The organism is Pseudomonas sp. FG13 (assembly GCF_057809755.1).
The window spans coordinates 113,266-154,068 of the sequence record NZ_JBMDKO010000009.1; the positions used below are offsets into that span (position 1 = coordinate 113,266).

The window sequence follows — 40,803 nt, forward strand, 5'->3', positions numbered from 1 at the left end:
GCTCTTCGGCAAAGTGCTCGCTCTTATGGTCGATGCAAGCGTCGAATCCCAACTCGTCGACCACGTACTGGCATTTCTCGCTGCCGCCAGCCACCCCGACGACCCGAAGCCCCTTTATTTTCGCCACTTGGCCGACTACAGAACCCACGGCACCCGAGGCGGCGGCCACCACCAGGGTTTCCCCGGCCTTGGGTTGACCGATGTCCATCAGTCCCATGTAGGCGGTCATGCCCGGCATGCCCAGCACCCCCAAGGCCATCGACGGACTGGGCAACCCGGATGGAATGGGTATGACGTTGCGACCATCGCTGATGCTGTGGCTCTGCCACCCCGTGGCCCCCACTACCAGGTCGCCCTCGTGAAATTTCGGGTGCTTCGAGTGCACTACGCGGCTGACAGCTCCGCCGGTCATCACTTCGTCGATTTCCACCGGCGCAGCGTAGGACGGCGCGTCGCTCATGCGCCCGCGCATGTAGGGATCCAGGGACAGGAACAGTGTCTCGAGCAGGATCTGCCCGTCCGCCAGCTCTGGCAGGGTTACCTGCTCAACCCGGAAATTCTCCGCGGTGGGCGCGCCCTTGGGACGGGAAGCGAGGACGATGCGCTGGTTGGAGGTCGATGCTTGTGACATGGAAACGTCTCCTTGATCGTTGAATGGGCACGTATAGGGAGCAGACCATTGCCTGGGGGGTGGCGTTCGATGTTTATCGCTGTGGGAGCAAGGCTTGCCCGCGATGGATTCAACGCGGTCTTTCAGGGGGCCCAGGCGCTTATCGCGAGCAAGCCTTGCTCCCACAAGGGTTCCGGCCATCACAGCCATGCACCCGAAACAAAAATGCCAGGCGCGATGCCTGGCATTGGGTGTAGCCCATCCCGAACGGGATGGCGAATCAGAACGGCAGTTTCATGCCCGGCGGCAGTTGCATGCCGGCGGTCATGCCAGACATCTTGTCCTGGCTGTTGGCTTCGATCTTGCGCACGGCGTCGTTGACGGCGGCGGCGAACAGGGCTTCGAGCATTTCCTTGTCATCTTCGCTCAGGCCTTCGACCACGCTCGGGTCAATGCTGACGCGCTTGATGTCGTGGCGACCGGTCATGACCACGGTCACCATGTCGCCGCCGGACTTGCCGGTGACTTCGGCGTTGGCCAGCTCTTCCTGCATCTTGGCCATTTTTTCCTGCATCTGCTGCGCCTGCTTCATCAGGCCGGCCATGCCACCTTTCATCATGGGAATCACCTCGAAAGTACTTGGATAAACACCGCGCCCGGCCCTTTCGGCCCGGCGCCTTCAATTATGAGCCCTGGGTGACCGGGGCCTCGACAGGTTCGATAGTATCGTGACGGACCACCGCGCCGAACTGTTGCATCATCTGCTGGATGAACGGATCGCTGTGGATCGACTCCTCGGCCTCGCGCTGGCGGTCGGCACGGCGCCGGGACGCGGCCTGGGCCGGGGTTTCCTGCTCCGGCTTGATCAGTTCGATGCTCAGCGTCAGCGTGCGCTGATGATACTGGTTCAGTGCATCGTTGAGACGCCGCTGCTGGGTCGCGTTGAACAGGGCGCTGTGGGCCGGATCCAGGTGCAGCAGCCAGTGATCGCCCTCTACCGCGATCAGCGTGCAGTTGGCGGCGATGCTACCGGTCATGCCGGTGATCGGCAATTTCGGGAACAGCTCCAGCCATTGCAGGGCCAGCCCGGTGGCCGGCATCGCTGCGGGTTCCGGCTCAGGCTCGGGTGCCGGCTCGGCGGCGTGCTCGCTGGCCAGGTCATCCAGGTAGCTGTAGGCCGAGTCCATGTCCGGCTCGATGTAATCCTCATCCAACGGAGGCTCATCGTCCAGGTCCATGCCCGGCGTGGCCATATCGACATCGGCGGCGGTCGGCTCGGGCATCGGAGCGGCGACCCACTCAGGCGCTTCGGGCACCACGCTGTCGGGCGTCGGCAGGGGCATCGGCGGCAGCTCGGGCTGCTCGGCGACGGTTTCCAGTACAGGCTCCACCATAGGCTGCTGGACGATCTCGGGTTCGACCGGATCATTCCAGGGCAGATCGATGACGGTTTCGGCGACAGGCTCGGGAATCGGCTCAGGCTCGATGACAGGCGCCGGAGCCGGTTCCACGACGGGCGCTACCGCCGCCGGGGCAGAAACCGCTGCCGGCGCAACAACGGGCGCGGCAGCCACTGGCTTGGCGGAATCAGCTGTGGCCTGGCTGATCCCCACTGGCTTTAGCGCCTGCCTCGGCGCATCCGCCGTGTCCGCAGGCCGGAACGCCAGCATTCGCAGCAGCACCATTTCGAAGCCACCGCGCGGATCCGGCGCCAGGGGCAGGTCGCGACGACCGATCAGGCCCATCTGGTAATAGAACTGCACGTCTTCGGCGGGCAACGCCTGGGCCAGGGCCAGCACGCGATCACGGTCGCCATGGCCGTTGTCGACGCCGTCAGGCAAGGCCTGGGCGATGGCGACACGGTGCAATACATTGAGGATTTCCGACAGCACGCCATTCCAGTCCGGCCCCTGTTCGGCCAGGTGGCGCACCGCTTCGAGCAACGCCTTCGCGTCGCCGTCGATCAGGGCATGCAACACGTCATAGACCTGGCCGTGATCGAGCGTACCGAGCATGGCCCGCACATCGGCAGCCATGACCTTGCCTTCCCCGAAGGCGATGGCCTGGTCGGTCAGGCTCATGGCGTCACGCATCGAACCGTCGGCGGCGCGACCCAGCAGCCACAGCGCATCGTCTTCGAACGGCACATTCTCGACACCCAGCACGTGGGTCAGGTGCTCGACGACCCGCTCCGGTGTCATGTTCTTCAGGGAGAACTGCAGGCAGCGGGACAAAATCGTGGCCGGCAGCTTCTGCGGATCGGTGGTTGCCAGGATGAACTTGACGTAGGGCGGCGGCTCTTCAAGCGTTTTGAGCAGCGCATTGAAGGAATGGCTGGAGAGCATGTGCACTTCGTCGATCAGGTAGACCTTGAAGCGCCCACGGCTGGGGGCGTACTGCACATTGTCGAGCAGCTCGCGGGTATCTTCGACCTTGGTGCGGCTGGCGGCGTCGATCTCGATCAGGTCGACGAAACGGCCTTCATCGATTTCCCGGCAGACCGAACACTCACCGCAGGGTGTCGAAGTGATACCGGTTTCACAATTCAAGCACTTGGCGATGATTCGCGCGATCGTCGTCTTGCCCACGCCGCGGGTCCCGGTGAACAGGTAGGCATGGTGCAGCCGCTGGCTGTCCAAGGCGTTGATCAGAGCCTTGAGCACATGGGTCTGGCCGACCATTTCGCGGAACGAGCGCGGACGCCATTTACGTGCAAGAACCTGATAACTCATCGAAAACCATCGCAACGAAGGAACATAAGCGGCTAATGCTAGCGGAGCAGGGGCGAAATTGCATCCGGTGCACCGTTCTAATCTGACTAAGCTTGGATCAAGGACTCGGTTGTCGACACGTTTTCATACCGTCAGGAGAGCTTATGCGCTTGGCCATGGGGGCTTTGCTGTTATTAGGGACAGAATGTTCCGCCGCCGAATTACCCTTGCGCTTTGCCGTGACTGACGGCTGGGCCATGCCCATGGTGCAGATCGAACAGGGTCGCCCGACCCAGGGAATACTCCCAGACGTCATGACCAGCCTGGCGACCCAGGTGGGCATGCCGGCCGAGTTCCATGTCCTGTCCCGGGCCCGGCTCGACGGGGCCATGCGACACGACGAAGTCGACATGCGCTGCTACGTCAGCCCCAACTGGGTAAAGGACGAAGGAGCAGGTTTCCTCTGGAGTGTCCCGCTGTTCTTCCAGCGTGACCTGCTCGTCGGCACAGCCAGTGCCCCCAGACAAGTGGTGCCGGCGACGCTGGGGCAGCAGCCGATCGGTACCGTGCTCGGCTATACCTATCCGACCTTGCAGCCGCTGTTCGACAGCGGTCATCTAAGGCGCGATGACGCACGGAGCCAGGAACAAGTGCTGACAAAATTGCTTGCCGGGCGCTATCGCTACGGCGTGAGCAACCAATGGGCGCTGGACTGGTTCAACCAACGGCACACCGCTGACTACCAACTGCATGAGGTGGCCGTTTTGCAGGAACAGCAGTTGGGCTGCTACCTGCGCAATGATCCGAAAATCCCGGCACAACGCATCCTGCGCACCTTGCAGAACATGAAATCCTCCGGAGAGATCGACGCGATCATCCAGCTTTACACCGGCCGCAATGCGCAATCCGAGCCTGAAGCCGGCTCTCCCTGAATGCCCGGACGCTGCTGCCATTGCGACGGCGGAACAAACCTCGCCACCCAGCCCGGTATCTGCTCGGCTGGCATGGGTCGGGCGATGAAGTAGCCCTGGGCGACTTCACACCCCAGGCGCAGCAGCAATTGCCCATGCTCGAGACTGTCCAGCCCTTCGGCGACGACCTGGCGATCGAACGCCTGGGCCAGACCGATCACGGCCTTGGTCAAGGCCAGGTCATCCCGATTCACAAGAATGTCGCGGATAAAGGTCTTGTCGATCTTGATGGTCTGGATGCGCAAATGCTTGAGGTCATTGAGGGAGCAGTAGCCCGTCCCGAACCCGCCCAGGGAGAAACCCACCCCCAGGGCCTGGCAAGCCTGGAGGCAGGCGCTGACATGTTGGAGATTTTCCACCGCGACGGATTCGACGATTTGCAGGTCGAGCATGCGCGGCGCCACGTCCGGGTGTCGCTCCAGCATCTGCCGCAGCCGCTCGACAAAGTCTTCGCGCTGGAAATGCCGTGCCGAGACATTGATGCTGACCGGCCACCCCTGCCCCGCTTGCTGCCACAGCTGCAACTGAATCATGACCTGTTCCATGACCCACTCGCCGATCTCGACAATCAGATCGGTCTCCTCCGCCAGCGGCAGGAACTCACGAGGCGGCACCAGGCCACGTTGCGGGTGCTTCCAACGCAATAACGCCTCAAGGCCGACCACGGTGCCGCTGCGCATATTGACCTTGGGCTGGAAATGCAGCCGCAGCTCACGGGCGGCCAATGCCTGCCGAACCCGCTCGACGGTCTGGTAGGTGGCCCGCACCTCCTTGTCCCGGGATACATCGAACAGATGGAAGCGATTGCGGCCGCTCTGCTTGGCCATGTACATCGCCTGGTCGGCATGGCGCAGCAACGTCTCGGCGTTTTCGTTGTCCCAGGGGAACAGCGTGACGCCGATACTTGCGAAGACCTTGATGCTTTTACCGTCAATGGCATAGGGCGTGGAAACAGCAACCAGCACCCGGTTCAAAGCCCCATGCAACTCATCCATCCCAGGCACATGACGCAACACCAGCACGAACTCGTCCCCCGCCAGCCGCGCAACCACATCTTCGCCTCGAACGATGCTGCGCAGCCGCCTTGCGACCTCGACCAGCAGCTGGTCGCCACTGGCATGGCCGTGACCGTCATTGACCGCCTTGAAGCCATCGAGATCAAGCATACAGACCGCGAGGGGGAAGCTTTCCGCCTGGGAAAACGCCAGGGCCTGGTCCAGCAGGTCAGACAAATAGGTGCGATTGGGCAGCCCGGTCAGCACATCGTGCCCGACTCGCCATTGCAGGGAGTGCAGTTGCCGGCGCTTGTCGCTGACGTCGAAACGAATCGCCAGGTAGCGCTCGACCTGTCCTGTCGCGTCATCTGTCAACGGTACCAGGGTGGTATCGACCCAATGCAAGGTACCGTCCTTCGCGCGATTACAGATATCCCCCTTCCAGACCTGCCCCAACGAGATGGTGTGCCACATGGCACTGAAGAATTCCCCGGGGTGGTGACCGGAATTGAGCAGGCGATGGTTCGCCCCCAGCAGTTCATCGCGCCGGTAGCCAAAGAGGTTACAGAACTGGTCGTTGACGTAGGTGATACGCCCGCTCGCATCGGTCTCGGAAAAAATCGCGGCGGCGTCAACGGCTCTGCGGTACTTCTTATCCATCGAAGCAGTCATCCATGAGTCAGGCTCATTTGGCGCGCGCGGTTGCACCGCCTTCGGACAGGCGAAAATCAACTAGGCTCAAATACCGTGAGAGAAGTGGGAGCACGGCTTTGTCGGTGCCGCTCGAAAGCCCAGAACGCCTGCCCTGTGCCACGACCATGAACCCGCGACCCATTTCTTTTTGCATCTTTTGGTATCTGAAGCAGGTCACCAAATGCCCGTCCCAAACGCTGATTCTACGAAACACATCACATTTTGCAAAGCAAGGTGATGGATCACGCGGTTGCCTAATGCGAAAATCTATCGTTAAGTTCTTGATTCTAAATGGGAATTGAGCGATGCAAATTTCAAGTTTGGGTGCAGCCATCAGACGCTACCGCAAAGTAGCGGGGCTGACTCAGGCTGAACTGGGCGAAAGAACCGGTTTTGACCCCAAAACCATCAGCCGTTTCGAAACCGGCACCTACATGCCCAGCATCGAAGCCCTGTTCCTGCTCGCCAACGTGTTGGACGTGCAACTGAAAGCCTTTTTCGCCGACATGAACGATGAAGACGAACAGCGCGCCTATCTGTTCGGTGTCATACACAAGGCCACTCCGAAGGACCTGGGCAAGCTGATCGCGGCGGTGGATCAAGCGCTGTCCAAACCTTGAGTCGGGTGTGATGGCTCCCCGGCTCCCCGGACCTGATGCACACAACCTGTGGGAGCAAAGCTTGCTCGCGATAGCGGAATCTCAGGCAACATCAATGCAAGCTGACCCACCGCCATCGCGAGCAAGCTCAGCTCCCACAGGGGATCGGTGACGAACACTGGGTTTATGGGCATCCAGAAAAATGACCTGCCAATCAGCGCCCACCCTTCGCCCGATCCACCGCGACCAGCACCAGTGAAATCACCACGAACCCCACCAACACCAACATCGCATTAACCAGCACCTGTGAATAACCCAAGTTGTTCACCTCGATGAACGGATAGGGGTAGGAGCCGATCATCTCGCCACGTATCAGGGCGTAAATGAAATAGACCAGTGGATAGATCAGCCACGCCCATACATTGCTCCAGTGCAGGGTTCCCTTTGGCACACAGAACCACCAATAGATCATGAACAGCACAGGCATCACGTCGTGCAGCAGCTCATCAGCCACCCACTGCCAGCCTTGAGGGTTCCATGTCTGGCGTAACAACAGGTTGTACGCCAGCCCGACCAGCACGATGGCAGCCGCCACCCCCGTTTGGGTCGAGGGCCGGAGAAAGAAACGTCGCAGCGCCGAGTCACCTGTCGTCGCCGCGCAGGTCAGCACGATCGCCACCAGGATATTGGTCAGCACCGTGAAGTAGCTGAAAAAGATCTCCACGCCACCTGACAGGCTCTTCTCGGCCTGCCAACGTGAGGCCAGGATCAGGTAAAGCTGGAGAAGCAATGCAAACCATCCCAGCGCCGCCGCGACCTTCACGGCGATTGCCCCCCTGCTTCGCGTCAACACCATGTCGTTGTTCATCACATTGCCCTCTGGCCGTCTACACGAACCCTAGAAAGGCACAACGTGAAATTCTACTGTCAGAAATGACAGTGCCGATCAACGGTAATAGAGCAGACAGCAGAAGGCATCAACCGAATTCGATCAGAACAAGAAAGGCAGGGGGAAATCTGACAAACCTTGCGAATGAAGGCCTGGGGCGTTATGGAGGCAACCCCACCAGCCACACCCCGGCACACAATGTTCCCGCTGTGGCTGCTTCCTTCCGGATCTGACCAGGTTCACGGGTAATCGTTGCGGGGGGACCGATGGGGTCACCATAACGACGCCCGCCTGACGGCGAGCCGCGCCATTGTACCTATCTGACGGGAAGTTACAACCGTTCGCGCCGGATTAAAAAAGCGAAGATGTTCAAGCACTTGCCATGGGGGTGGATATGCGTTTTGCAGCCATCCCGAGGAACCCTGTGGGAGCGAGCCTGCTCGCGAAAGCGGTGGGTCGGCTTGCATCAGGGCTGAATGAGCTGCCGCCATCGCGAGCAGGCTCGCTCCCACAGTAGATCGAGGGTGCGCAGCCATCCTGGCAAACCCCGTCGCTACAGCAGCACCTCATCCGCCCGGCCGCCCTCCTCCTGGATCACCAGATGGATGAAATGCAGTTTGGTGATGACGGCTGCCGGCACGACGAACGGGTAGAAATCCGGTTGGCCCATGCTGCGGGACAGTTCGTTGAGCATGCCTGCCAGTTCGATCCAGGCGTTGACGAACGACAGGAACGCCGTGCCTCCGGCGTGCTCCGGATCGAACAGGGTGTCGGGTGGGAACGGTTGGTAGTCGAAGTCCATGTCCTGGGCACTCATGCCAAAGCCCAGCGCCGTGTCCACGGCGTCCATCATGTGCAGGTAGTGAGCCCAGGTTTCGGCCCAATCCTCCCAGGGGTGCATGGTGGCGTAGGCACTGACGTAACGGGTTTGCCAGTCCAACGGTGCTCCTTGCTGGTAATGCCGCTCCAGCGCGTCGGCATAACTGGTCCGCTCATCGCCGAACAATCCGCGGAATGCTTCGAGCCAGTGGCTGTTGGCAACCAGAAGATCCCAGTAGTAATGCCCCACTTCGTGACGAAAGTGCCCGAGCAAGGTGCGATACGGTTCGTGCATCTGCTGGCGCACGGCCTCACGGTGGGCGTCGTCCGCTTCCTTGATGTCGAGCGTGATCAAGCCGCTGGCATGGCCGGTGGTCGGTGGCGTGCCGTCAGGGTCGACGCCGATGAAGTCGAAGGCCAGGCCCGTGGATTCGTCGACGCTTTTCGGCGCGACCGGCAGACCGAGGGTGATCAGTTGCGCCACCAGCCTGCGCTTGGCCGTCTCGACCTTGCGCCAGCGTTCAGGGTTCTCCGGGATCGACAGGTCGGGGATGGTGCGGTTCAGCCGGCAGGCGATGCACAAGGTGTCGCGCCCCCCGGCCGGCAGCAGCCAGTTGCACGCTGCCGCGGTATCGAGGTTGGCACAGCGACGGAACAGACCGGCCTTTGGGTCGGCATCCAGGGTCCAGGTGTCGGGCAGATCACCGGGTTGCAGTGACGAAAGACGACTCTGCTCCGGCTGGTAGCCCAACGCCGCCAGGCAGGCCAGGCACTGGCTGTTGCGGAAAAACAGCGACTGGCCGCAGCGACACGGCCAGACCTTGCTGTTGCGCGAACGGTCGCCCAGGAACGGCGCGGCGATGCGTGAGCTCAGTTGTTCGAAGAAGCGGTACATGGCGATCTCTCCCTGGGGCCTGCAACACTAGATCGTCTTCTGGCACAGACGTTCAGCCTGGTGACACACCCTTGTGGCGAGGGGATTTATCCCCGCGCCACAAGGGCTAGACCGTGATGCCGTGCTTGCCAAGGAACGCTACGAACGCCTCTTCATCCAGCACCTTGAGCCCGAGTTCATTGGCCTTGGTCAGTTTCGAGCCCGCACCCGGGCCGGCCACGACGCAATGGGTTTTCGCCGACACGGAACCGGCGACCTTGGCCCCAAGGCTCTCCAGCTTGTCCTTGGCGACGTCTCGGCTCATCAATTCCAGCGAACCGGTCAGTACCCAGGTGTGCCCCGCCTCCGGCAAGCCTTCGACCACCTTCTTCTCGCTTTGCCAGTGCATGCCGAAGTCCCGCAACTGCTGTTCCGCGGCCTCGGCCTGCTGGCGGTTTTCGGTGATGGCAAAGAATTCCCGCACAGCGTTGGCCTGCTTTTCCGGCAGGGCCTGGCGCATGTCCAGCCAATCTGCGTTCATCACTGCCTCGAGGGAGCCGAACTTGTCTGCCAGTTTCTGCGCACCACCCGGTCCGACCGACGGGATGTAAAGCTTGTCGAGGAAGCCACCCAGGGTGGTGCTGGCGGAGAATTCGGCGCCCAGCTCGCCCTGGTCCTGGATATCGAGACCATGACGCAGCAGGTCCGCGATCACCTGACGGTTGTGCGGGTCCTCGAAGAAGCTGTGGATCTCATGCGCCACTTCCAGGCCCACGTCCGGCAGGTACGTGAGCACCTGGGGCAACGCTGCTTGCACGCGTTCCAGCGAGCCCAGGGAGCGCGCCAGGACCTTGGCGGTTTCCTCGCCGACGTCCGGGATGCCGAGGGCGTAAATGAAGCGCGCCAGACTGGGCTTCTTACTGTCGACGATGGCCGCCAACAACTTCCGGCTCGACAATTCGGCAAAGCCTTCCAGGTCGACCACTTGTTCGAAGGTCAGGGCATACAGATCGGCCGGCGATCCCACCAGGCCCTCGTCCACCAGTTGTTCGATGCTCTTTTCCCCCAGCCCTTCGATGTCCATGGCCCGGCGCGAGACGAAGTGAATGATCGCCTGCTTGAGCTGCGCTCCGCAGGCCAGGCGCCCGACGCAGCGATACACCGCGCCTTCGCTGATGGTTTCGCGACCCTTGCTGCGCTTGATCAGTTGCGTGCGCTCCACGTGGGAGCCGCACACCGGACACTGCTGGGGCACTTCCACCGGGCGGGCATTTTCCGGGCGACGCTCGGTGACGACTTGCACCACCTGTGGAATCACGTCCCCGGCGCGGCGGATGATCACCGTGTCGCCGATCATCAACCCCAGGCGCGCCACTTCGTCCATGTTGTGCAGCGTGGCGTTGGCCACGGTCACGCCTGCCACCTTGACCGGCTTGAGCCGCGCAACAGGCGTCACCGCCCCGGTGCGGCCCACCTGGAACTCGACGTCGAGCAACTCAGTGAGTTCTTCGCTGGCAGGGAATTTATGGGCGATGGCCCAGCGCGGCTCGCGAGCGCGGAAGCCGAGCTCACGTTGGGAAGCAATGCTGTTGACCTTGAACACCACGCCATCGATCTCATAGGGCAACGCGCTACGCCGCTCGCCGATGTCACGGTAGTAATCCAGGCATTCGTCGATGCCATGGGCCAGTTTCAGCTCGCGGCTGACAGGCATGCCCCAGGCTTTGAGCTGCTTGAGATTGCCGATGTGGGTATCGGAGATATCCGCCGTCACCTGGCCGATGCCGTAGCAGCAGAACTCCAGCGGACGGTTGGCGGTGATCTTCGAGTCCAGTTGCCGCAGGCTGCCGGCCGCCGCGTTGCGCGGGTTGGCGAAGGTCTTGCCACCCGTTTCCAACTGCGTGGCGTTGAGACGCTCGAAGCCGGCCTTGGACATGTACACCTCGCCGCGCACTTCCAGCACGGGAGGCCAGCCGCTGCCCTGCAGCTTGAGGGGGATGTTGCGCACGGTGCGCACGTTGACGCTGATGTCTTCGCCTGTGGTGCCGTCGCCGCGAGTGGCACCGCGTACCAACAGGCCGTCCTGGTACAACAGACTGACCGCCAGGCCATCGAGTTTCGGCTCGCAGCTGTATTCCACCGCCGCACCGCCGCCCAGCAGATCACCCATCGGCAGATCGAGGCCTTCAGTCACCCGGCGGTCGAACTCACGCATGGTGGCTTCATCGAAGGCGTTGCCCAGGCTGAGCATCGGGATTTCGTGACGGACCTGGCTGAACGCCGACAACGCCACGCTGCCGACCCGTTGGGTCGGTGAGTCGCTGGTCACCAGCTCCGGGTGCTGCGCCTCCAGGGCCTTGAGCTCGTGGAACAGGCGGTCGTACTCAGCGTCCGGGATGGTCGGTTCATCGAGGACGTGATAGCGATAGTTGTGCTGATCCAGTTCGGTTCGCAGCTCTAGGATGCGGGTTTCGACGGCATTCATGGGTGTTCTCTCATAAAGCAAAAGAGCAGCCGAGGCTGCTCATTTCAATCAGTCAAGTAACGCTCGGCAGAGAACCTGTGGCGAGGGGATTTATCCCCGCTCGAGTGCGCAGCACTCGCAAACTCTGTGGCAACACAACATTTTGAGGGCTGCTTGGCAGCCCAGCGGGGATAAATCCCCTCGCCACAAAAGCGGTTTGCCACAAGCGGCTACCAGAGGCGCTCTGATCAGCGCTTCTGGGTCAATGCCCGACGCTCAAACTCGACGATACGCTGGCGGTAGTGCTCGATGGTCTGTGCGGTCAGCACGCTGCGCTGGTCATCCTTCAATTCGCCATTGAGTTCCTGGGACAACTTGCGAGCCGCCGCCACCATCACGTCAAAGGCCTGTTTGGGATGACGCGGGCCCGGCAGACCGAGGAAGAAACTCACCGCCGGCGTGCTGAAATGATCGATGTCGTCCAGATCGAACACCCCTGGCTTGACGGCGTTGGCCATGGAGAACAGCACCTCACCGTTGCCAGCCATGCTTTCGTGACGATGGAAAATGTCCATCTCGCCGAAACGCAGGCCGCTTTCCAGGATGTTCTGCAACAACGCCGGGCCCTTGAAGCCGGCCGGATCGCGGCAGATCACGCTGATCACCAGGACTTCTTCAGCCTGGGCCTGATCCTTGTCGCTGCTCGACGCCTTGCTCTCTTCCGGGAAGTCGTCGCGACTGCTGAAGCTCGGGCCGCCATCCAGGTCCAGGTTGAGGTTCAGGTCACCCTGGGACGGTTCGTTGTTGCGCTTGCCACGTTTGGAACCCGATTCACGGGGCTCGCGCACCGGCGCGCTCATCGACGGCAGGTCATGCTCGTCCAGTTGCGGCTCCTTGTGGGTGTCCAGCACCCGGGGCGGGCCCAGCAGCTCGGCATTGTCATCCTCGTCCGGCAGGTTCGACAGGCTGCGATCAAGGCGGAACTTGAGTTTCCCCTTGCCACCGCGCATGCGGCGCCAGCCGTCGAAAAGAATACCGGCAATGACAATGATGCCGATGACGATCAGCCACTCGCGCAGACCGATTTCCATGTAATCCCGTGCCTCTATAAAAATGCTGAAAAATAAGGGGCTTAGCTATTTGCAAACCGCTTTAAAACGTGGCGCCAACTCTATGTTCTGAATGGCGTTTTGCCCACGCACACGAAAAATTGACATTAAACTAGCATGACCAACAGCTTGAAGCTACATAACAGCAGCTACAAGCTACAGCTGAGCTGCATCGCTTGCAGCTCGCCACTTTAAGCTCGCCGCTCGCCGCTAGGCATCCACCATCGCCATGGCCTCCTCGACATCCACCGCCACCAGCCGCGAACAGCCCGGTTCGTGCATCGTCACGCCCATCAGTTGATCGGCCATTTCCATGGCGATCTTGTTGTGGGTGATGTAGATGAACTGCACCGTTTCAGACATTTCCTTTACCAGGCGCGCATAACGGCCCACGTTAGCGTCGTCCAGCGGTGCATCGACTTCGTCGAGCATGCAGAACGGCGCCGGATTCAACTTGAAGATGGCAAATACCAGGGCCAACGCGGTCAGCGCCTTTTCACCACCGGAGAGCAAATGAATGGTGCTGTTCTTCTTCCCGGGAGGACGCGCCATGATCGTCACCCCTGTATCGAGTAGATCTTCGCCCGTCAGTTCCAAGTAAGCGCTGCCACCACCGAAAACTTTTGGAAAAAGCGCCTGCAAACCGCCATTGATCTGATCAAAGGTATCCTTGAAACGGTTGCGGGTTTCCTTGTCGATCTTGCGAATGACGTTTTCCAGGGTTTCCAGCGCTTCCACCAAGTCAGCATCCTGGGCATCCAGGTAGCGCTTGCGCTCGGACTGCTGTTCGTATTCGTCGATGGCCGCCAGGTTGATCGCGCCCAGGCGCTGGATCCGCGCAGCAATGCGCTCCAGCTCCTCCTCGGCGTCTTTCTCATTGGCCCCGGGCACCAGGGTGGCGAGCACGCCGTTGAGGTCGTAGCCGTCCTCCAACAGTTGATCCTGCAAGGCCTTGCGGCGTACGGTCAGGGCCTGCCATTCCAGGCGTTGCTGTTCCATCTGGCCGCGAATCAGCTGGGATTGCTGCTCGGCCTGGCTACGGCGCTTCTCGGCATCGCGCAGCTCACGGTCGGCGTCCTCCAGGGCGATCTGAGCGGTCTTGAGCTCTTCATCGACACTCATCCGCTTGTCGAGCAGCTCCTCGAGTTTGAGGCGCAACTCTTCCAGCGGCGCCTCGCCCTCTTCCAGGTTCAGGCTCAACTGTTCGCGTTTTTCGGTCAGGCGTTCGGACTGCATTTCCAAACGCTCGAGAGCCTGGCGCGTGGAATCGTACTGCGCCTTGAGCGAGCCCAGGCGCACCGCCAACTGATGGGCATGATCCTTGTGCTGACGCGCTTCCTGGCGCACCCGGTCGAGGCGTTCGCGCAAGCTGTCGCGCTGGGCCAGCAACAGCTCACGCTGCTCGGTGTCCAGCGCCATGGCATCAAGGGCCTCCTGCAGTTGCAGACGCGCCTCGCCGACCTGCTCGTGCTCCAGCGCCCGTTGCTCGCCCAGCTCGGCAATTTCTTCTTCCAGACGAGTACGACGCAAGGCCAACTGCTCGGCCTTGGCCTTGCCGGCCGACAGCTGTGCCTTGAGTTCGCCCTGCTGGCGCGCCTCATCCTGAAGCAGCCGGCGCAGGTGTTCGCGGCCGTTTTCCTGTTGACGCTGCTGCGCCCGCAGATTCTGCAATTCGGTTTCCAGGGCTTCGACACTGGCTTCGCGCTCATCGCGCTCGGCGCCCAGACGCTGGATCTCCTGGCCCCGGGCGAGCATGCCGCTCTCGGCTTCGCTGGCCCGGCGCACCCGCAGGAAATGCCGGCCGACCCAATAGCCGTCGCGACTGATCAGGCTCTCGCCCGCCGCCAGTTGCCCGCGCAGCGCCAGGGCCTGTTCGAGGTTTTCCACCGGCCTGACCTGCCCGAGCCAGGGCGACAGATCGACCTTGGCCTCGACTTTGTCCAGCAGGCTGCCCGGCATCCGCACGCCGTCACCGGCCGGGCTGAGCAGGCGCAGGTCGCCCTGGGTGAAACCCGAGAGGTCGAAGCCCGCGAAATCGTCCACCAGCACCGCTTGCAGATCGGCGCCCAGCACGGTTTCCACCGCCAGTTCCCAACCGGCGTCGACCTTCAGTCCTTCGGCCAGTCGCGGGCGCTCGGCCAGATGCTGGTCGCGCAGCCATTCGGCGGTGCCGGTGCCCGGGTCCAGCGCCGCTTGCTGCAAGGCTTCCAGCGACGCCAGACGACCGTTGAGTCGTTGCAGCTCGCCCTGGGCCTGCTGCTGATTCTGAAGGGCCAGTTGCAAGGCCTGGCGCAGTTGTTCGAGCCGTTCGACCTGGGCGTCTTCGCTGGCCTGCAAATCTTCCAGGGTGGCTTCGCTGGCAGCCAGTTGCTCGCTCAGGTCGAGGATCGCCGCGTCTTCCGGGTCCGCCGCGAGCAAGGCGCGCTCCTCGGCCAGGCGGCGCTGGCGCTCGGCCAGGCGTTCCATGCTGGTTTCCAACTGCTGGATGCGCGACTGCTGGACCTCGGCCTGACGCCGCGGTTCGGCAGAAGTCAGGTTGAATCGGTCCCACTGCTCTTGCCAGCCATGCATGGTCAACTCGGCTTCTTCCAGAGCCGCGGCGGCTTCTTCGGCAGCGGCGCTGGTGATCTCCTGCTCTGGCGTGAGCCGGTCCAGTTCTTCACCGAGGGTCAGCAGCAAGGTACGGTCGTGCCCCAGGTGAGACTCGGTCTCCAGGCGCGCGCGCTCGGCCTCTTTCAAGTCGTCCTGTAACTGGCGCAACCGTTGCTGGCCATGCTGGATGCTCTGCTCGACCCTGGCGATGTCGCCACCGACCGAATAGAAGCGCCCTTGCACCAGGTTGAAGCGCTCGGACAGTTCGTGGTGCCCATCACGCAGGCGCTCGATGGCCGCATCGGCATTGCGCTGTTCGGCCACCAGCGCTTCGAAACTGACCTCCTGGTTGCCAATGATCGCTTCACGCTGGCCGACCTGTTCATTCAACGCCTGCCAGCGCAGGGCCGAGAGCTGGGCCTTGAGCTGGCGCTCCTCGCCCTTGTATTCCTGGTATTTGCGCGCGGCCTCGGACTGGCGGTGCAGGCGTTCGAGCTGACGATCGAGTTCTTCGCGCAGGTCGGTCAGGCGAGCCAGGTTTTCGTGGGTGCGACGGATTCGGTTCTCCGTCTCGCGCCGGCGCTCCTTGTACTTGGAGATACCGGCAGCCTCTTCGATGAAGTTGCGCAGGTCTTCAGGCTTGGCCTCGATCAGCTTGGAGATCATGCCCTGCTCGATGATCGAGTAGCTGCGCGGCCCCAGGCCGGTGCCGAGAAAGATGTCGGTGATGTCGCGACGCCGGCACTTGGCACCGTTGAGGAAGTAGCTGTTCTGGCTGTCGCGGGTCACCTTGCGGCGGATGGAGATTTCCGCATAGGCCGCGTATTCGCCGATCAAGGTGCCGTCGGAGTTATCGAACACCAGCTCGATGCTCGCCTGGCTGACCGGCTTGCGGCTGGTGGAGCCGTTGAAGATGACGTCGGTCATCGACTCGCCGCGCAGGTTCTTGGCCGAACTCTCGCCCATCACCCAGCGCACGGCGTCGATGATGTTCGACTTGCCGCAACCGTTGGGTCCCACCACCGCCGCCATGTTGCTGGGGAAGTTCACCGTGGTCGGGTCGACGAAGGACTTGAACCCCGCCAGCTTGATGCACTTGAGGCGCACGTTCAGGCCTTCGTCAGGGCGGCAACCACCAGATCGCAACTACGCTGACAGTAAGCCATCAGCACAATGCGAATCTGCGGCAGATCACGGGCCAGCACCGCGACGAGCAGGCGCTGGAACAGATCGAGGAATTCGCTCATTTCGGCCTTGCGCTGTTCCAGGGCCAGGAAATAGGCGCGGCTCATGGCCGGTTGCAGGTTCTCGACGGTTTCCTGCAAGTACGGGTTATTGGCAAATGGATAGGCCGCGCGCATCACGCTGAAGCTCTCGTCGACGAACATGCGGATGTCCTGGCGCTCGAAGGCCTCCTTGAGGCGCTGCTGGATCTGCAGGAACGGCGCCATGTCGGCCGAATCCCGCCAACCATGGGCAACGGCGTTGCCCAGCAGGATGTACAGCTCGCTCATCAGCGTACAGAGGCTACGCACATTATGTTCGGTAAGTTCGGTAACGTGAGCACCACGGCGCGGCAGGATCGCAATCAGATGGCGTCGCTCCAGGATCAGCAGGGCCTCGCGGACCGAGCCGCGGCTGACGTTGAGCGCCAGCGTGACCTTTTGCTCCTGGATGCGCTCTCCTGGCTTCATTTCACCGCGGATGATGCGTTCGGCGAGATGATGGGCGATTTGCTCGGCGAGGCTGTCCGGGGCCTTGAACGTCATGGTTGTCCTTCAAACTCTTCGATCTGCACAAGCGGCGCAGTGTAGCGCACTCGATACGTCATGGCGCAGGGCCTGTACCGGGTTTTTGGCACGATTCAAGCAAAAAGGTTCTGTGGGAGCCGAGCTTGCTCGCGATGGCGGCATGCCAGCCTCCATCCCTGTTTAATGTGCCACCGCCATCGCGAGCAAGCTCGGCTCCCACAAGGTTCTACAGTGTCTATAGAACGTTGCTCATCGACAAACCGGATTTTCCTGACCTTTAAGTCAGAAAAACGTTGACCGAAAAGTCAGACCTGCTAAATTCGGCCTACGTCGATACAACAATAATGAATCTGCGAGGCCTTCCGTGATCCAGTTTTTACTCAACCAGGAACTCCGTAGCGAGCACACCCTGGACCCGAACCTGACCGTGCTCAACTATCTGCGCGAGCATGTCGGTAAATCCGGCACCAAAGAAGGTTGTGCCAGCGGCGACTGCGGTGCCTGCACCGTCGTGGTGGGCGAATTGGACACAGACGAAAGCGGCCGCTCGCGCATTCGTTATCGCAGCCTCAACGCATGCCTGACCTTCGTCTCGTCCCTGCACGGCAAGCAACTGATCAGCGTCGAAGACCTCAAGCACCAGGGCCAGTTGCACAGCGTCCAACAGGCGATGGTCGATTGCCACGGCTCGCAATGCGGCTTCTGCACACCGGGCTTCGTCATGTCGCTGTTCGCCCTGCAAAAAAACAGCGATCAACCTGATCCCCATAAGGCCCATGAAGCGCTGGCCGGCAATCTGTGTCGCTGCACCGGCTACCGGCCGATCCTGGCTGCCGCCGACCAGGCCTGCTGCGGCAAGCAACCCGATCAGTTCGACGCCCGCGAGGCCGAGACCATTGCCCGTCTCGAAGCGATCGCGCCCAAGGAAACCGGCGAGCTCAACTGTGGCGACAAACGCTGCCTGGTGCCGTTGACGGTGGCCGACCTGGCCGATCTCTACGACGCCTATCCCCAGGCGCGCCTGCTGGCCGGCGGCACCGACCTGGCCCTGGAAGTCACCCAGTTCCACCGCACCCTGCCGGTAATGATCTACGTGGGTAACGTCGCAGAGCTCAAACGCATCGAGCGTTTCGACGACCGCCTGGAAATCGGCGCCGCTGCCGCGCTGTCCGATTGCTACGAAGCCCTGAAAGCCGAATACCCGGACTTCGGTGAGCTGCTGCAACGCTTCGCCTCGCTGCAGATCCGCAACCAGGGCACCTTGGGCGGCAACATCGGCAACGCCTCGCCCATCGGTGATTCGCCGCCGTTGCTGATCGCCCTTGGCGCGCAGATTGTGTTGTGCAAGGGTCAGGTCCGTCGCACCCTGGCGTTGGAGGATTACTTCATCGAATACCGGGTCACCGCCCGCCAGGAAAGCGAATTCATCGAGAAGATCATCGTGCCCCGGGCCAGCGCCGAGCAGGCGTTCCGCGCCTACAAGGTGTCCAAGCGCCTGGACGATGACATCTCCGCGGTCTGCGCGGCGTTCAATCTGCGCATCGACAACGGCGTGGTCCGCGATGCCCGCGTGGCCTTCGGTGGCATGGCCGCCATCCCCAAGCGTGCCAAGCATTGTGAAGCCGCGCTGATCGATGCGCCGTGGAACGACAGTACCCTCGAACGCGCCTGCGCCGCCCTGGCCGAAGACTTCACGCCTTTGTCGGACTTTCGCGCCAGCAAGGAATACCGCCTGCTCAGCGCTCGCAACCTGCTGCGCAAATACTTCATCGAACTGCAAACGCCGCACATCGAGACTCGGGTGACCGCTTATGTCTAACCATCACGCCGTAGAGAAGACCCAAGCCGAACTGGCCGAGCTGTTTGCCCACGACCTGAGTACCGGCGTCGGTCGCAGCGTCAAGCACGACAGCGCCGCCAAGCATGTGACCGGTGACGCGCAGTACATCGATGACCGTCTCGAATTCCCGAACCAACTGCACGTTTACGCGCGCCTGTCGGACCGCGCCCACGCCCGGATCCTGCGCGTCGACACCACGCCGTGCTACGCCTTTGAAGGTGTGCGCATCGCCATTACCCACGCCGACATCCCCGGCCTCAAGGACATCGGCCCGTTGCTACCCGGCGACCCGCTGCTGGCGATTGACGATGTGCAGTTCGTTGGCCAACCGGTGCTGGCCGTCGCCGCCAAGGACCTGGAAACCGCGCGCAAGGCGGCGATGGCCGCGATCATCGAATATGAAGACCTGGAACCGGTGCTCGACGTGGTCGAAGCCCTGCGCAAACGACATTTCGTGCTCGACAGCCACACCCACCAACGCGGCGATTCAGCCACCGCACTGGCGAGTGCCGAACATCGCATACAGGGCTCGCTGCACATCGGCGGCCAGGAGCACTTTTACCTGGAGACCCAGATTTCATCGGTGATGCCCACCGAAGACGGCGGCATGCTCGTTTACTGTTCCACCCAGAACCCCACCGAGGTGCAGAAACTGGTGGCCGAAGTGCTGGGCGTGTCGATGAACAAGGTCGTGGTGGACATGCGCCGCATGGGCGGTGGCTTTGGCGGCAAGGAAACCCAGGCCGCCAGTCCGGCCTGCCTGTGCGCGGTGATCGCGCACCTCACGGGCCAGCCGACCAAGATGCGCCTGCCCCGGGTCGAAGACATGCTGATGACCGGCAAGCGTCACCCTTTCTACATCGAATACGACGTGGGCTTCGACAGCCGCGGGCGCCTGCACGGGATCGCCCTGGAACTGGCCGGCAACTGCGGCTGCTCACCGGACCTGTCGGCGTCGATTGTCGACCGGGCGATGTTCCATGCCGACAACGCCTACTACCTGGGCGATGCGACCATCAACGGCCACCGCTGCAAGACCAATACCGCATCGAACACCGCTTACCGTGGCTTCGGCGGCCCGCAAGGGATGGTTGCCATCGAAGAAGTCATGGACGCCATCGCCCGGCACCTGGGGCTCGATCCGCTGGCGGTGCGCAAGGCCAACTATTACGGCAAGACCGAGCGCAACGTCACTCACTACTACCAGACCGTCGAGCACAACATGCTCGAGGAGATGACCGCCGAGCTGGAAGAAAGCAGCCAGTACGCCGAGCGGCGCGAAGCGATCCGTCGCTACAACGCAGGCAGCCCGATCCTGAAAAAGGGCCTGGCACTGACGCCGGTCAAGTTCGGCATCTCGTTCACCGCCAGTTTCCTCAACCAGGCGGGTGCCTTGATCCACATCTACACCGACGGCAGCATCCACCTGAACCATGGCGGCACCGAAATGGGCCAAGGCCTGAACACCAAGGTCGCGCAGGTCGTGGCCGAAGTTTTCCAGGTGGAAATGGACCGGGTGCAGATCACCGCGACCAACACCGACAAAGTACCGAACACCTCCCCCACCGCGGCTTCCAGCGGCGCCGACCTGAACGGAAAAGCCGCGCAGAATGCCGCCGAAATCATCAAGCGGCGCCTGGTGGAGTTCGCCGCGCGACAGTACAAGGTCAGTGAAGAAGACGTGGAATTCCACAACGGCCATGTGCGGGTCCGCGATCACATCCTGACCTTCGAGGCACTGGTGCAACAGGCGTATTTCGCCCAGGTCTCGCTGTCGAGCACCGGGTTCTACAAGACCCCGAAAATCTACTACGACCGCAGCCAGGCCCGTGGCCGGCCATTCTACTACTACGCCTACGGCGCAGCGTGCGCCGAGGTGATCGTCGATACCCTCACCGGTGAATACAAGATGCTGCGCACCGACATCCTCCACGACGTCGGCGCCTCGTTGAACCCGGCCATCGACACCGGCCAGGTCGAGGGCGGCTTCATCCAGGGCATGGGCTGGCTGACCACGGAAGAACTGGTGTGGAACGACAAGGGCAAGCTGATGACCAACGGCCCGGCCAGCTACAAGATCCCGGCCGTAGCCGATATGCCGCTGGACCTGCGGGTCAGGCTGGTGGAGAACCGCAAGAACCCCGAAGACACGGTGTTCCATTCCAAGGCCGTGGGCGAGCCGCCGTTCATGCTCGGCATCGCCGCGTGGTGTGCGATCAAGGACGCCGTGGCGAGCCTGGGAGATTACCGGCACCAGCCGAAAATCGACGCGCCGGCGACACCGGAGCGGGTGCTGTGGGGCTGTGAGCAGATGCGCGGGTTGAAGGTGAAGGCGGTAGAGCCTGAAACCGAGATGGCTTCGCTCTAGACCGCGGCGCGGCCCATCGCGAGCAGGCTCGCTCCCACAGTGGGTCAGTGTTCACAAATCCCTGTGGGAGCGAGCCTGCTCGCGATGAGGCCGCAACAGACAACAAAGAACTTTGAAAGCGGACGCGGAGCGTCCAGAGATGCTTTCCCACGCAGAGCGTGGGAACGATCAATCGAGGTGAACATGTACAACTGGATCAGCGCCCTCGCCGACCTGCAAACCCGCGGTGAACCCTGCGTGCTGGTGACGATCATCGAGGAACTCGGCTCGACCCCGCGCAACGCCGGTTCGAAGATGGTCATCAGCGCCAGCCAGACGTTCGACACCATTGGTGGCGGGCACCTGGAATACAAGGCCATGGAGATCGCCCGGCAAATGCTCGCCAACGGCCAGCAGGGCACGCATCTGGAGCGTTTCAGCCTTGGCGCCAGCCTGGGCCAGTGCTGCGGCGGCGTCACCGTGCTGCTGTTCGAACCCATGGGTCAGGTGCAGGCGCAGATTGCCGTGTTCGGCGCCGGTCATGTCGGCCGGGCCCTGGTGCCGCTGTTGGCGAGCCTGCCTTGTCGGGTGCGCTGGATCGACTCGCGGGAAGCCGAGTTCCCTGAACAATTGCCCCATGGCGTACAGAAAATCGTCAGCGAAGAGCCGCTGGACGAGGTCGATGAATTGCCCGCCGGCAGCTACTGCATCGTCATGACCCACAACCATCAGCTCGATCTGGAGCTGAGCGCGGCGATCCTCAAGCGCAACGACTTCGCCTACTTCGGCCTGATCGGCTCGAAGACCAAGCGGGTCAAGTTCGAACACCGCCTGCGCGATCGCGGTTTCGACAGCGGCACCTTGCAACGCATGCGTTGCCCGATGGGCATTGGCGAAGTCAAAGGCAAGCTGCCTGTGGAAATCGCCATCTCCATCGCCGGTGAAATCATCGCCACCTATAACGCGAATTTCGGCCAGCACACTGCCCGCGCCGAACCCATTGCCAAGCTGCTGCCGGCCTCGCGTCGCAGCCAAGCCAAATTCTGAGATTCCCCATGCCTACAACACGCAAAGCGTACCGCGCCGCCCTGCTCCACAGCCTCGCCGACCCGGCCGAAGTCGGCCTCGAAGCCTCTTATGAATATTTCGAGGACGGCCTGCTGGTGGTGGAAAACGGCCAGATCAGCGCCCTTGGCCACGCCCATGACCTGCTGCCGAGCCTGGCGGCGGACATCGAAATCGCCCATTACCCGGACGCGTTGATCACCCCCGGCTTCATCGACACCCACATCCATCTGCCGCAGACCGGCATGGTGGGCGCCTACGGCGAACAACTGCTGGACTGGCTCAACACCTACACCTTCCCCTGTGAACGCCAGTTCGCCGACCCGGCCCACGCCGAAGCCGTGGCCGACATCTTCATCAAGGAGCTGCTGCGCAACGGCACCACCACAGCCCTGGTGTTCGGCAGTGTGCACCCACAATCGGTGAATGCCTTTTTTGAAGCGGCCGAGAAGCTCGACCTGCGGATGATCGCCGGTAAAGTGATGATGGACCGCAACGCCCCGGACTACCTGACCGACACCGCCGAATCCAGCTACACCGAGAGCAAGGCGCTGATCGAGCGCTGGCACGGCAAGGGCCGCCTGCACTACGCCGTGACCCCGCGCTTCGCCCCCACCAGCACGCCAGAGCAGTTGGCGCTGGCCGGTCAGTTGCTGGAGGAATACCCGGACCTGTACATGCAGACCCACATCAGTGAAAACCTGCAGGAAGTGCAATGGGTCAAGGCGCTGTTTCCCGAGCGCAAGGGCTATCTGGATGTCTACGATCACTACCGGTTGCTCGGCGAGCGTTCGGTGTTCGCCCACGGCGTGCATCTGTGCGACGACGAATGTGCGCGCCTGGCCGAAACCGGCTCGGCCATCGCATTCTGTCCGACCTCCAACCTGTTCCTGGGCAGCGGCCTGTTCAACCTGCCAATGGCCGAGAAGCACAAGGTCAACGTGGGGTTGGGCACGGATGTCGGCGGCGGCACCAGTTTCTCGCTGCTGCAGACCCTGAACGAAGCCTACAAGGTGATGCAATTGCAGGGCGCGCGGCTGAGCCCGTTCAAATCGCTGTACCTGGCCACCCTCGGCGGCGCCCGGGCCTTGCGCCTGGAAGACCGCATCGGCACCTTGCAGCCGGGCAGCGATGCGGACTTCCTGGTGCTGGACTACAACGCTACGCCGCTGTTGAGCTATCGCCTGAAGCAGGCCCGCGACATTGCCGAGACATTGTTCGTGTTGATGACGCTGGGGGATGACCGAACGGTGGCGCAGACCTATGCGGCGGGGCGATTGGTGCATCAACGGTAGGGATCGTTCCCACGCTCTGCGTGGGAATGCCTCAACGGACGCTCCGCGTTCGGCTTTTGGGACGCAGAGCGTCCCAGGCTGCGTTCCCACGCAGAGCGTGGGAACGAGATGAGGTCAGAGCTTGGCCGTCGACCGTCCAGGCTTCTTGCTCTGCAACAGGTGCGAAAACACCGCGTGCAGATCGTCCGAAGCCCCCTCTTCGTCGAGGTTGAGCTTGCTGTCGATGTGATCCATGTGATGCATCATCAGGTCCACCGCCAGGGTGGCGTCGCGGGCTTCGATGGCATCGATCAGTTGGGTGTGTTCATCGTAGGAACAGTGGGACCGGTTGCCACTTTCGTACTGGGCGATGATCAGTGAAGTCTGGGACACCAGGCTGCGCTGGAAGCTGATCAGCGGGGCATTCTTCGCCGCTTCGGCCAGTTTGAGATGGAACTCACCTGACAGGCGGATGCCGGCACCACGGTCGCCACGGGAAAAACTGTCCCGTTCGTCGCTGACCATCTGCCGCAATTCGGCAAGTTGCTCGGCGGTAGCGTGCTGCACCGCCAGCTCGGTGATCGCCCGTTCCACCAGGCGCCGGGCCATGAACACCTGGCGAGCCTCTTCGACACTCGGGCTGGCAACGACCGCGCCGCGGTTAGGCCGCAGCAACACCACGCCTTCATGGGCCAGGCGCGACAGCGCACGACGGATGATGGTGCGGCTGACCCCGAAAATCTCCCCCAGTGCCTCTTCACTCAGCTTTGTACCGGGCGCCAGGCGTTGTTCGAGGATGGCCTCGAAGATATGCGCATAGACGATATCGTCCTGGGTTCCGCTGCGGCCGGCTTTACCTGCTCGCGGTTGTTTCTTGAGGGGCTGCAACTGTTCGTTCATGGGCACTCGGGTCGGAAAAACTGCGGCGAATTGACCGTGACTGTAATACGGCGCAGCGGGTCGCTGGCAAGTATCGCGTAAAAAACACGGCGATTGTACACAACCTCTGATGGCAACACGACTGTATGGCTGTTTGTGGGCTTGGCTGTATTGCAATTGACCACTGGGTTGAGTTTAGGCTTAAACCCTCAATCTGTGACACCTATGACAACTGTGGGAGCATGGCTTGCCCGCGATGAAGCTGACGCGCCGAGCCTTGAAACCCAGGCACCGTCATCGCGGGCAAGCCTTGCTCCCACAGGTACATAATCTATCCAAGGACCCCCGCCCACCATGACCGAAGTCACGACTGCGCCACTTCGCCCAATCGCCGACACCTCGCCCTCAGCCATCGTCGCCGGGTTCATCGCCATGATGACCGGCTACACCAGCTCCCTGGTACTGATGTTCCAGGCCGGCCAGGCGGCGGGGCTGACCAGCGGGCAGATTTCGTCGTGGATCTGGGCGATCTCCATTGGCATGGCGGTATGTTCCATCGGCCTGTCGTTGCGTTACCGAACACCGGTCACCATCGCCTGGTCGACGCCAGGCGCGGCGTTGCTGATCACCAGCCTGGGTGGCGTGAGCTATGGCGAAGCCATAGGTGCCTACATCACCTGCGCGGTACTGGTGACGATCTGCGGCCTGACCGGCAGCTTCGAACGCCTGGTCAAGCGTATTCCGGCGTCGCTGGCGGCAGCGTTGCTGGCAGGCATCCTGTTCAAGATCGGCAGCGAGATTTTCGTCGCCGCCCAGCATCGCACCGGCCTGGTGCTGGGCATGTTCTTCACCTACCTGATCGTCAAGCGCCTGTCGCCTCGCTACGCGGTGCTGGCGGCGCTGTTGATCGGCACCACGCTGTCAGGCCTGATGGGTCTGCTGGACTTCAGCGGTTTTGCCCTTGAGGTCGCGACACCGGTCTGGACCACGCCGCACTTTTCCCTGGCGGCCACCATCAGCATCGGCATTCCGCTGTTCGTGGTGGCGATGACCTCCCAGAATATGCCCGGCATCGCCGTGCTCCGGGCCGACGGCTATCACGTACCGGCCTCCCCCCTGATCACCAGCACCGGCATCGCCTCGCTGCTACTGGCGCCGTTCGGCTCCCATGGCATCAACCTGGCGGCCATCAGCGCCGCCATCTGCACCGGGCCCCATGCCCACGAAGACCATAACAAGCGCTACACCGCAGCGGTCTGGTGCGGGATCTTCTACGGGATCGCCGGGGTGTTCGGCGCCACACTGGCGGCGTTGTTCGCGGCGCTGCCCAAGGAACTTGTGCTGTCCATCGCGGCACTGGCGCTGTTCGGATCGATCATCAATGGCTTGAGCATCGCCATGAGCGAAGCCAGGGAACGGGAAGCGGCGCTGATCACCTTCATGGTCACGGCGTCGGGGTTGACACTGTTTTCCGTCGGTTCGGCGTTCTGGGGGATTGTGGCGGGGGTGCTGACCTTGCTGATTCTTAATTGGCGTAAAGCCTAAGGCTTCGCGAGCAGGCTCGCTCCCACAGGGAAACGCGATCCAATTGTGGGAGCGAGCCTGCTCGCGATAGCGGCCTGAAGATCAACCAAAAACCCAATCGCCAGGCACAAAAAAACCGGCGCCCTATCGGGCCGCCGGTTCAGGACATCACGCCTTGGCGTTGATCGGCATGTCCGGGTGCCACACGTCGATCAGCGGGCTGACCGTCATGTTGGTCAGTTCGCTGCGGCCCTTGAGCCAGGCTTCAACGGCAGCACGTTGTTCTTCGGAAACCGAGCCGCGTTTCTGCAGGCAAACCAGACCGTAGTCGTCGCCGCCGACATAGCCCAGGCCATTGGCTTCCATGGCTTCTTTCAGGAAAGCGTCGAGGAAAGCGTCAATCGCCTCATCGTCCAGATCTTCTTTGAGATCCAGGTTCAGTTCGAAACCCAGCTCCTGAAATTCATCCACACACAGCTTTTTGCGCAGACGCCGGGAACGGTTAGTCGCCATTGGAACAATCCTCATAAGTAATAACGGCCGGCACTTTACCAGTTTGGTGCAACGATTGCCCGGTTGATCGGGCGTATCGACCTACCGTCGGTAAAAAATTGCCTCATCAGAGGCTCAGGCACGGCCCATGCCGGTGCGCCTTGGGGCATAATGCCGACACTTTCTTGACCGTTGAGGACGTTCATTTTCATGTCCTCGTTTTTTCCCCCTCGCCCGTAGGGTTTTATTACACATGATCAAATCTTTGCGTCCACTGCTTCTGGCCAGCCTTCTTCTTCCCCTGGCCCTCCCTGTTTCCACCAGCGCCGCTACGATCAACACCGCCCTGTCGCCCAATGTGCAGAAGGCCCTCAAGACCAGCAAGTTGCAAGACGACGCGTTGTCCCTGGTGATGGTGCCACTCAATGGCCCCGGCACCCCGACCATCTACAACGCTGACGTCTCGGTCAACCCGGCCTCCACCATGAAACTGGTGACCACCTACGCCGCCCTGGAAATGCTCGGCCCCAATCACCAGTGGAAGACCGAGTTCTACACCGACGGCACCCTTAGCGGCGGGATCCTCAACGGCAACCTGTACCTCAAGGGCGGCGGCGACCCCAAGCTGAACATGGAAAAACTCTGGCTGCTGATGCGCGACTTGCGGGCCAACGGCGTCCAGCAGATCACCGGCGACCTGGTGCTGGACCGCGGTTTCTTCATCCAGCCGCAATTGCCGGAGTTCAACGACGACGGCAACGACGAGAACAAGCCTTTCCTGGTCAAGCCCGACTCCCTGCTGGTCAACCTCAAGGCGCTGCGCTTCGTTGCCCGCAATGATGGCGGCCGGGTGTTGGTGTCGGTGGAGCCACCGATTGCCAGCATCCATATCGACAACCAGGTCAAGGCGGTCAATTCCAAGCAATGCGCCGGCGGTGTGCGCTACAACCCGGTGCCACAGGCGGACGGCAGCGTGACCGTGACCGTCGGCGGGCAGTTGGGCGATGGGTGCAGCTCCCAGACCTACCTGTCGCTGCTGGACCATGCCACCTACACCGCTGGCGCGGTGCGGGCGATCTGGAAGGAACTGGGCGGCAGCATCCAGGGCAAGGACCGTCTGGCCGCTACCCCGAGCAACGCCAAAGTGCTGGCCCGGGCGTTCTCCCCGGACCTGGCGGAGATCATCCGCGACATCAACAAATACAGTAACAACACCATGGCCCAGCAGTTGTTCCTGAGCCTCGGCGCGCAGTTCCGCAACGAAGCCGACGGTGACGACGCCAAGGCCGCGCAACGGGTCGTGCGCCAATGGCTGGCCAAGAAAGGCATCACCGCACCGCACCTGGTGATGGAGAACGGCTCCGGCCTGTCCCGCGCCGAACGGGTCAGCGCCCGGGAAATGGCGGCGATGCTGCAAGCCGCCTGGCGCAGCCCCTATGCGGCCGAGTACATCAGTTCGATGCCGATCGCCGGCACCGACGGCACCATGCGCAAACGCCTCAAGACCACGGCCATGGCCGGCGAAGCCCACATCAAGACCGGCACCTTGAACACCGTGCGCGCCATTGCCGGATTCAGCCGTGACATCAACGGCAACACCTGGGCGGTGGTGGCGATCCTCAACGATCCAAAGCCATGGGGCGCTTCATCGGTGCTGGACCAGGTGCTGCTGGACCTGTACCGCCAGCCGAAACTGCCGCAGACGGCGTCGGTGCTCTGATCCAAGCTTGCTCGCGATAGCCGCCATTCAACTGGCATGCGTGGGGCTGAGCTGACGCTATCGCGAGCAGGCTCGCTCCCACAGGGGCCTGATGGGGTGCATGGGTCTGTGTCCGCCGGGGTCAGGGTGGGAGCGAGCCTGCTCGCGATGACGGTGGATCAGTCCAAACAGCCGTCAACTGACACGCCCGCTATCGCGAGCAAGCTCGCTCCCACTCGTTCACCGGTCGTTTACCCCACCTGCATCTCGACCCGATCCCGACCGGCCTGCTTGGCCGCGTACACGCCCGAGTCGGCCCGCAACAGCAGGGCATCCGCGCCCTCCCCGGCGCGCCAGCTGGCGATGCCGAAGCTGGCGGTGACAATCCCCACATCTTCGATCTCCGTACCCCGCAGCCCCTGCCACAACCCAATGGCCAAGGCATAGGCACTTTCACCATCGGTGTCAGGGCACAGCACCACGAACTCTTCACCGCCCAGCCGACAGAAGACGTCGGTACGCCGCAAACGCTGGGTAACGCGCTGGCAAACCGCTTGCAACACCCGGTCACCCACCGCATGGCCATGCTGATCATTGATACGCTTGAAGTGATCGATGTCGAGCATGATGACCGACAGATCCCCGGAGCCGCGTTCGACCCGGATCATTTCCGAGTTCAGGCGCTCCTGGAAATAACGCCGATTGCGAATACCGGTCAAGGCATCGGTCACGGACAATGCGCGCAACTCTTCTTCCACCCGCTTGAGATCGGAAATATCGGAGATATAGCCGTGCCATAACACGCCACCGCCTGGCAGTTGCTCGGGCGTCGCCTCGCCACGCACCCAGCGCAGGCCGCGCTGTGGCAGTTGCACCCGATACTCTTCGCGCCATGGGCTCAGGGTGTCGGCCGAGGCACGGATAGACGCCCGGACCCGCGCGTTGTCCAGCGGATGGATACGGGAGAAGACGACCTCCGCGTTCTGGACCAGCACATTGGGCTCCAGTTCGTAGATGTCACGAATGCCATCGCTGGCATAGATCACACTGAAGCGGCCGTTGAAATCCATTTTGAACTGATAGATGCCGCCCGGCACGTGAGCACTGAGCTTCTTCAACAGCAAGTCCCGGGCCGCCAGGGCCTCGTGGACGCGCTTGCGCTCGGTGATGTCGATGCAAATCGCCAGGTGTCCGACCCAGAGCCCCTGATCGTCGAGCACCGGCGTGGCCAGCATGTTCACAGTCAAGTGACTGCCGTCACGCCTTACCAGGGTCCACTCCCGAGCCTGCTGGCCGCCCGCCTCGCCGCCCTCCAGCAGCATCGCGTGGCAGGTAGGAATCGGCTTGCCGAATCGGGCGCCAAGCTCTGCGGCCCGGGCCTGGAGTTCCCGGGGCACGTGGAGACTCTCGAGGGTCATGCTCTGCAGGACTTCGCAGCTTTGATAGCCCAGCATCTGTTCGGCGCCAGCATTGAATGTGGTGATGACGCCACGCAGGTCCGTGGCGATGATCGCAACCTGGGTCGCGGCATCCAGCACACCGCGCAACTGGCCGTGGGTACCCCGTAGCTCCTGTTCCCGGGCGCGCAGCTCCTGGGTACGTTGTTCCACCAGTGTCAGGGCCCGTTGGCGCTGGCTGACCAGGACGTAGAGTAAGGCACTGAGCAGGAAACTGAGCAAACCGCCCAATACCACCAGGCTCGACATCGTGGAATGGTTGGTCGACAGGAAGATGCGGCTGGGCCGCAACTCTACCCGGTAGTCGTGATCCGCCAGGCGCAACACACGGATCGCCGCCAGGTCACTGTCCCCCGGCGGCCCGGGAGAATCGAACAGCACCTCCTCCTGGTCGGCATCGGACAAGTCCAGGACCCGCATCGAAAGATTGTCATGACCGGCCGTCGGCAGGCCGTCGCCCACCAGTTGGCGCATGCTGATGGCCGCCACCACGTAACCGAAAGGCTCCGTAGAAGAGGCCCGGGTGACCGGCGCCACCAGCAACACGCCACGGACAAAGGCCGGATCGGTCCCTACCAGGTCCAGCGGCTGCGATACCGCCAGGCTGTTCTGTTGACGAGCCCGCTCGAGCACGGCGCGGCGCAATGGATGGGAAAGCAGGTCGAAACCCAGCGTTGACTCCTGGGACCCCTGGCATTGCACATAGAGGATCGGTGCGTACTCGTCCCGTTCTGCGGCCTGCCGCAAGCCGCCTGAATCGTCCACTTCACGGATGATGAAAGGGTTGATTCGTTTATTCCGTTCCCGTTGTTCGAAAGCCTGCCGCTCGTCGCGAAACACTCGTGGCGCCCAGGCGAAGGCCTGGGTACGCCGCAACAACGGTTCGGCATAGCCGTGGAATTCTTTCTCGGAAACCGCCGCCGAATTGGCAAAGAAACGCCTCAGGCTGTCGAGGCGCTGCTCCTGCTCCTGGAGTCTTTCCTCGATACGGCTGAAGCGCTCCTCCGCTTGCAGCTCGAAGCGCTGGCGAAGTTGCTGGTTGAACAGGCTCATCATCGCCCAGCTCACCAAACCGGTCAGGAACGTGCCAGCCAGGAAGACCAGTGAAGCCACCAGCCAGGCCGATACATCTTCGCTGATAAAACCCAGGATCCTGGGACGCACCGGATGCAATGCCATAGGACACAACTCGAAAAAGGGGCAGGCGTCGGTACAGCCCTGGCCACAGCCTAGTTATAGCTATTAGCCATCACTTTGACCAGCCCTAAAATCGGCTGGAAGCCTTGATTTACAAGGCTTCGTGGATCCAATCGAAAAATCTCAACGAGCCATGATTTTCCAGGCACGGTGGATCTTGCTGTTGCGGGCAAAGTCCGGATCGATGGTTGCTGCGGTGATTTCCTCCACTGCGTAGCGCTCGCCGAGGTTGTCCTCGAGCTGGAACTTGCGGAAATTGTTGGAGAAATACAGCACGCCTCCCGGCGCCAGGCGAGCCATGGCCAAGTCCAGCAACTGGACGTGATCGCGCTGCACATCGAACACGCCCTCCATGCGCTTGGAGTTGGAGAAGGTCGGCGGGTCGATGAAGATCAGGTCGTATTCGTCACGGCTAGCTTCAAGCCAGGCCATCACATCGCCCTGCTCCAGGCGGTTCTTGTCGGAAAAACCATTGAGCGACAGGTTACGTCGTGCCCAGTCCAGATAAGTTTTCGACAGGTCGACGCTGGTGGTGCTCCGGGCTCCTCCCTTGGCGGCATGGACGCTGGCGGTCGCGGTGTAGCAGAACAGGTTGAGGAAGCGCTTGCCGGCCGCCTCCTTCTGGATCCGCAGGCGCATCGGCCGGTGATCGAGGAACAGCCCGGTGTCCAGGTAGTCGGTCAGGTTGACCAGCAGCTTCACGCCACCTTCATTGACCTCGGTGAACTTGCCCTGGGCACTCTGGCGCTCGTACTGCTTGGTGCCGCTCTGGCGCTCGCGACGCTTGATCACCACGCGGCTCTTGTCGACATTCAGCGCCTGGGGAATGGCCGCCAAGGCATCGAACAGCCGTGCCGAAGCCTTTTCCGGATCGATGGATTTTGGCGCGGCATATTCCTGCACGTGCACCCAGTCGTGATAAAGGTCGATCGCCATGGAGTATTCCGGCATGTCGGCGTCATAGACCCGATAGCAGTCCACGCCTTCGCGCTTGACCCATTTGCCCAACTGCTTGAGGTTCTTTTGCAGGCGATTGGCGAACATCTGCCCGCCTTCGCTCAAGCGCGCCTGCTCGACCACAGGCGCGGGAGCGGGGGTCGGCTTGATCGGGTTGCCATTCTTGTTGTATTGGCGCTCTTGCGGTACCTCAAGCGCCTGTCCCTGCTCTTCCTGGTCAAGGCGGGCTTGCTCACGCTCGGCCTGACGCTGTTCCGGAGTGCGACGCTCGCCGGTGACAAACTGGTCCGGCAGCACCTTGATCAGCAGCAACTTGCACGGCAAGGCACCGTTCCAGAAGGAATACTGCTTGTGGCTGCGGATGCCCATGCGCTTGCCCAGGTCCGGGGCGCCGGTGAACACCGCCGCCTCCCAGTTCAGGCACGCCTGGCGCAGCCGCTCGCCGAGGTTCTGGTAGAGGTAAAGCAGGCTGGCCTCATCGCCCAGGCGCTCGCCGTACGGCGGGTTGCAGATGACCAGGCCTTTCTGGTTCTGGTCCGGACGCGGCTCGAACGTAGCGACCTCGCCTTGATAGATCTTGATCCACTCGCTCAGGCCGGCACGCTCGACGTTGTTGCGACCTGGCTGGATCAGCCGTGGATCGGCTTCATAACCGCGAATCCACAGCGCAGGCTTGGCCAGCCCGGCGGCGGCGCGGGCAGTGGCTTCTTCGTGGAGTTTCTTCCACAGCGCCGGCACATGGCCCAGCCACGCGGTGAACCCCCACTGCTGACGACGCAGGTTCGGCGCCATGTCGGTGGCAATCATGCCCGCCTCCACCAGGAAGGTACCGACGCCGCACATCGGGTCGGCCAGGGCGCCGCCTTCAGCGGCGATGCGCGGCCAGCCGGCACGGATCAGGATGGCGGCGGCGAGGTTCTCCTTCAGCGGCGCGGCACCTTGCTGCAGGCGGTAACCACGCTGGTGCAGGCTGTGACCGGACAGGTCCAGGGAGAGGATCGCTTCACCGCGGTCCAGGCGCAGGTGAATACGCAGGTCCGGGTTGAGCTTGTCGATGGAAGGCCGCTCACCCGAGGGGGTACGCAGCTTGTCGACGATAGCGTCCTTGACCTTCAAGGCGCCGAAGTGGGTATTGTCGATGCCCGAGCCGTGACCGCTGAACTCGACCGCCAGGGTGCCATCGGCCAGCATGTGGTCCTGCCAGTCGACGTCCAGCACGCCGTGGTACAGGTCCTCGGCGTCTTTCATCGAAAAACGCTTGAGGACCAGCAACACGCGGTTGGCCAGCCGTGACCATAGGCACAGGCGATACGCCGTCTCCATGTCGGCCACGCCGCGAACGGCCGAGGTGTGCTCGCGCGCCTCTTCAAGGCCAAGCCCGATGGCTTCCTCGAGAAGCAGGCCTTCGAGGCCCTTGGGGCAGGTGAGGAAGAGTTCGAAACGATCGGACATGGGGAGTTCCAGAGCCTTTGGCTAAGTGGACCGGGGCAACGCGTTGCCGGGTCAGGTTCAATCAGGTGCTTTTCTCAAGAGCACCCGGTGGCACGAAAGTGTGCCGTCCCACCCTCGCCGCTCAGGTTAAAAGAGCTTAGATGCGGGGGCAGATAAAAAATTCGGTGTAACAAATTGATGAAAAGTCACCCCTTTCGTCGAATAGTACCCGAGTGCAACAGGGGGACATTCTCATCCGAGAAAAGACAGCGCCGTTCAACGCAGGGCCGATCATACAGGGGTCTTGCTCAAAAGCGGACGCTGAACACCCTGTTACTTATCGCCCTAACGTCTTTATTGTTACGTGCTTATGACAAAACGATCATTCCATCCATGTGACGCTTTGGTTAGAACTCAACACAGGTTGACGCCACAACGGCGCCAACACCTTGGCTCGTCACGCCGGCAACGAGCCACCAACGGCAGAATGATTCTGCCCCGGCCTCAACAGAGGCCGACGCGAAGTAACAGTCAACAAGTGAGGGCAATACCCTATGAGAAGACTTAAGCGTGATCCGTTGGAAAGAGCATTTTTACGCGGTTACCAATATGGTGTTGGTGGTAAATCCCGTGAGCTTTGCCCCTTTACTCTACCGTCGGTACGTCAAGCCTGGATCAATGGCTGGCGAGAAGGACGCGGCGACAACTGGGACGGTATGACCGGCACTGCGGGTATCCACAGACTCAACGAACTTCACGCCGTCGGCTGACACAGGGCTCAATACTCAGGAACTCGACAACTTCGATCCACACACCGATTTAACCACGCGCGTCCCATCCGGACGGCGGGCTACGGCCCAGGGGCTCCTTCGAGGAGCCCTTTTTAATGCCCATCGGAAACTAGTTGCGAACACTGTTGTGGCGAGGGGATTTATCCCCGCTGGGATGCGCAGCATCCCTCTTCGATGTATGAATTGATGAAGGTGTTTCGGTCGTGCGATTTTGGGGCTGCTTCGCAGCCCAGCGGGGATAAATCCCCTCGCCACAGATAAATCCCCTCGCCACAGAAGTATCTGACAGCCGCGAAATCAGCCCAACGCCGCAATCGCATCCACCGACTCGCGAATCAGCGCCGGCCCCTTGTAGATGAAGCCGGAGTAAATCTGCACCAGGCTCGCACCCGCGATGATCTTCTCGGCGGCATGCCGTCCCTCGGTGATCCCGCCCGCGGCGATGATCGGCAAGCGTCCCGCCAACTCCCCGGCCAGCACTTTCACGGTGTGCGTGCTCTTGTCACGCACCGGCGCACCGGATAACCCGCCCGCTTCGTCACCGTATTCCAGCCCTTCGACCCCTTCGCGGCCCAGCGTCGTGTTGGTGGCGATCACCGCGTCCATGCCGGTCTCGACCAGCGCCTGGGCCACTTGGGCGGTTTCTTCATCGGTCATGTCCGGCGCGATCTTGATCGCCAACGGCACATGCCGGCCATGGGTCACCGCCAGCTCGGCACGACGCTGGGCCAGGTCGGCCAGCAGTTGCTTGAGGGAATCACCGAACTGCAGGCTGCGCAGCCCCGGGGTGTTCGGGGAGCTGACGTTGACGGTCACATAGCTGGCGTGGGCATAGACCTTGTCCAGGCAGATCAGGTAATCATCGACGGCACGCTCCACCGGCGTGTCGAAGTTCTTGCCGATGTTGATGCCCAGTACGCCCTTGTACTTGGCGGCAGCCACGCGGGCCAGCAGATGGTCGACGCCGAGGTTGTTGAAACCCATGCGATTGATGATCGCCTCGGCCTGCGGCAGGCGAAACAGCCGTGGCTTGGGGTTGCCCGGTTGTGGCCGTGGCGTGACGGTGCCGATTTCCACGAAACCGAACCCCAATTGCGCGAAGCCGTCGATGGCCGCGCCGTTCTTGTCCAGACCCGCCGCCAGCCCGACCGGGTTGGGGAACTGCAGGCCCATCACACTCACCGGCAATGACGCCGGCGCCTTGCACAGCAGACCATTGAGGCCCAAACGTCCGCCCGCGCCGATCAGGTCCAGGGACAGATCGTGGGAGGTTTCCGGGGAAAGTTTGAACAGCAGTTCACGGGCCAGGGTGTACATGGGCGGCTTTGACTCGGGCGACGAAATGAGGCGGCGATTATAGCCGCGCAACAGCGGCTCAAGCGAGGCGCCTGCGCAAAACAGCGTCGATGGCATATGCCTTGCACCCTTTTCGCTCATCGGCGCTCATGCCAACGACGGGATGAGTGCCACACTGTTTTTAGAGGACAACGGCGTCGTCATCCGGCCATGCTCTGGCATTCGTCCGGGTACGGCGCTTTTTTACGTGGAAGGTGATGCCCGATGAATGAAGTTCCAGCCACTCCCCTGGCCTGGGTCAATGGCAGCGACGCTCCGGAAAAAAGCGTGATCGATCTCGGCTTCATGGCCTTGAGTGACTGCGCCCCGGTCGTGGTGGCCGCCACTCAGGGCTTCGCCCAACCCTACGGCCTGACCTTGAACCTCAAGCGCCAGAGCTCCTGGGCCAATCTGCGGGACAAGCTGGTCAGCGGTGAAATCGACGCGGCCCATAGCCTGTACGGCCTGATCTACGCCGTGCACCTGGGCATCGGCGGTGTCGCGCCGACCGACATGGCGGTGCTGATGGGACTGAACCAGAACGGTCAGAGCATCAACCTCTCCCACGGCCTGCAGGCGATGGGCGTGACCAGTCCTGAGGCACTGGAGCGCCATGTGCACCAAACTCGCTCGAAACTGACCTTCGCCCAGACATTCCCCACCGGCACCCACGCGATGTGGCTCTACTACTGGCTCGCCGCCCAGGGCATCCATCCCTTGTCGGATGTCGACAGCGTGGTGGTTCCGCCGCCGCAAATGATTGCGCACTTGCAGGCTGGACGCATCGACGGGCTCTGTGTCGGCGAGCCCTGGTGCGCCAGCGCAGTGAAACAGAACCTCGGCTTCACCCTGGCGACGACCCAGACCATCTGGCCCGATCACCCGGAAAAAGTCCTGGGCTGTACCCGCGCGTTCGTCGAGCAATACCCCAACACGGCGCGCGCGCTGGTGATGGCGATCCTCGAAGCCAGCCGTTTCATCGAACAGAGCACCGAGAACCGTCGCAGTACCGCCCAACTGTTGAGTGCCCCCGAATACCTCGACGCCCCGCTGGACTGCATCGAACCCCGTCTGCTGGGGATCTACGCCGATGGCCTGGGCAACAGCTGGCAGGATCCCCACGCCATGCGTTTTCATGGCAACGGCGAGGTGAACGTGCCCTACCTGTCCGACGGCATGTGGTTCATGACCCAGTTCCGTCGCTGGGGCCTGCTGCGGGAAGACCCGGACTACCTGGCCGTGGCCAAGGAGGTCCAGCAACTCGAGCTGTATCGCCAGGCGTGCACGGCGCTGGGCATTTCATCCACCTTCCAGGCCATGCGCAGCAGCCAGTTGATCGACGGCACCACCTGGGACGGCTCGGATCCGGCCGGGTATGCCCGCCGCTTCAAACTGCACGCCTTGAGCGATGCGGCTCCCCTTTTCGCCAGCCGCTGACAGGAGCCCGACCATGCTGCGTATCCTGCTGATCAACGACACCGCGAAGAAAGTCGGCCGTCTCAAGGCCGCCCTGGTGGAGGCCGGGTTCGACGTCATTGACGAATCCGGGCTGACCATCGACCTGCCGGAACGCGTCGAAACAGTGCGTCCGGATGTAATCCTGATCGATACCGAGTCACCCGGCCGGGATGTCATGGAACAAGTGGTGCTGGTCAGTCGCGACCAGCCACGACCGATCGTCATGTTCACCGATGAGCACGACCCGGGTGTGATGCGCCAGGCAATCAAGTCGGGGGTGAGCGCCTACATCGTCGAAGGCATCCACGCCGCGCGCCTGCAACCGATCCTCGACGTGGCCATGGCCCGTTTTGAAAGCGACCAGGCCCTGCGCGCCCAGCTCCAGGCCCGGGACCAGCAACTGGCCGAACGCAAGCGCATCGAACTGGCCAAGGGCATGTTGATGAAGATGAAGGAATGCAACGAAGAACAGGCCTATACCCTGATGCGCCGCCAGGCCATGAGTCGCCAGCAGAAGCTGATTCAAGTGGCCGAGCAGATCATTGCGATGAATGAGTTGCTGGGCTGAGGCCCAGCGGCGCCTGGCCCGGCGCTATCGCGAGCAGGCTCGCTCCCACAAGGATTCCGAGTACCGCCCAATCCACCTGTGGGAGCGAGCCTGCTCGCGATGACCTCCCCTCGATACCTGCTGTTGGCACAGATCTCGCTTAAGCATCCCCACAGGTAACCAACGGCGGTTGCCCCACCTACGACAAAGACGTCGCACACCCTTCTTGCCTCACTGGCAATCCGGGTTGCGGCGTTTTTTTGTTTTGGCTCTTCGGAGCCGGTGGTGCGACCACAGACGGCGCACTGCTCTAAGCACTGACTCATTTCTCGAGACTTTTACAGCTGAGGTGCGCGATGAATTCAAGCTTCTGGAAATCCGGCCACACCCCGACCCTGTTCGCGGCCTTCCTTTATTTCGACCTGAGTTTCATGGTCTGGTACCTGCTCGGCCCCCTGGCGGTGCAAATTGCCACCGACTTGCATCTGACTACCCAGCAACGTGGCCTGATGGTCGCGACACCGATTCTGGCCGGGGCCGTGCTGCGGCTGTTCATGGGCCTGCTGGCCGACCGGATTTCGCCAAAGACCGCCGGCATGGTCGGTCAGGTGATCGTGATCAGCGCGCTGTTCTGCGCCTGGAAACTGGGCATCCACAGCTACGAACAGGCACTGCTGCTGGGCCTGTTCCTGGGCATGGCCGGCGCTTCGTTTGCCGTCGCCCTGCCATTGGCGTCTCAGTGGTATCCACCACAACACCAGGGCAAGGCCATGGGCATCGCCGGTGCCGGCAACTCGGGCACCGTGCTGGCCGCGATCATCGCGCCGGTGATGGCCGCCGCCTTCGGCTGGGGCAACGTGTTCGGTTTCGCACTGATCCCGCTGGTCCTGACTCTGGTCATCTTCGCCTGGCTGGCCAAGAACGCTCCCGAGCGGCCGAAAGCCAAATCCATGGCTGACTACCTCAAGGCCCTGGGTGACCGTGACAGCTGGTGGTTCATGTTCTTCTACAGCGTGACCTTTGGCGGCTTCATCGGCCTGGCCAGCGCCCTGCCCGGCTATTTCAACGACCAATATGGCCTGAGCCCGGTAACCGCCGGCTACTACACCGCGGCCTGCGTCTTCGGCGGTAGCCTGATGCGGCCGCTGGGCGGTGCCCTGGCGGATCGCTTCGGCGGCATCCGCACCTTGCTGGGCATGTACACCGTGGCGGCCATCTGCATCGCGGCGGTGGGCTTCAACCTGCCGAACTCCTACGCGGCACTGGCGCTGTTCGTCTGCACCATGCTCGGCCTCGGCGCAGGCAACGGCGCCGTGTTCCAACTGGTACCGCAACGTTTCCGTCGCGAAATCGGCGTGATGACCGGACTGATCGGCATGGCCGGCGGCATCGGTGGCTTCGCCCTGGCGGCGGGCATGGGCGCGATCAAGCAGAGCACCGGCAGCTACCAACTGGCGTTGTGGTTGTTCGCCAGCCTGGGCGTCCTGGCCTGGTTCGGCCTGCACGGCGTCAAGCGTCGCTGGAGAACCACCTGGGGCTCCGCAGCCGTCACCGCGGCTCGGGTATAAACAGCGACCATGAGCCTGCAACTGAGTTTTGCCGAAGCCACTGCCATCGGCCCACGGGAGGAAAACCAGGACGCCCTGCGCCTGGTCACCCCGGCCCCGGCCCTGGCCGCCAGCAAAGGCTACCTGTTCGCTATTGCCGACGGCGTGAGTCAATGCGCCGACGGCGGACTGGCCGCCCGCTCGACCTTGCAGGCACTGGCCCTGGACTATTACTCCACGCCGCAAACCTGGGGCGTGGCCCAGGCGCTGGACCGGTTGTTGCTGGCACAGAATCGTTGGTTGCAGGCCAACGGTGGCGGGCAGCCGTTGCTCACCACCGTCAGTGCCCTGGTACTGCGGGGCCGGCGCTTCACCCTCGCCCACGTGGGCGATTGCCGGGTCTACCGCTGGCACGCAGATCATCTGCAACGGGTCAGCGAGGATCACGTCTGGGAGCAGCAGGGCATGCAACATGTGCTCAAGCGCGCCCTGGGGCTGGATCAACATTTGATTCTGGATTTCCTCGACGGCGAACTGCGCACTGAAGAGACCTTCGTGTTGCTCAGCGATGGCGTCTGGGCGGTCTTGGGGGATACGGCCATTGCCGGCATCCTTCGGGACCAGCCGGACCTGAACCTCGCCGCCCAGACACTGGTGAACGCCGCGCACCTGGCCGGCAGCCAGGACAACGCCAGCGCCTTGCTGATACGGGTCGATGCACTGGGCGAAGCGAGCATCGGCGATGCGCTGATCCAACTGCAGCAATGGCCCCTTCCCCCGGCGCTGAAACCGGGCCAGGCGTTCGAGGGTTGGCAGGTCGAAGGGCTGCTCGGCCAGAGCCAGCAATCGCTGCTCTACCGGGTACACGACGGCCAAGGCCAACCGTGGCTACTGAAAACCTTGCCGGGGCAGCTACGGGACGACACCCGGGCCGGGCAGGCATTGCTGTCGGAAGAATGGTTTCTCAAGCGGGTCGCCGGAAGGCAGTTTCCGGAAGTCCACGGCGTTCCCCAGCGCCAGCATCTGTATTACGTGATGCGCGAATATCCGGGCATGACCCTGGCCGAGCTGTTCCACCAGGCCGGCGCCTTGCCCTTGGCTCAATGGCTGGACCTGGCGCAGCGGTTGGTGCGGGCGGTGGGCCTGCTGCATCGACGGCAGATCTACCACCGTGACATCAAGCCGGAAAACCTGCATCTGGGGGACGACGGCGAACTGCGGCTGTTGGATTTCGGACTGGCGTACTGCCCCGGCCTGTCCGAAGACCAGGCCAACGTGCTACCGGGCACCCCCAGCTATATCGCACCGGAAGCCTTCGGCGGTGTCGCACCGACGGCGCAGCAGGACTTGTATGCCGTCGGTGTGACCCTGTATTTCCTGCTGACCGGACACTATCCCCACGGCGAAGTCGAGGCCTTCCAGCGACCGCGCTTTGGCGTGCCGGTCAGCGCCAGCCGCTATCGGCCGGACCTGCCTGAATGGCTGGGACAAAGCCTGGAACGCGCTGTTGCAGCGGATCCGAACGAGCGCTTTGAGACCGCCGAGGAATGGTTGTTATTGCTGGAACAGGGCGAGCGCCGCAGCTTGAGCGTCAGGCCCCGGCCACTGCTGGAAAGGGAACCGCTGAAGGTCTGGCGGACGTTGGCGCTGGTGTCGTTGGTGGTGAATATTGTATTGCTGTTCCTGGTGTTTCATAGCTGAGATCCGGTCGCGCCCATCGCGAGCAAGCTTTGCTCCCACAGAGGATCTGCTCCCACAGAGGATCTGCTGCCACTGGGGATCTGCTGCCACAGAGGGTCTGCTGCCACTGGGGATCTGCTGCCACAGAGGATCTGCTGCCACTGGGGATCTGCTGCCACAGAGGGTCTGCTGCCACTGGGGATCTG

28 protein-coding genes and 1 other RNA gene (1 of these 29 only partly in view) are annotated in these 40,803 nt (G+C 62.2%); 13 read left to right on the forward strand and 16 right to left on the reverse strand.

Annotated features, from left to right (window positions below):
- From ACODTO_RS11180 to dnaX, 3 genes are all read right to left on the reverse strand, one after another.
- On the reverse strand, window positions 1-631 hold the 5' portion of the coding sequence (locus ACODTO_RS11180; RefSeq protein ID WP_175385719.1) for an NADP-dependent oxidoreductase. It extends 404 nt beyond the left edge of the window; 631 of the gene's 1,035 nt are visible here — the first part of the coding sequence; its start codon is at window positions 629-631; the stop codon falls past the left edge of the window.
- 259 nt (window positions 632-890) lie between these two features.
- Window positions 891-1,229 (reverse strand): YbaB/EbfC family nucleoid-associated protein, encoded by a 339-nt coding sequence (locus ACODTO_RS11185; protein WP_003183512.1) that lies wholly within the window; start codon window positions 1,227-1,229, stop codon window positions 891-893.
- A 64-nt stretch (window positions 1,230-1,293) separates the two neighbouring features.
- Window positions 1,294-3,342, reverse strand: a complete 2,049-nt coding sequence (dnaX, locus tag ACODTO_RS11190; protein WP_489106430.1) for a DNA polymerase III subunit gamma/tau — start codon at window positions 3,340-3,342, stop codon at window positions 1,294-1,296.
- A gap of 143 nt (window positions 3,343-3,485) precedes the next feature.
- Here dnaX and ACODTO_RS11195 point away from each other — a divergent pair, with 143 nt between their 5' ends.
- Entirely contained in the window at window positions 3,486-4,253 is a 768-nt protein-coding gene (locus ACODTO_RS11195; protein ID WP_175385721.1) for a substrate-binding periplasmic protein, read from the forward strand.
- On the opposite strand, the gene ACODTO_RS11200 is transcribed toward ACODTO_RS11195, so the two are convergent.
- Window positions 4,205-5,947, reverse strand: coding sequence for a putative bifunctional diguanylate cyclase/phosphodiesterase (locus tag ACODTO_RS11200; protein ID WP_175385722.1), 1,743 nt, complete (start codon window positions 5,945-5,947; stop codon window positions 4,205-4,207). The two genes, ACODTO_RS11195 and ACODTO_RS11200, sit on opposite strands and share 49 nt — an antisense overlap.
- Before the next feature lie 338 nt (window positions 5,948-6,285).
- Between ACODTO_RS11200 and ACODTO_RS11205 the strand changes: the two genes are divergently transcribed.
- Window positions 6,286-6,600 (forward strand): helix-turn-helix domain-containing protein, encoded by a 315-nt coding sequence (locus ACODTO_RS11205; protein WP_139648875.1) that lies wholly within the window; start codon window positions 6,286-6,288, stop codon window positions 6,598-6,600.
- A 193-nt stretch (window positions 6,601-6,793) separates the two neighbouring features.
- On the opposite strand, the gene ACODTO_RS11210 is transcribed toward ACODTO_RS11205, so the two are convergent.
- The 7 genes from ACODTO_RS11210 to ACODTO_RS11240 all read right to left on the reverse strand — a co-directional run bounded on the left by ACODTO_RS11210 (window position 6,794) and on the right by ACODTO_RS11240 (window position 17,095).
- Window positions 6,794-7,447 carry a Pr6Pr family membrane protein gene (locus ACODTO_RS11210; RefSeq protein WP_175385723.1) on the reverse strand — a complete coding sequence of 218 codons (654 nt, stop codon included), beginning with the start codon at window positions 7,445-7,447 and terminating at the stop codon, window positions 6,794-6,796.
- Window positions 7,448-7,640: 193 nt separating this feature from the next.
- Window positions 7,641-7,737, reverse strand: an RNA gene (ffs, locus tag ACODTO_RS11215) — signal recognition particle sRNA small type.
- Between the two features lie 284 nt (window positions 7,738-8,021).
- Window positions 8,022-9,182, reverse strand: a complete 1,161-nt coding sequence (locus ACODTO_RS11220; RefSeq protein ID WP_175385724.1) for a zinc-binding metallopeptidase family protein — start codon at window positions 9,180-9,182, stop codon at window positions 8,022-8,024.
- A 106-nt stretch (window positions 9,183-9,288) separates the two neighbouring features.
- Window positions 9,289-11,646, reverse strand: coding sequence for an NAD-dependent DNA ligase LigA (gene ligA, locus ACODTO_RS11225; RefSeq protein ID WP_489106431.1), 2,358 nt, complete (start codon window positions 11,644-11,646; stop codon window positions 9,289-9,291).
- 227 nt (window positions 11,647-11,873) lie between these two features.
- Window positions 11,874-12,716, reverse strand: coding sequence for a cell division protein ZipA (gene zipA, locus ACODTO_RS11230; RefSeq protein WP_139648885.1), 843 nt, complete (start codon window positions 12,714-12,716; stop codon window positions 11,874-11,876).
- Window positions 12,717-12,944: 228 nt separating this feature from the next.
- Entirely contained in the window at window positions 12,945-16,433 is a 3,489-nt protein-coding gene (gene smc / locus ACODTO_RS11235) for a chromosome segregation protein SMC (RefSeq protein WP_175385726.1), read from the reverse strand.
- Between the two features lie 2 nt (window positions 16,434-16,435).
- Window positions 16,436-17,095, reverse strand: a complete 660-nt coding sequence (locus tag ACODTO_RS11240; RefSeq protein WP_024776771.1) for a GntR family transcriptional regulator — start codon at window positions 17,093-17,095, stop codon at window positions 16,436-16,438.
- Between the two features lie 346 nt (window positions 17,096-17,441).
- Here ACODTO_RS11240 and xdhA point away from each other — a divergent pair, with 346 nt between their 5' ends.
- From xdhA to guaD, 4 genes are all read left to right on the forward strand, one after another.
- Entirely contained in the window at window positions 17,442-18,896 is a 1,455-nt protein-coding gene (gene xdhA, locus ACODTO_RS11245) for a xanthine dehydrogenase small subunit (protein ID WP_139648889.1), read from the forward strand.
- Complete coding sequence (xdhB, locus tag ACODTO_RS11250) at window positions 18,889-21,285, forward strand: xanthine dehydrogenase molybdopterin binding subunit (protein WP_489106432.1); 2,397 nt, start codon at window positions 18,889-18,891, stop codon at window positions 21,283-21,285. The genes xdhA and xdhB overlap by 8 nt, the downstream gene beginning before the upstream one ends.
- A 183-nt stretch (window positions 21,286-21,468) precedes the next feature.
- Window positions 21,469-22,311: a xanthine dehydrogenase accessory protein XdhC gene (gene xdhC / locus ACODTO_RS11255; protein ID WP_489106433.1), complete on the forward strand. Its 843-nt coding sequence runs from the start codon at window positions 21,469-21,471 to the stop codon at window positions 22,309-22,311.
- An 8-nt stretch (window positions 22,312-22,319) separates the two neighbouring features.
- Complete coding sequence (gene guaD / locus ACODTO_RS11260) at window positions 22,320-23,624, forward strand: guanine deaminase (protein WP_489106434.1); 1,305 nt, start codon at window positions 22,320-22,322, stop codon at window positions 23,622-23,624.
- Window positions 23,625-23,738: 114 nt separating this feature from the next.
- Here guaD and ACODTO_RS11265 read toward each other — a convergent pair whose 3' ends face one another.
- On the reverse strand, window positions 23,739-24,503 hold the full coding sequence (locus tag ACODTO_RS11265) for a GntR family transcriptional regulator (RefSeq protein ID WP_041021647.1): 765 nt from the start codon (window positions 24,501-24,503) through the stop codon (window positions 23,739-23,741).
- 333 nt (window positions 24,504-24,836) lie between these two features.
- On the opposite strand from ACODTO_RS11265, the gene ACODTO_RS11270 reads away from it, so the two are divergent.
- Window positions 24,837-26,027, forward strand: coding sequence for a benzoate/H(+) symporter BenE family transporter (locus tag ACODTO_RS11270; protein WP_139648897.1), 1,191 nt, complete (start codon window positions 24,837-24,839; stop codon window positions 26,025-26,027).
- A gap of 147 nt (window positions 26,028-26,174) precedes the next feature.
- Here the strand turns inward: ACODTO_RS11270 and ACODTO_RS11275 are convergent, their stop codons facing one another.
- Window positions 26,175-26,519, reverse strand: coding sequence for a YggL family protein (locus tag ACODTO_RS11275; protein WP_024776763.1), 345 nt, complete (start codon window positions 26,517-26,519; stop codon window positions 26,175-26,177).
- A gap of 232 nt (window positions 26,520-26,751) precedes the next feature.
- On the opposite strand from ACODTO_RS11275, the gene dacB reads away from it, so the two are divergent.
- Window positions 26,752-28,218 (forward strand): D-alanyl-D-alanine carboxypeptidase/D-alanyl-D-alanine endopeptidase, encoded by a 1,467-nt coding sequence (gene dacB / locus ACODTO_RS11280; RefSeq protein ID WP_139648899.1) that lies wholly within the window; start codon window positions 26,752-26,754, stop codon window positions 28,216-28,218.
- A 230-nt stretch (window positions 28,219-28,448) separates the two neighbouring features.
- On the opposite strand, the gene ACODTO_RS11285 is transcribed toward dacB, so the two are convergent.
- Both ACODTO_RS11285 and rlmKL read right to left on the reverse strand, forming a co-directional pair.
- Window positions 28,449-30,833, reverse strand: a complete 2,385-nt coding sequence (locus ACODTO_RS11285) for a sensor domain-containing diguanylate cyclase (protein ID WP_139648901.1) — start codon at window positions 30,831-30,833, stop codon at window positions 28,449-28,451.
- Window positions 30,834-30,974: 141 nt separating this feature from the next.
- Window positions 30,975-33,260 (reverse strand): bifunctional 23S rRNA (guanine(2069)-N(7))-methyltransferase RlmK/23S rRNA (guanine(2445)-N(2))-methyltransferase RlmL, encoded by a 2,286-nt coding sequence (gene rlmKL, locus ACODTO_RS11290; protein WP_139648903.1) that lies wholly within the window; start codon window positions 33,258-33,260, stop codon window positions 30,975-30,977.
- A 533-nt stretch (window positions 33,261-33,793) separates the two neighbouring features.
- On the opposite strand from rlmKL, the gene rmf reads away from it, so the two are divergent.
- Window positions 33,794-34,009 carry a ribosome modulation factor gene (gene rmf, locus ACODTO_RS11295; protein ID WP_003223300.1) on the forward strand — a complete coding sequence of 72 codons (216 nt, stop codon included), beginning with the start codon at window positions 33,794-33,796 and terminating at the stop codon, window positions 34,007-34,009.
- A 318-nt stretch (window positions 34,010-34,327) separates the two neighbouring features.
- On the opposite strand, the gene ACODTO_RS11300 is transcribed toward rmf, so the two are convergent.
- The gene (locus tag ACODTO_RS11300) at window positions 34,328-35,347 is read right to left on the reverse strand and encodes a quinone-dependent dihydroorotate dehydrogenase (protein ID WP_139648905.1); all 1,020 of its coding nucleotides are present in this window, start codon (window positions 35,345-35,347) and stop codon (window positions 34,328-34,330) included.
- 243 nt (window positions 35,348-35,590) lie between these two features.
- On the opposite strand from ACODTO_RS11300, the gene ACODTO_RS11305 reads away from it, so the two are divergent.
- From ACODTO_RS11305 to ACODTO_RS11320, 4 genes are all read left to right on the forward strand, one after another.
- Complete coding sequence (locus ACODTO_RS11305) at window positions 35,591-36,802, forward strand: CmpA/NrtA family ABC transporter substrate-binding protein (RefSeq protein ID WP_139648907.1); 1,212 nt, start codon at window positions 35,591-35,593, stop codon at window positions 36,800-36,802.
- A 13-nt stretch (window positions 36,803-36,815) separates the two neighbouring features.
- Complete coding sequence (locus ACODTO_RS11310) at window positions 36,816-37,391, forward strand: ANTAR domain-containing response regulator (RefSeq protein WP_139648908.1); 576 nt, start codon at window positions 36,816-36,818, stop codon at window positions 37,389-37,391.
- A 335-nt stretch (window positions 37,392-37,726) separates the two neighbouring features.
- Entirely contained in the window at window positions 37,727-38,938 is a 1,212-nt protein-coding gene (locus tag ACODTO_RS11315) for a nitrate/nitrite transporter (RefSeq protein WP_139648910.1), read from the forward strand.
- A 9-nt stretch (window positions 38,939-38,947) separates the two neighbouring features.
- On the forward strand, window positions 38,948-40,618 hold the full coding sequence (locus ACODTO_RS11320; protein ID WP_175362940.1) for a bifunctional protein-serine/threonine kinase/phosphatase: 1,671 nt from the start codon (window positions 38,948-38,950) through the stop codon (window positions 40,616-40,618).
- Window positions 40,619-40,803 lie beyond the last annotated feature (185 nt).

What these genes read in the sequence shown, in the direction of transcription:
- ACODTO_RS11265 (WP_041021647.1), bottom strand. Translation starts at nt 24,503, where the DNA reads ATGAACGAACAGTTGCAGCCCCTCAAGAAACAACCGCGAGCAGGTAAA.
- dacB (WP_139648899.1), top strand. Translation starts at nt 26,752, where the DNA reads ATGATCAAATCTTTGCGTCCACTGCTTCTGGCCAGCCTTCTTCTTCCC.
- ACODTO_RS11185 (WP_003183512.1), bottom strand. Translation starts at nt 1,229, where the DNA reads ATGATGAAAGGTGGCATGGCCGGCCTGATGAAGCAGGCGCAGCAGATG.
- ACODTO_RS11240 (WP_024776771.1), bottom strand. Translation starts at nt 17,095, where the DNA reads ATGACGTTCAAGGCCCCGGACAGCCTCGCCGAGCAAATCGCCCATCAT.
- ACODTO_RS11285 (WP_139648901.1), bottom strand. Translation starts at nt 30,833, where the DNA reads ATGGCATTGCATCCGGTGCGTCCCAGGATCCTGGGTTTTATCAGCGAA.
- zipA (WP_139648885.1), bottom strand. Translation starts at nt 12,716, where the DNA reads ATGGAAATCGGTCTGCGCGAGTGGCTGATCGTCATCGGCATCATTGTC.
- ACODTO_RS11275 (WP_024776763.1), bottom strand. Translation starts at nt 26,519, where the DNA reads ATGGCGACTAACCGTTCCCGGCGTCTGCGCAAAAAGCTGTGTGTGGAT.
- ACODTO_RS11200 (WP_175385722.1), bottom strand. Translation starts at nt 5,947, where the DNA reads ATGGATAAGAAGTACCGCAGAGCCGTTGACGCCGCCGCGATTTTTTCC.
- ACODTO_RS11210 (WP_175385723.1), bottom strand. Translation starts at nt 7,447, where the DNA reads ATGAACAACGACATGGTGTTGACGCGAAGCAGGGGGGCAATCGCCGTG.
- xdhC (WP_489106433.1), top strand. Translation starts at nt 21,469, where the DNA reads ATGTACAACTGGATCAGCGCCCTCGCCGACCTGCAAACCCGCGGTGAA.
- ligA (WP_489106431.1), bottom strand. Translation starts at nt 11,646, where the DNA reads ATGAATGCCGTCGAAACCCGCATCCTAGAGCTGCGAACCGAACTGGAT.
- rlmKL (WP_139648903.1), bottom strand. Translation starts at nt 33,260, where the DNA reads ATGTCCGATCGTTTCGAACTCTTCCTCACCTGCCCCAAGGGCCTCGAA.
- ACODTO_RS11320 (WP_175362940.1), top strand. Translation starts at nt 38,948, where the DNA reads ATGAGCCTGCAACTGAGTTTTGCCGAAGCCACTGCCATCGGCCCACGG.
- ACODTO_RS11195 (WP_175385721.1), top strand. Translation starts at nt 3,486, where the DNA reads ATGCGCTTGGCCATGGGGGCTTTGCTGTTATTAGGGACAGAATGTTCC.
- ACODTO_RS11270 (WP_139648897.1), top strand. Translation starts at nt 24,837, where the DNA reads ATGACCGAAGTCACGACTGCGCCACTTCGCCCAATCGCCGACACCTCG.
- ACODTO_RS11310 (WP_139648908.1), top strand. Translation starts at nt 36,816, where the DNA reads ATGCTGCGTATCCTGCTGATCAACGACACCGCGAAGAAAGTCGGCCGT.
- ACODTO_RS11315 (WP_139648910.1), top strand. Translation starts at nt 37,727, where the DNA reads ATGAATTCAAGCTTCTGGAAATCCGGCCACACCCCGACCCTGTTCGCG.
- ACODTO_RS11300 (WP_139648905.1), bottom strand. Translation starts at nt 35,347, where the DNA reads ATGTACACCCTGGCCCGTGAACTGCTGTTCAAACTTTCCCCGGAAACC.
- dnaX (WP_489106430.1), bottom strand. Translation starts at nt 3,342, where the DNA reads ATGAGTTATCAGGTTCTTGCACGTAAATGGCGTCCGCGCTCGTTCCGC.
- ACODTO_RS11305 (WP_139648907.1), top strand. Translation starts at nt 35,591, where the DNA reads ATGAATGAAGTTCCAGCCACTCCCCTGGCCTGGGTCAATGGCAGCGAC.
- ACODTO_RS11220 (WP_175385724.1), bottom strand. Translation starts at nt 9,182, where the DNA reads ATGTACCGCTTCTTCGAACAACTGAGCTCACGCATCGCCGCGCCGTTC.
- guaD (WP_489106434.1), top strand. Translation starts at nt 22,320, where the DNA reads ATGCCTACAACACGCAAAGCGTACCGCGCCGCCCTGCTCCACAGCCTC.
- rmf (WP_003223300.1), top strand. Translation starts at nt 33,794, where the DNA reads ATGAGAAGACTTAAGCGTGATCCGTTGGAAAGAGCATTTTTACGCGGT.
- ACODTO_RS11205 (WP_139648875.1), top strand. Translation starts at nt 6,286, where the DNA reads ATGCAAATTTCAAGTTTGGGTGCAGCCATCAGACGCTACCGCAAAGTA.
- xdhB (WP_489106432.1), top strand. Translation starts at nt 18,889, where the DNA reads ATGTCTAACCATCACGCCGTAGAGAAGACCCAAGCCGAACTGGCCGAG.